53 protein-coding genes and 1 riboswitch (2 of these 54 running past the window's edge) are annotated in these 56,008 nt (G+C 71.7%); of the genes, 36 read left to right on the top strand and 17 right to left on the bottom strand.

The features are described from left to right. Positions 1 to 282, top strand: partial view of a spherulation-specific family 4 protein gene (locus AB0E07_RS01075; RefSeq protein WP_362245004.1) — the end only. 363 nt of this gene lie to the left of the window's left edge; the window shows 282 of its 645 coding nt (coding positions 364-645); the start codon falls outside the window, past its left edge; it ends in the stop codon at positions 280 to 282. Here the strand turns inward: AB0E07_RS01075 and AB0E07_RS01070 are convergent. Then, positions 279 to 1,064 (bottom strand): adenosylcobinamide-GDP ribazoletransferase, encoded by a 786-nt coding sequence (locus AB0E07_RS01070; protein WP_362245002.1) that lies wholly within the window; start codon positions 1,062 to 1,064, stop codon positions 279 to 281. The genes AB0E07_RS01075 and AB0E07_RS01070 overlap by 4 nt on opposite strands. A gap of 68 nt (positions 1,065 to 1,132) precedes the next feature. On the opposite strand from AB0E07_RS01070, the gene AB0E07_RS01065 reads away from it, so the two are divergent. Continuing rightward, complete coding sequence (locus AB0E07_RS01065; protein ID WP_362245000.1) at positions 1,133 to 1,894, top strand: hypothetical protein; 762 nt, start codon at positions 1,133 to 1,135, stop codon at positions 1,892 to 1,894. Positions 1,895 to 2,018: 124 nt separating this feature from the next. Here AB0E07_RS01065 and cobT read toward each other — a convergent pair whose 3' ends face one another. Further along, positions 2,019 to 3,107, bottom strand: a complete 1,089-nt coding sequence (cobT, locus tag AB0E07_RS01060; RefSeq protein ID WP_362244998.1) for a nicotinate-nucleotide--dimethylbenzimidazole phosphoribosyltransferase — start codon at positions 3,105 to 3,107, stop codon at positions 2,019 to 2,021. Between the two features lie 168 nt (positions 3,108 to 3,275). Between cobT and AB0E07_RS01055 the strand changes: the two genes are divergently transcribed. Next, complete coding sequence (locus tag AB0E07_RS01055) at positions 3,276 to 4,292, top strand: class I SAM-dependent methyltransferase (RefSeq protein ID WP_362244996.1); 1,017 nt, start codon at positions 3,276 to 3,278, stop codon at positions 4,290 to 4,292. 68 nt (positions 4,293 to 4,360) lie between these two features. On the opposite strand, the gene AB0E07_RS01050 is transcribed toward AB0E07_RS01055, so the two are convergent. Beyond that, a complete protein-coding gene (locus AB0E07_RS01050) occupies positions 4,361 to 5,563 on the bottom strand; it encodes a bifunctional adenosylcobinamide kinase/adenosylcobinamide-phosphate guanylyltransferase (RefSeq protein ID WP_362244994.1) in 1,203 nt (400 codons plus the stop codon). A gap of 179 nt (positions 5,564 to 5,742) precedes the next feature. Between AB0E07_RS01050 and AB0E07_RS01045 the strand changes: the two genes are divergently transcribed. Continuing rightward, complete coding sequence (locus tag AB0E07_RS01045) at positions 5,743 to 5,952, top strand: hypothetical protein (protein WP_362244992.1); 210 nt, start codon at positions 5,743 to 5,745, stop codon at positions 5,950 to 5,952. 51 nt (positions 5,953 to 6,003) lie between these two features. Here AB0E07_RS01045 and AB0E07_RS01040 read toward each other — a convergent pair whose 3' ends face one another. The 3 genes from AB0E07_RS01040 to AB0E07_RS01030 all read right to left on the bottom strand — a co-directional run bounded on the left by AB0E07_RS01040 (position 6,004) and on the right by AB0E07_RS01030 (position 8,627). Then, entirely contained in the window at positions 6,004 to 7,071 is a 1,068-nt protein-coding gene (locus AB0E07_RS01040; protein WP_362244990.1) for a trypsin-like peptidase domain-containing protein, read from the bottom strand. A 57-nt stretch (positions 7,072 to 7,128) separates the two neighbouring features. Then, entirely contained in the window at positions 7,129 to 7,869 is a 741-nt protein-coding gene (locus AB0E07_RS01035; protein WP_362244988.1) for a methyltransferase domain-containing protein, read from the bottom strand. Positions 7,870 to 7,952: 83 nt separating this feature from the next. Next, complete coding sequence (locus AB0E07_RS01030) at positions 7,953 to 8,627, bottom strand: DUF3043 domain-containing protein (protein ID WP_362244986.1); 675 nt, start codon at positions 8,625 to 8,627, stop codon at positions 7,953 to 7,955. Positions 8,628 to 8,858: 231 nt separating this feature from the next. Between AB0E07_RS01030 and AB0E07_RS01025 the strand changes: the two genes are divergently transcribed. From AB0E07_RS01025 to AB0E07_RS01000, 6 genes are all read left to right on the top strand, one after another. Beyond that, a complete protein-coding gene (locus AB0E07_RS01025) occupies positions 8,859 to 9,626 on the top strand; it encodes a PspA/IM30 family protein (protein WP_362245733.1) in 768 nt (255 codons plus the stop codon). A gap of 22 nt (positions 9,627 to 9,648) precedes the next feature. Beyond that, the gene (locus tag AB0E07_RS01020) at positions 9,649 to 9,927 is read left to right on the top strand and encodes a hypothetical protein (RefSeq protein WP_362244984.1); all 279 of its coding nucleotides are present in this window, start codon (positions 9,649 to 9,651) and stop codon (positions 9,925 to 9,927) included. A 107-nt stretch (positions 9,928 to 10,034) separates the two neighbouring features. Then, positions 10,035 to 11,267, top strand: coding sequence for a histidine kinase (locus AB0E07_RS01015; protein ID WP_362244982.1), 1,233 nt, complete (start codon positions 10,035 to 10,037; stop codon positions 11,265 to 11,267). Further along, positions 11,264 to 11,947, top strand: coding sequence for a response regulator transcription factor (locus tag AB0E07_RS01010; protein WP_362244980.1), 684 nt, complete (start codon positions 11,264 to 11,266; stop codon positions 11,945 to 11,947). The genes AB0E07_RS01015 and AB0E07_RS01010 overlap by 4 nt, the downstream gene beginning before the upstream one ends. 163 nt (positions 11,948 to 12,110) lie before the next feature. Beyond that, positions 12,111 to 15,227 (top strand): efflux RND transporter permease subunit, encoded by a 3,117-nt coding sequence (locus tag AB0E07_RS01005; protein ID WP_362244978.1) that lies wholly within the window; start codon positions 12,111 to 12,113, stop codon positions 15,225 to 15,227. A 93-nt stretch (positions 15,228 to 15,320) separates the two neighbouring features. Then, positions 15,321 to 17,531 carry a serine/threonine-protein kinase gene (locus AB0E07_RS01000; protein WP_362244976.1) on the top strand — a complete coding sequence of 737 codons (2,211 nt, stop codon included), beginning with the start codon at positions 15,321 to 15,323 and terminating at the stop codon, positions 17,529 to 17,531. Between the two features lie 19 nt (positions 17,532 to 17,550). On the opposite strand, the gene nadA is transcribed toward AB0E07_RS01000, so the two are convergent. Further along, positions 17,551 to 18,735: a quinolinate synthase NadA gene (gene nadA / locus AB0E07_RS00995; RefSeq protein ID WP_362244974.1), complete on the bottom strand. Its 1,185-nt coding sequence runs from the start codon at positions 18,733 to 18,735 to the stop codon at positions 17,551 to 17,553. A 325-nt stretch (positions 18,736 to 19,060) separates the two neighbouring features. On the opposite strand from nadA, the gene AB0E07_RS00990 reads away from it, so the two are divergent. Next, positions 19,061 to 19,417 carry an iron-sulfur cluster assembly accessory protein gene (locus AB0E07_RS00990; protein WP_269658862.1) on the top strand — a complete coding sequence of 119 codons (357 nt, stop codon included), beginning with the start codon at positions 19,061 to 19,063 and terminating at the stop codon, positions 19,415 to 19,417. A 72-nt stretch (positions 19,418 to 19,489) separates the two neighbouring features. Here AB0E07_RS00990 and AB0E07_RS00985 read toward each other — a convergent pair whose 3' ends face one another. Both AB0E07_RS00985 and AB0E07_RS00980 read right to left on the bottom strand, forming a co-directional pair. Then, positions 19,490 to 21,139, bottom strand: a complete 1,650-nt coding sequence (locus tag AB0E07_RS00985) for a hypothetical protein (protein ID WP_362244971.1) — start codon at positions 21,137 to 21,139, stop codon at positions 19,490 to 19,492. Positions 21,140 to 21,233: 94 nt separating this feature from the next. Further along, entirely contained in the window at positions 21,234 to 21,443 is a 210-nt protein-coding gene (locus tag AB0E07_RS00980; protein ID WP_362244969.1) for a hypothetical protein, read from the bottom strand. A gap of 133 nt (positions 21,444 to 21,576) precedes the next feature. Here AB0E07_RS00980 and AB0E07_RS00975 point away from each other — a divergent pair, with 133 nt between their 5' ends. After that, positions 21,577 to 22,551 (top strand): carbohydrate kinase family protein, encoded by a 975-nt coding sequence (locus AB0E07_RS00975; RefSeq protein WP_362244967.1) that lies wholly within the window; start codon positions 21,577 to 21,579, stop codon positions 22,549 to 22,551. Positions 22,552 to 22,659: 108 nt separating this feature from the next. Here AB0E07_RS00975 and AB0E07_RS00970 read toward each other — a convergent pair whose 3' ends face one another. Continuing rightward, on the bottom strand, positions 22,660 to 24,051 hold the full coding sequence (locus AB0E07_RS00970) for an aminotransferase class V-fold PLP-dependent enzyme (RefSeq protein WP_362244965.1): 1,392 nt from the start codon (positions 24,049 to 24,051) through the stop codon (positions 22,660 to 22,662). 260 nt (positions 24,052 to 24,311) lie between these two features. On the opposite strand from AB0E07_RS00970, the gene coxB reads away from it, so the two are divergent. The 4 genes from coxB (at position 24,312) to AB0E07_RS00950 (ending at position 28,793) form a co-directional block, all read left to right on the top strand. Then, a complete protein-coding gene (gene coxB / locus AB0E07_RS00965; protein ID WP_362244963.1) occupies positions 24,312 to 25,271 on the top strand; it encodes a cytochrome c oxidase subunit II in 960 nt (319 codons plus the stop codon). Continuing rightward, on the top strand, positions 25,268 to 27,004 hold the full coding sequence (ctaD, locus tag AB0E07_RS00960; protein WP_362244961.1) for a cytochrome c oxidase subunit I: 1,737 nt from the start codon (positions 25,268 to 25,270) through the stop codon (positions 27,002 to 27,004). The genes coxB and ctaD overlap by 4 nt, the downstream gene beginning before the upstream one ends. Next, a complete protein-coding gene (locus tag AB0E07_RS00955) occupies positions 27,001 to 27,399 on the top strand; it encodes a cytochrome c oxidase subunit 4 (protein WP_362244959.1) in 399 nt (132 codons plus the stop codon). The genes ctaD and AB0E07_RS00955 overlap by 4 nt, the downstream gene beginning before the upstream one ends. A 131-nt stretch (positions 27,400 to 27,530) precedes the next feature. Then, the gene (locus AB0E07_RS00950; RefSeq protein WP_362244958.1) at positions 27,531 to 28,793 is read left to right on the top strand and encodes an Ig-like domain-containing protein; all 1,263 of its coding nucleotides are present in this window, start codon (positions 27,531 to 27,533) and stop codon (positions 28,791 to 28,793) included. A 15-nt stretch (positions 28,794 to 28,808) separates the two neighbouring features. On the opposite strand, the gene AB0E07_RS00945 is transcribed toward AB0E07_RS00950, so the two are convergent. Next, positions 28,809 to 29,210, bottom strand: a complete 402-nt coding sequence (locus AB0E07_RS00945; RefSeq protein ID WP_362244956.1) for a hypothetical protein — start codon at positions 29,208 to 29,210, stop codon at positions 28,809 to 28,811. Positions 29,211 to 29,356: 146 nt separating this feature from the next. Between AB0E07_RS00945 and AB0E07_RS00940 the strand changes: the two genes are divergently transcribed. The 6 genes from AB0E07_RS00940 to AB0E07_RS00915 all read left to right on the top strand — a co-directional run bounded on the left by AB0E07_RS00940 (position 29,357) and on the right by AB0E07_RS00915 (position 36,401). Beyond that, on the top strand, positions 29,357 to 29,977 hold the full coding sequence (locus tag AB0E07_RS00940; protein WP_269658852.1) for a heme-copper oxidase subunit III: 621 nt from the start codon (positions 29,357 to 29,359) through the stop codon (positions 29,975 to 29,977). A gap of 91 nt (positions 29,978 to 30,068) precedes the next feature. After that, positions 30,069 to 30,881, top strand: coding sequence for a c-type cytochrome (locus AB0E07_RS00935; RefSeq protein ID WP_362244954.1), 813 nt, complete (start codon positions 30,069 to 30,071; stop codon positions 30,879 to 30,881). Then, entirely contained in the window at positions 30,878 to 31,933 is a 1,056-nt protein-coding gene (locus tag AB0E07_RS00930) for a Rieske 2Fe-2S domain-containing protein (RefSeq protein ID WP_362244952.1), read from the top strand. Before AB0E07_RS00935 ends, AB0E07_RS00930 begins: the two co-directional genes overlap by 4 nt. Then, positions 31,930 to 33,567, top strand: coding sequence for a cytochrome bc complex cytochrome b subunit (locus tag AB0E07_RS00925; protein WP_362244950.1), 1,638 nt, complete (start codon positions 31,930 to 31,932; stop codon positions 33,565 to 33,567). Before AB0E07_RS00930 ends, AB0E07_RS00925 begins: the two co-directional genes overlap by 4 nt. Before the next feature lie 114 nt (positions 33,568 to 33,681). After that, entirely contained in the window at positions 33,682 to 34,746 is a 1,065-nt protein-coding gene (gene trpD / locus AB0E07_RS00920; RefSeq protein WP_362244948.1) for an anthranilate phosphoribosyltransferase, read from the top strand. A 73-nt stretch (positions 34,747 to 34,819) separates the two neighbouring features. Then, positions 34,820 to 34,936, top strand: a riboswitch (SAM riboswitch). Positions 34,937 to 35,039: 103 nt separating this feature from the next. Continuing rightward, the gene (locus AB0E07_RS00915; protein ID WP_362244946.1) at positions 35,040 to 36,401 is read left to right on the top strand and encodes an aminotransferase class V-fold PLP-dependent enzyme; all 1,362 of its coding nucleotides are present in this window, start codon (positions 35,040 to 35,042) and stop codon (positions 36,399 to 36,401) included. A 23-nt stretch (positions 36,402 to 36,424) separates the two neighbouring features. Here the strand turns inward: AB0E07_RS00915 and AB0E07_RS00910 are convergent, their stop codons facing one another. Both AB0E07_RS00910 and AB0E07_RS00905 read right to left on the bottom strand, forming a co-directional pair. Further along, positions 36,425 to 36,706, bottom strand: a complete 282-nt coding sequence (locus tag AB0E07_RS00910) for an Lrp/AsnC ligand binding domain-containing protein (protein WP_186284416.1) — start codon at positions 36,704 to 36,706, stop codon at positions 36,425 to 36,427. Beyond that, a complete protein-coding gene (locus tag AB0E07_RS00905) occupies positions 36,703 to 37,440 on the bottom strand; it encodes a rhomboid family intramembrane serine protease (protein WP_362244944.1) in 738 nt (245 codons plus the stop codon). The genes AB0E07_RS00910 and AB0E07_RS00905 overlap by 4 nt, the downstream gene beginning before the upstream one ends. Before the next feature lie 155 nt (positions 37,441 to 37,595). On the opposite strand from AB0E07_RS00905, the gene AB0E07_RS00900 reads away from it, so the two are divergent. The 5 genes from AB0E07_RS00900 to AB0E07_RS00880 all read left to right on the top strand — a co-directional run bounded on the left by AB0E07_RS00900 (position 37,596) and on the right by AB0E07_RS00880 (position 42,970). After that, a complete protein-coding gene (locus AB0E07_RS00900; protein WP_095756136.1) occupies positions 37,596 to 37,835 on the top strand; it encodes a hypothetical protein in 240 nt (79 codons plus the stop codon). Positions 37,836 to 37,904: 69 nt separating this feature from the next. Beyond that, positions 37,905 to 39,248 carry an NYN domain-containing protein gene (locus AB0E07_RS00895; RefSeq protein WP_362244941.1) on the top strand — a complete coding sequence of 448 codons (1,344 nt, stop codon included), beginning with the start codon at positions 37,905 to 37,907 and terminating at the stop codon, positions 39,246 to 39,248. Between the two features lie 210 nt (positions 39,249 to 39,458). Further along, positions 39,459 to 40,493 carry an NlpC/P60 family protein gene (locus AB0E07_RS00890; protein ID WP_362244939.1) on the top strand — a complete coding sequence of 345 codons (1,035 nt, stop codon included), beginning with the start codon at positions 39,459 to 39,461 and terminating at the stop codon, positions 40,491 to 40,493. 226 nt (positions 40,494 to 40,719) lie between these two features. After that, positions 40,720 to 41,733: an NlpC/P60 family protein gene (locus AB0E07_RS00885; protein WP_362244937.1), complete on the top strand. Its 1,014-nt coding sequence runs from the start codon at positions 40,720 to 40,722 to the stop codon at positions 41,731 to 41,733. A 43-nt stretch (positions 41,734 to 41,776) separates the two neighbouring features. Continuing rightward, on the top strand, positions 41,777 to 42,970 hold the full coding sequence (locus tag AB0E07_RS00880; protein WP_362244936.1) for a hypothetical protein: 1,194 nt from the start codon (positions 41,777 to 41,779) through the stop codon (positions 42,968 to 42,970). A gap of 24 nt (positions 42,971 to 42,994) precedes the next feature. Here AB0E07_RS00880 and AB0E07_RS00875 read toward each other — a convergent pair whose 3' ends face one another. Further along, positions 42,995 to 44,230, bottom strand: a complete 1,236-nt coding sequence (locus tag AB0E07_RS00875) for a glycosyltransferase 87 family protein (RefSeq protein WP_362244934.1) — start codon at positions 44,228 to 44,230, stop codon at positions 42,995 to 42,997. A gap of 128 nt (positions 44,231 to 44,358) precedes the next feature. Here AB0E07_RS00875 and AB0E07_RS00870 point away from each other — a divergent pair, with 128 nt between their 5' ends. Both AB0E07_RS00870 and AB0E07_RS00865 read left to right on the top strand, forming a co-directional pair. Further along, a complete protein-coding gene (locus AB0E07_RS00870) occupies positions 44,359 to 45,501 on the top strand; it encodes a glycosyltransferase family 4 protein (RefSeq protein ID WP_362244932.1) in 1,143 nt (380 codons plus the stop codon). A gap of 101 nt (positions 45,502 to 45,602) precedes the next feature. Further along, positions 45,603 to 47,183: a GMC oxidoreductase gene (locus AB0E07_RS00865; RefSeq protein WP_362245731.1), complete on the top strand. Its 1,581-nt coding sequence runs from the start codon at positions 45,603 to 45,605 to the stop codon at positions 47,181 to 47,183. Between the two features lie 16 nt (positions 47,184 to 47,199). Here the strand turns inward: AB0E07_RS00865 and AB0E07_RS00860 are convergent, their stop codons facing one another. Further along, entirely contained in the window at positions 47,200 to 48,996 is a 1,797-nt protein-coding gene (locus AB0E07_RS00860; protein WP_362244930.1) for an AMP-dependent synthetase/ligase, read from the bottom strand. Positions 48,997 to 49,308: 312 nt separating this feature from the next. On the opposite strand from AB0E07_RS00860, the gene AB0E07_RS00855 reads away from it, so the two are divergent. The 6 genes from AB0E07_RS00855 (at position 49,309) to AB0E07_RS00830 (ending at position 54,262) form a co-directional block, all read left to right on the top strand. Next, a complete protein-coding gene (locus AB0E07_RS00855; RefSeq protein WP_362244928.1) occupies positions 49,309 to 50,124 on the top strand; it encodes a metallophosphoesterase in 816 nt (271 codons plus the stop codon). A gap of 80 nt (positions 50,125 to 50,204) precedes the next feature. Then, a complete protein-coding gene (locus tag AB0E07_RS00850; protein ID WP_362244926.1) occupies positions 50,205 to 50,648 on the top strand; it encodes an SRPBCC family protein in 444 nt (147 codons plus the stop codon). A 60-nt stretch (positions 50,649 to 50,708) separates the two neighbouring features. Continuing rightward, positions 50,709 to 51,905: an ArsA-related P-loop ATPase gene (locus AB0E07_RS00845; RefSeq protein ID WP_362244924.1), complete on the top strand. Its 1,197-nt coding sequence runs from the start codon at positions 50,709 to 50,711 to the stop codon at positions 51,903 to 51,905. Between the two features lie 57 nt (positions 51,906 to 51,962). Continuing rightward, on the top strand, positions 51,963 to 52,451 hold the full coding sequence (locus AB0E07_RS00840; RefSeq protein WP_362244922.1) for a DUF5304 domain-containing protein: 489 nt from the start codon (positions 51,963 to 51,965) through the stop codon (positions 52,449 to 52,451). A gap of 53 nt (positions 52,452 to 52,504) precedes the next feature. Continuing rightward, entirely contained in the window at positions 52,505 to 53,458 is a 954-nt protein-coding gene (locus AB0E07_RS00835; protein WP_351926645.1) for an ROK family glucokinase, read from the top strand. A 66-nt stretch (positions 53,459 to 53,524) separates the two neighbouring features. Beyond that, complete coding sequence (locus AB0E07_RS00830) at positions 53,525 to 54,262, top strand: endonuclease/exonuclease/phosphatase family protein (protein ID WP_362244919.1); 738 nt, start codon at positions 53,525 to 53,527, stop codon at positions 54,260 to 54,262. Here the strand turns inward: AB0E07_RS00830 and AB0E07_RS00825 are convergent. Further along, positions 54,259 to 54,828, bottom strand: a complete 570-nt coding sequence (locus tag AB0E07_RS00825; protein ID WP_362244917.1) for a hypothetical protein — start codon at positions 54,826 to 54,828, stop codon at positions 54,259 to 54,261. The genes AB0E07_RS00830 and AB0E07_RS00825 overlap by 4 nt on opposite strands. After that, positions 54,821 to 55,600, bottom strand: coding sequence for an alpha/beta fold hydrolase (locus AB0E07_RS00820; RefSeq protein ID WP_362244915.1), 780 nt, complete (start codon positions 55,598 to 55,600; stop codon positions 54,821 to 54,823). Before AB0E07_RS00820 ends, AB0E07_RS00825 begins: the two co-directional genes overlap by 8 nt. A 149-nt stretch (positions 55,601 to 55,749) precedes the next feature. Between AB0E07_RS00820 and AB0E07_RS00815 the strand changes: the two genes are divergently transcribed. Next, positions 55,750 to 56,008, top strand: partial view of a lysophospholipid acyltransferase family protein gene (locus AB0E07_RS00815; protein ID WP_362245729.1) — the 5' portion only. Its footprint extends 563 nt past the window's final position; only the first 259 of its 822 coding nucleotides appear in the window; its start codon is at positions 55,750 to 55,752; its stop codon lies beyond the right edge, outside the window.

Raw genomic sequence — 56,008 nt, 5'->3', positions numbered from 1 at the left:
GGCACGCTCGTCCTCAACCACGGCACGCCCCCGCATCCCCTCTACGCGCGCATCGCCGATGTTCTCGTCACCTTCGAGGGCCCCTGGTCCACCCACCGCGCGCTGCCCCCGCAACCACGGACGTACGGCGCCGGGACCCGGCTGTGCCACCTGCTCTACGACGTCCCGCCCGACGCCGACCCGCGGGGCGCGGCCCGTGCCCACGGGGCGACCGTGCACTGCGCGGTCCCCGGCACCGGGGACCATCCCTGGGGTACCCTGCCGTACCCGCTGGGCTGTTAGAGACCCAGCGTCAGGACCACGAGCGCGGTGGTCGCCGCGGTCTCCGCGAGGCCGCCGAAGACATCGCCGGTGACCCCGCCGAAGCGGCGCACACAGCGGCGCAGCAGGAGCGAGGCGAGCCCGAGGGCGGCCAGGACGGCACCGGCGGTCCGGACCGCGTCGCCGACGCCGAGGAGCGCGCCCGCGGCGCCGGCGGCCACGACCGTGCCGACCGCCACGGCGACCGCCGACCGCACCGGAACCACCGAGGCCACGGCGGCGCCGAGCCCCTCCGGCCGGGCCGCGGGCACCCCGGCGCGGGCGGCGAGGGTGAGCGCGAGCCGGGCCGCCACCGCCGAGACCAGCGCGGCGAGGAAACCCCGGGCCCAGGAGTCGTCGTACAGCCGGGACAGGGCGGCGATCTGGGCGAGCAGCGCGAACAGCAGGGTGATCACACCGAACGGCCCGATGTCCGACTGCTTCATGATCCGCAGCGCGTCCTCGGCGGGCTTGCCGCTGCCGAGGCCGTCCGCGGTGTCGGCCAGCCCGTCCAGATGCAGCCCGCGGGTGAGCAGGGCGGGCACGGCGACGGACGCGACGGCGGCGAGCTGGGCGCCGGTGCCGAGGAACAGCAGGACGAGACCGACGGCCCCCGCGCAGCCGCCGACCACCACGCCCACCAGGGGCGCCCACAGCATGCCCCCGCGTGCGGTCTCCCGGTCCCAGCGCTCCACCCGGACGGGGAGGACGGTGAGGGTGCCGAAGGCGAAGCGCAGTCCGTGCGCGGAGGAGGTGAGGAACACGCCGGAAGGTTACGTCAGGCGGCCCAACCCGGGCGGCACCGCCCGGCGGCCCCGGTCACACTCGGTCCATGGGGCAATGGCTGTACCGCAACTTCGTCGAGCCGGGCAAGCTGCCCCTCCTCCTCGCGCTGGCCTCGTTCGTGATCACCTTCCTGGTCACCCGGCTGATCACCCGTCTCATCCGCGCGGGGAAGGGCCCCTTCGGCAACATCAGCTCGGGCGGGGTGCACATCCACCACGTGGTGCCCGGAGTGATCCTCACCATCCTCGGCGGCTTCGGCGCGGTCGCCAGCGGCCGCCACGGCTTCGGTTCCGCCGTGTGCGCCGTGGTCTTCGGCATCGGGGCCGGGCTGGTCCTCGACGAGTTCGCCCTGATCCTGCACCTGCAGGACGTCTACTGGACCGAGGAGGGCCGCAAGAGCGTGGAGGCGGTCGTCCTCACCGCGGCGCTGGTCGGTCTGGTCCTCTCCGGGTTCTCGCCGTTCGGCGTCAACGACCTCAGCGACGACGAACTCCAGGACCGCGGCACGGTCATCTCCACGGTCGCGACGAACTTCGTCTTCTCGCTGATCGCCCTCTTCAAGGGGAAGATCAGGCTGGCGGTGTTCGGGGTGATCGTGCCGGTCCTCGCGCTGGTCGGCGCGGTCCGCCTGGCCCGGCCGGGGTCGCTGTGGGCGCGTCGGGTCTACGCCCGCAGGCCCCGGGCCCGTGCGCGGTCCATGCTGCGTTCCTACCGTCACGACCGTCGTTGGTCCGGGCCCAGCCGGAAGCTTCAGGACTGGATCGGCGGCGCGCCGGAAGAGCCGAAGGAACTTCCGGAGCCGCGCTGATCCGGTGACTTGGGGGGGGCCGGGGCTCGGTTCTCGCCCCCGCCGCCCCTTCCCTTCCCGTCCCCGGGGGCTCCGCCCCCGGACCCCCGCTCCTCAAACGCCGGAGGGGCTGATCTACCGGCGTCTACAGCTCCGGCGCGTCCTCGTCCTTCGGCTCCTTCGGTTCCTCCGGTTGTTCCGGGAGTTCCGCGGAGAGCGCCGCCGCGGCCTGGACCAGCGGCAGGGCCAGCAGCGCGCCCGCGCCCTCGCCGACCGTCACGCCCTGGGTGAGCAGCGGCTCCAGCGCCATCCGGTCCAGCGCCTTCGCCTGCCCCGGCTCCCCGCTGTCGTGCGCGGCCAGCCACCAGTCCGGCGCCCGGAACGCGACCCGCTGCCCCACCAGGGCGCAGGCGGCCACCACCACACCGTCGAGGATCACCGGCATCTTGCGCACCGCGCTCTGGAGCAGGAACCCGGTGATCGCCGCGAGGTCCGCGCCGCCCACCGTGGCCAGCAGCCGGAGCTGGTCCCCGAGGACCGGCCGGGCCCGCCGCAGCGCGTCCCGGATCGCCGCGCACTTGCGCATCCAGGCCAGGTCGTCGATGGCGAGCCCACCGCGCCCGGTGACCACCGAGGCGTCCGTCCCGCACAGGGCGGCGACCAGCACACCGGCGACGGTGGTCCCGCCCACGCTCACATCGCCGAGCACCACCAGATCGGTGCCGGAGTCGGCCTCCTCGTCGGCCACCGCGACGCCGGCGCGGAACGCGGCCTCCGCCTCTTCGAGGGTCAGGGCGTCCTCGACGTCGATCCGTCCGCTGCCGCGCCGCACCCGGTGCCGTACGACGTCCTCGGGCAGGGTGCCGGGGTCGCAGTCCAGGCCCATGTCGACGATCCGGACCGGGACGTCCAGGCGCCGGGCGAGCACGGACACCGGCCGGGCGCCCTCCAGCACGTCCCGCACCAGCTGACCGGCGCTGCCCGCGGGGCGCGCGGAGACACCCAGTTCGGCGATCCCGTGGTCACCGGCGAACAGCACCACCCGGGGCCGTTCGACCGGCCGCACCGGCACGGCGCCCTGCGCGGCGGCCAGCCACTCGCCCAGGTCGTCGAGGCGGCCCAGTGACCCGGGCGGCACGGTCTGACGCTCCCGGCGAGCCTCCGCGTCGCGGCGCACCCCGCCGTCGGGGCGCTCGATGAGATCGGTGAAGTCGTCGAGGTTAAGCGAGCTCATTCGCCGAACAGTACCGGCACCGCTCGAACGGAACGCCGCCACATCGCCACCGGAAAGCCCCGCCACGTCACCCCCGTTCCGGCGTGACGTCGTTGCACCCAAGATCGCGATCCCATACGTTCCGTTTTGCCGCGGATTGTCGTACGTCCCTCGTGCCCGGAGCCGCCCATGTCCGCCCGCCGTGCCGCCTACCTCGCCGAACTCGCCCAGGGAACCGACCGGTTCCACGAACCCCGCAGCGGGGAGTGCCCCTGGTGCGGTTCGCCGCGCCTGCGCACCCGGCTCACCGCGCCGGACCTGCTCCAGCACAAGCCGGGCCGGTTCACGCTCGACGAGTGCCGCGACTGCGCCCACGCCTTCCAGAACCCCGGCCTCACCCCGGCCGGCCTCGCCTTCTACACCCGGGACCCCTACCCGCAGGACCGTCCCGGCCGCCGCCGGCTGCTCGCCACCGCCCGCGCGATGCTCCCCTTCCCCGAACCGGAGAGCTGGCTGGACATCGGCACCGGCGACGCGGCGTTCCCGGCGGTGGCGAAGGAGGTCTTCCCCTACACCTCCTTCGACGGCGTCGACCCCACCGCCCGGGTCGAACGCGCCCGCGCCGCAGGCCGGGTGGAGGAGGCGTACGCGGGCGATCCGGCCAACCCCCACCTGGCGGCCCGGCTCCGCTCCCGCTACGACGTGGTGAGCGTCCTGCACCACCTGACGCACACCGCCGACCCGCGCGCCCAGTTGCGCGCCGCCCTGACCGCGCTGCGCCCCGGCGGCCACCTGCTGCTGCAACTCCCCGACCCGCACAGCGCCTTCGCCAGGCTGCTGGGCCGCTGGTGGCACGCCCACACCCAGCCCCGCCACCTCCACCTCATGCCCCTGGAGAACATCCGCGCGGAGCTGACGGCCCAGTCCTGCGTGATCGTCTCCGCCGGCCGGACCGAGGCCCACACCCCCACCGACCTCACCCGGGCGACGGCACTGGCCCTGTCCCGCCTCGCCCCGCCCCCGGACGCGCCCTGGCGCCCGGCCGCGCCGACGGACCTGCAACGCGGCCTGCGCACCGCCCTGCTGCGGACGACCAGACCCCTGGTCCTGACGGCCACCGCGACGGACCACACCCTGGCCCCCCTGCTGCGCCGCACCCCGTTCGCCAACACCTACCGGGTCATCGCCCGCAAGGAACCGGCCTGACCGGCCTCAGCCCTTCAGGGGCAGCGCCCGCCCGGCCTCAGCCCTTCAGCGGCAGCGCCTGCCCGGCCTCAGCCCTTCAGCGGCAGCGCCTGCCCGGCCACCACCAGCAGCACGTGCTCGCACTCGCCCGCGAAGGCGGCGTTCAGCCGCCCCAGTTCGTCGCGGTACCGGCGCCCCGAGGCGGTCGCCGGGACGATGCCCGAACCCACCTCGTTCGACACGGCCACCACCGTCCGCCGCGCCGCTCGCACGGCCCCGGTCAGCTCCCCGACCCGTTCCCGCAGGGCCCGCTCCCCGCCCTCCGCCCAGACCGCGTCGTCCCAGGCGCCCACCGAGTCCATCGCGTCCGTCAGCCACAGCGACAGACAGTCGATCAGCAGTGGCGCGCCCTCCTCCGCGAGCAGCGGCACCAGGTCGCAGGTCTCGGTCGTCCGCCAGGAGCCCGGCCGCCGCTCGCGGTGCGCGGTCACCCGGGCCACCCACTCCGTGTCCCCGCCCCGCAGCCCGCCGGTGGCCACGTACAGCACGTCGGGGAAGGCCTCCAGACGCCGTTCCGCCTCCACCGACTTCCCCGACCGGGCGCCGCCCAGCACCAGGGTCCGCCGCGGCACGTCCGGCACCTGCGCGTAGGTGCCCACGTGGAGCGTCGTCCCGTCCGGCACCGCCCGCGCCCCCAGGGACGCCAGCCGCCGCCGCAACTCGCGCCCCGGCGGCACGTCATGGTCCAGATGGACGGCGACCACGTCCGTGGTGGGCCCGACGGCGCCCACCGCCCGCAGCCGCGCCAGGGCGTCCGGCCGCGCGAGCACGTCCGCGACGACCAGGTCGTACGTCCCGGAGTCACCGTTGTCGAAGCCGGCCGGCGCGCTGCCCCGCGGCAGGTACAGCAGCCGCTCGCCGTCCGGCCCGGTCACCGCGTACCCGGTGCCGCCCGCGTCCATCGCCAGCGCCCGCACCCGGTGCCCCGTCAGCAGGGCCAGCTCCCGTCCGTCCGGCACCCGGGCCGGCGCGGGCAGCCCGGCGGGCACCTCCACCGCCGGTCCGTCGTGCGGGTGGGAGAGCAGCACCTGCTGGACGCCCGCCAGCGAGGAACCCGCCCGCGCGGCGGCGAACGCGGCGCCGGGTGTCAGGTCCAGCAGCAGCGCCCCGTCGACGAGCAGTGCCGTGGCCGCCCGTGCCTCCGCTCCGAGCGCGGTCGCGCAGACCGCGCAGGGACAGTCGGGGCGGGGCAGGCCCGCCGGGGCGCCGGTGCCGAGCAGAGTCAGTTCCACGCCTCGATTTTCACCGGTCATGTCACGGAGTGCTCGGCTGGGGCGCCCTTCGGGGGGCACGGGGAAGGGCGGGCCCGCCGATCACCGGGCACCCGCGGATCACCAACCAGGGGATCTTCTTCGGCCGGACCGTCCCAGCGCATAGGCTGACGCCCACGACAGCTCACCTGGGAGGCTGCATGGCTACATGGACGTGGCGGTTCGAGAAGGCCGACGGGACGGAGACCGCGCCCGCGGTGGAGCCCGAGGAGTTCACCACGCAGGGAGACGCCGAGTCCTGGATCGGCGAGGTCTGGAAGGACCTCGTCGCCGGAGGCGTGGACCAGGTACACCTGTTCGAGGACACCACCGAGATCTACGGTCCGATGAGCCTGCACGCCGAGGACTGAGCGCACCGCGCGGGTACGGGGGCGGTCACGCGCGAGCGGGCCGCCCCCGTCTCACTGCTCGCCGAGCGTCACGTCCACCGTCCGCCGGGCACCGTCCCGGGTGTAGGTCACCGTGGTCCGCTCGCCCGGCTCCCGCGCCGCGAGCGCCTCGGCGAGCGAGGTGACGGTCGTGATGTCCGTGTCGCCGAGCCCGGTGATCACGTCCCCGGGCCGCAGCCCGGCCTCGTCCGCCGCCCCGCCGTCCTTGACCTCGACCACGGCGGCCCCCGCGGCCCGGTAGTCGTCGTCGACGACCGTCCGGGCGGTGATGCCGAGCGCCGCCCGCCCGGACTCCGTGACCCTGCCGTCCGCGACGATCTGGTCGGCGACCTTCCGCACCGTCGAGGAGGGGATGGCGAACCCGATCCCGGACGCCGCGTCGCCCGCCACGGGATCGGCGGCGGCCAGCGTCGGGATGCCGATGACCTCGCTCTCCAGGTTCACCAGCGCGCCCCCGCTGTTCCCCGGGTTGATCGCCGCCGAGGTCTGCACCATGTTGCCCAGCGTGGCGCCGGTGCCGCCGTCGGAGCCGCCCTCGGTGACGGTCCGCCCGGTCGCCGAGACGATCCCCTGGGTGACGCTGGAGGACAGCCCGAGCGGTGAGCCCATCGCCAGGACGATATGACCCACCTCGACCTCGGCGGAGTCCGCGAAGCGGGCGGGCTCCAGACCGTCCGGTACCCGGTCGAGCCTGATCACCGCCAGGTCCTGTTGCGGGTAGGAGAGCACGAGCCGCGCCGACAGCTCCTGCTCGCTGTGGGCGGTCGTCACCCGGAACGTCCGGTCGTCCCCGACGACGTGCGCGTTGGTGACGATGTGCCCCCGGTCGTCGTACACCACCCCGGAGCCCAGGTCGCGGCTGGCCCGGATCTGCACGACCGACGGCAGGACGTCCCGGATCACGGTCCGGTAGTCGTCCTGGAGGTCGTTCGCCGCCGCGGGCACCGCCGCCTGGGTTGTCGTCGCGTCCGCCCGCGCGTTGGGTCCCGTGCCGGAGCCGGTGCACCCGGTGGCGGCCGGGACGAGGAGACAGAGCAGTGCCGCGGCGCCGGTCAGGGCGCGGACGGGGGAGGCGGTCATGCCCCGAGTCTCATGTCGGGCGGTGCGCCCGGCCCCCGTTGGACGCCCGAACGGGGCTCAGCCCCGCACCCCGCACAGATGCAGCAGCCCCGCGATCCCGCGGTACGGATCGGTGCGGCCGGCCCGCTCCTCGGCCGCGAGCATGGTGTCCGTCTCGCCCGGCAGCTCCGCGTCGTCGGCGGCCAGGTCGGTGAAGACCCGCACGCCGTACCAGGAGTGCAGCGGGGCGCCGATCCCGGCGAGGGTCGCGGTCAGCGTGGCCAGCCGGTCCGCCCGTCCGCCGGGCACCGGACGGGCCGGGGTCCCCTCGTGGGCGTCCGCCGAGCGGGCGTGGGGGAGGTGTGCGGTGGTGTCGAAGGCGGCCAGCGCCGTCCGCCAGTCGCCGGACAGGCCCGGCCGCATCGCGAGCGCGTCGCCGTTGCGGACCAGCAGCGACAGCAGCCCGCCCGGGGCGAGCATCCGGGCCAGACCCGCCAGCAGCGGATCGGGTTCCTCGACATGCATGAGGACGCCATGACAGAGCACCACGTCGAAGCTGCCCGGCAGGAAGTGCACCCCGGTGTCCCGGCCGTCGCCCTCGATGATCCGCATCCGCTCACGGACCCCGTCCGGCTCGCAGCGCAGGGCCACCCGGGCCGCGGAGATCAGTCCCGTGTCCCGCTCCAGACCGGTCACCTGGTGCCCGGCCCGGACCAGCCGCAGCGCCTGGGCGCCCCGGCCCATCCCGACGTCCAGGATCCGCAGCCGGCGCCCCACGGGGAAGCGCCCGGCTATCTGCTCGTCGAGCTGCCGGGCCACCAGTTCCTGTCGTACGACGTCCCGCAGTGCGCCCGGCCCGGTCGGCCAGGCGTCCGCCGGGCCCCCGGGAAGCGGCGTCGTGCTCAGCGCCGCTCCCCGCGCTTGACCTGCGGCTTCGGCAGCCGCAGCCGGCGCATCTGGAGGGAACGCATCAGCGCGTAGGCGACGGCACCGCGCTTGCTGTCGTCCGGGAAGCGCTCCCTGAGCTGCTTCTTCAGACGGAAGCCGGTGGCGATCGAGTCCAGCACGATCAGCACGATCACGGCGAGCCACAGCAGCAGCGCGATGCTCTGGAGCGCGCCCACCCGGACCATGCTCAGCACGAGGATGATCACGGCCATGGGCAGGAAGAACTCGGCGACGTTGAAGCGCGAGTCGACGAAGTCGCGGGCGTACCGGCGCACCGGGCCCTTGTCACGGGCGGGCAGGTACCGCTCGTCGCCGCTGGCCAGCGCCTCGCGCTGACGCGTGAGCGCGGCCCGGCGCTCCTCGCGGGAGCGCTTGGCCGCCTCCTTGCGCGTGGTCGGCGTATGGGCGACGCTGCGGCGCTGGGACTGGGCCACACTGCGCTTGGGCGTGGGCCGGCCCTTGGGGGCCTGCGGGTCGCGGGTCTGCTTGGAGTCGGTCAGCGGCGCCTTGTCGGCGACCGGTGCCTTCTCTTCCTTGGCACGGCTACGGAACACAAAACCCAAGGGTACGGGGTCGCCGCGCATGGACCCCAGTCCGGTGGGGAACGAATCGGCAACACCGAGCGTCATGCAGGGGTACAGAGCGGACGTCGCGCGTGATTCCGGGAACCCCGGGAGGCACCTACTCCCTACGCCGGAGCCGGAGCGTACGCAGTCGTCCTTGGGGATGAGCGCATCCGTCCCCGAACAGTGCGGTAATGGATGCAGGGCCCGTACTGTGGGTTCTGTCGCAGGAGCAGGAGCTGGTCCGTCAGAAGGGGGCGCGCGAAGCCCATGAGCGGTGTCATGAAGCGTATGGGGATGATCTTCCGCGCGAAGGCGAACAAGGCCCTTGACCGGGCCGAGGACCCGCGCGAGACCCTCGATTACTCGTACCAGAAGCAGCTGGAGCTGCTCCAGAAGGTGCGGCGCGGCGTCGCGGACGTCGCCACCAGCCGCAAGCGCCTGGAGCTCCAGCTCAACCAGTTGCAGTCGCAGTCGTCGAAGCTGGAGGACCAGGGCCGCAAGGCGCTCGCGCTGGGTCGCGAGGACCTGGCCCGCGAGGCGCTCTCCCGCCGCGCCGCCCTCCAGCAGCAGGTGACCGACCTGGAGACCCAGCACGCCACGCTCCAGGGCGAGGAGGAGAAGCTCACCCTCGCGGCACAGCGGCTCCAGGCCAAGGTCGACGCCTTCCGCACGAAGAAGGAGACCATCAAGGCCACCTACACCGCCGCCCAGGCGCAGACCCGGATCGGCGAGGCGTTCTCCGGCATCTCCGAGGAGATGGGCGACGTCGGACTGGCGATCCAGCGCGCCGAGGACAAGACCGCCCAGCTCCAGGCCCGCGCGGGCGCCATCGACGAACTGCTCGCCTCCGGCGCCCTCGACGACCAGTCCGGCATGCACAAGGACGACATCCAGGCTGAGCTGGACCGGCTCTCCGGTGGTACGGACGTGGAGCTGGAACTCCAGCGCATGAAGGCGGAACTCGCGGGCGGCTCCTCCGCCGGCCAGCAGGCCATCGAGGGCGGCAACGGCGCTCAGCAGGCCCAGCAGCCCCAGGACACCCCGCGCTTCGACAAGCAGTAGGTCCCACGCCTAGGAGGGCGACATGATCGTACGGATCATGGGGGAGGGGCAGGTGAGGCTGGCCGACAGCCACCTCACCGAGCTGAACGCACTGGACGACGAGCTCCTGGCCGAGATGGAGAACGGCGACGGTCCCGGCTTCCGCCGTACCCTTCACGCCCTGCTCACCAGGGTCCGGGAACTCGGCGAACCCCTCCCGGACGACTCCCTGGAACCCTCCGGACTGATCCTGCCGTCGCCGGACGCGACGCTGGAGGGCGTCCGGGAACTCCTGAGCGACGACGGACTGATCCCGGGCTGAGCGCCCCCTCGGCCCGGCTCCGCGGGCCCCGCCCGGTCCCGGGACGGCGGTCCGGGTGTGCCCCACGCCATTCGCAGCCACAGCGACCCCGGTTACCGTAAACAGCCGTGAACATCCTCGACCGCGCCCGAGTCCACCTCACAGCGCATCCCCTGGCACTGGACGCGGCCATCGCGGCCGGCGTCCTGGTCTGCATGGTGGCCGGCTCGTTCGTGGACCCGCACGGTGAGGACGGCGTCACCTGGAGCCTGCACCGGCCCGAACTCCTCAGCCTCGCCCTGATCACGCTCGGCGCCGTCGCCCTGGTGTTCCGGCGCAGCGCCCCGCGCACCGTCCTGGCCGTCACCGGGGCCCTCTCCGTGATCGCCAGCACCACCAGCGACCCCCGGGCCCCCGTGGCCATGTCCGCCGTCGTCGCGCTCTACACCGTCGCCTCCGCCACCGACCGCCCCACCACCTGGCGGATCGGCCTGCTCACCATGACCGTCCTGACCGGTGCCGCCATGCTCGCCGGCCCCCTGCCCTGGTACGCCCAGGAGAACCTGGCGATCTTCGCCTGGACCGGTATGGCCGCCACCGCCGGCGACGCCATCCGCAGCCGCCGCGCCTTCGTCGACGCCATCCGGGAGCGCGCGGAGCGGGCCGAGCGGACCCGGGAGGAGGAGGCCCGCCGCCGGGTCGCCGAGGAACGCCTGCGGATCGCCCGGGACCTGCACGACGTGGTCGCCCACCACATCGCCCTGGTCAACGTGCAGGCCGGAGTCGCCGCCCATGTCATGGACAAGCGCCCCGACCAGGCCAAGGAGGCCCTCGCCCACGTACGCGAGGCCAGCCGCTCCGCGCTCAACGAACTGCGCGCCACCGTCGGCCTGCTCCGCCAGTCCGGCGACCCCGAGGCGCCCACCGAACCCGCCCCCGGCCTGGACCGCCTCGACGAACTCGTCGGCACCTTCCGCAACGCCGGACTCCGGGTCGAGCTGGCCCGCGCCGACCAGGACACCACCCTGCCGGCCGCCGTCGGCCTCGCCGCGTACCGGGTCATCCAGGAAGCCCTCACCAATGTGCAGAAGCACGCGGGCACCGAGGCGAAGGCCGAGGTCAGCGTGGTCCGGGTGGGGCCGCACATGGAGATCACCGTCCTCGACGACGGCACCCGGCGGGACGGCGCCCCCGACTCCGGCGGCGGCCACGGACTGCTCGGCATGCGCGAACGCGTCACCGCCCTGCGCGGCACCCTCACCACCGGTCCCCGCTACGGCGGCGGCTTCCGCGTCCATGCGATCCTGCCCGTGAAGACCCGTACCGCCGGGGCGGGAGAGCCGGGGGAGAAGACCGTATGACCATCCGCGTCCTGCTCGCCGACGACCAGGCCCTGCTGCGCAGCGCCTTCCGCGTCCTCGTGGACTCCGAGCCCGACATGGAGGTCGTGGGCGAGGCATCCGACGGCGCCGAGGCGGTCGCGCTGGCCCGCGAACACCGGGCCGACGTCGTGCTCATGGACATCCGGATGCCCGGCACCGACGGGCTCGCCGCCACCCGCATGATCAGCGAGGACCCCTCCCTCGCCCAGGTGAGGGTGGTCATACTGACCACCTTCGAGGTCGACGACTACGTCGTACGGTCCCTGCGGGCCGGCGCCTCCGGCTTCCTGGGCAAGGGCTCCGAGCCCGACGAACTCCTCAACGCCATCCGGGTCGCCGCAGGCGGCGAGGCGCTGCTCTCCCCGGCCGCCACCAAGGGCCTCATCGCCCGCTTCCTCGCCCAGGGCGGCACCGCCGACGAGGACCGCGACCCGGCCCGCGCCGAACGGCTCGACGCGCTCACCGTGCGCGAGCGGGAGGTGCTGGTGCAGGTCGCGGGCGGCCACTCCAACGACGAGATCGCCGAACGCCTCGAAGTCAGCCCGCTCACCGTCAAGACCCACGTCAACCGCGCCATGGCCAAACTGGGCGCGCGGGACCGGGCCCAGCTCGTGGTGATCGCCTACGAGTCGGGGCTGGTACGCCCGAAGGTGGACTGAGGTCCTCCGGTCGTACTGCGCCCGGAGTATGCGCGGGATAAGGAACGGGACCTCGGAGCTACGCATCCGGGGTTCCGGATGGATCAGGGTGTAGGGGCGAGCGCACCTCCGCGCGCACGCCACCGAAACATCCGCCGCTCTGCTGAAGAGAGACCCTGATCCCATGTCCTGGCTGTCCAGGTTCAGCCTCGCGCAAAGAGCCCTGATCGGGCTCGTGTCGATCATCGCGCTCGCCTTCGGAGCGATCGCCATCCCGCAGCTCAAGCAGCAGCTGCTCCCGTCCATAGAACTGCCCATGGTGTCCGTGCTCGCGCCCTACCAGGGCGCCTCCCCGGACGTGGTGGAGAAGCAGGTCGTCGAACCCATCGAGGACAGCCTCGAAGGAGTCGACGGGATCACCGGCGTCACCTCCACCGCCAGCGAGGGCAACGCCCTGATCATGGCGTCCTTCGACTACGGCAACGACACCCAGCAGCTCGTCGCCGACGTCCAGCAGGCCGTCAACCGGGCCGGGGCCCAGCTCCCGGACACCGTCGACCCGCAGGTCGTCGCCGGTTCCACCGACGACATGCCGACCGTGGTCCTCGCCGTCACCGCCGACCGCGACCAGCAGGCCCTGGCCGACGAGCTGGACCGGACGGTCGTACCGGACCTCAAGGGCATCGACGGCGTCGGCCAGGTCACCGTCGACGGCGTGCGCGACCTCCAGGTCACCGTCACCCCCGACGACGCGAAGCTGGCCAAGGCCGGTCTGACCGCCCAGTCCCTCGTCCAGGCCCTCCAGGCGGGCGGCGCGACCGTGCCGGCCGGCTCCTTCGACGAGGACGGCGCCAACCGCACCGTCCAGGTCGGCGGCGGCCTCACCTCGCTGGAGCAGATCGAGGACCTGCGGATCAAGGGCGAGGGCAAGCCGGTCCGGCTCGCCGATGTCGCCTCGGTCGAGCAGGAGCAGGCCCCGGCCGACTCCCTGACCCGCACCAACGGCGAGCCGAGCCTCGCGGTCATGGTCACCATGGACCGGGACGGCAGCGCCGTCGCGATCTCCGACGCGGTCGAGGACAAGCTGGCGCAGATGCGCGCGGACCTCGGCGCGGGCGCCGAGATCACCGTCGTCAGCGACCAGGGCCCCGCGGTGGCGAAGGCCATCGACGGCCTGACCACCGAGGGCGCGCTCGGCCTGCTCTTCGCGGTCCTGGTCATCCTGGTCTTCCTGGCCTCGGTGCGCTCCACGCTGGTGACCGCGGTGAGCATCCCGCTCTCGGTCGTCCTCGCGCTGATCGTGCTGTGGACGCGCGACCTCTCCCTGAACATGCTGACCCTGGGCGCCCTCACCATCGCCATCGGCCGGGTCGTCGACGACTCGATCGTGGTCCTGGAGAACATCAAGCGGCACCTCGGCTACGGCGAGGAGCGCGAGGAGGCCATCCTCAAGGCGGTCCGCGAGGTGGCCGGCGCGGTGACCTCCTCGACCCTCACCACGGTCGCCGTGTTCCTGCCGATCGGCCTGGTCGGCGGCATGGTGGGCGCGCTGTTCGGCTCCTTCAGCCTCACCGTGACCGCGGCGCTGCTGGCGTCCCTGCTGGTCTCGCTGACGGTCGTGCCGGTGCTGTCGTACTGGTTCCTGCGGGCCCCCAAGGGCACCCCCGAGGACGCGGCCGAGGCCCGCCGGGAGGCGGAGGAGAAGGAGGCGAAGAGCCGCCTCCAGCGCCTCTACGTCCCCGTGCTGCGCTTCGCGACCCGGCGTCGGCTGACCAGCGTCGCGCTCGCGGTCGTGGTGCTGATCGGCACCTTCGGCATGGCGCCGCTGCTGAAGACCAACTTCTTCGACCAGGGCGAGCAGGAAGTCCTCACCGTCAAGCAGGAGTTGAAGCCCGGCACCAGCCTGGCGGCCACCGACGAGCAGGCGAAGAAGGTCGAGCGGCTCCTCGCCGACACCGAGGGCGTCAAGGACTTCCAGGTCACCATCGGCTCGTCCGGCTTCATGGCGGCCTTCGGCGGCGGCACCGACACCAACCAGGCGTCCTACTCGGTGATGCTGGAGGACTCCGCGTCCTCCGAGGACGTCGTCGACCGTGTCGAGGCCGGCCTGGCGAAGCTCGACGGCATCGGCACCACCACCATCGCGGCCGGTGACGGCTTCGGCAGCCAGGACCTGAGCGTGGTCGTGAAGGCCGCCGACGGCGCGGTGCTGCGCGAGGCCGCCGAGGAGGTCCGTGAGGCGGTGGCCGGTCTGGACGACGTCACCGACGTCACCAGCGACCTGTCGCAGAGCGTGCCGCGCATCTCGGTGCGGGCCAACGACAAGGCGGCCGCCGCCGGTTTCGACGACGCCACCCTCGGCGCGGCCGTCGCCCAGGCCGTCCGCGGCACCACCGCGGCGCGGGCCACCCTGGACGACACCGAGCGCGACATCGTGATCCGTTCGGCGAAGCCCGCCGAGACGCTCGCCCAGCTGAAGGCGCTGCGGCTCGGCCCGGTGAAGCTGTCCGACGTGGCGACCGTGAAGGTCGTCGACGGTCCGGTGTCGATGACCCGGATCGACGGCCAGCGCGCCGCGACCGTCACCGCCAAGCCGACCGGTGACAACACCGGCGCGGTCAGCGCCGACCTCCAGTCGAAGATCAACGCCCTGGACCTGCCCGCGGGCGCCACGGCCGAGATCGGCGGTGTCTCCGAGGACCAGGACGAGGCGTTCGCCAACCTGGGCCTGGCCATGCTGGCGGCCATCGCGATCGTCTTCATACTGCTGGTCGCGACCTTCCGCTCGCTCGCCCAGCCGCTGATCCTGCTGGTCTCGATCCCCTTCGCGGCCACCGGCGCGATCGGCCTGCTGATCGTCACCGGCACCCCGATGGGCGTCCCCGCGATGATCGGCATGCTGATGCTGATCGGCATCGTGGTGACCAACGCGATCGTGCTGATCGACCTCATCAACCAGTACCGCGCCCAGGGCTACGGGGTCGTCGAGGCCGTAGTGGAGGGTGGCCGGCACCGCCTGCGCCCGATCCTCATGACGGCCCTGGCGACGATCTTCGCCCTGCTCCCGATGGCGCTCGGCGTCACCGGCGAGGGCGGCTTCATCGCCCAGCCGCTGGCGGTGGTGGTGATCGGCGGTCTGATCACGTCGACGCTGCTCACCCTGCTCCTCGTCCCGACGCTCTACGCGATGCTGGAGCTCCGCAAGGAGCGCCGGGCGAAGAAGCGCGAGGCGAAGCGCCTGAAGAAGGCGGGCCTGCCCGCTCAGTCGACGTCCGACGAGCCGGAGCCCGCCGCCGTCTGACGCCCCGACAACGGCCGGGCCTCCTCCCCACGGGTACGGGGCCCGGCCGTATTCTTTGGTCCCAACTGACGCACGGGGGAGAGGGATCGGGGCGTGCCGCTGCACAGGGACGATCCGAGGTCGGTCGGCGGCTACCGGCTGGTCGACCGGCTGGGAGCCGGTGGCATGGGCGTCGTCTACCGGGGCAGATCGCGCTCCGGGCGCGAGGTCGCGGTCAAGGTCGTGCACGCCCAGTACGCCGAGGACACCGTCTTCCGCACCCGGTTCCGGCAGGAGATCGAGGCCGTCCGCAAGGTCAGCGGCGCCTTCACCGCGCCGGTCGTGGACGCCGACCCGGACGCGGCACGGCCCTGGATGGCCACCCAGTACGTGCCCGGCCGCTCGCTCGCCGAGCGGATCCGGGAGGCGGGACCGCTCGGCGAGGACGAACTGCGGCGCCTGGCGCTGGGCCTGGTGGAGGCCCTGCGCGACATCCACCGGGCGGGAGTCGTCCACCGCGACCTGAAACCGGCCAACGTCCTGCTGGCCGAGGACGGCCCCCGGGTCATCGACTTCGGCATCTCCCGGGCCGCGGAGAACCACACCCTCACCGAGACCGGCCAGATGATCGGCACCCCGCCGTTCATGTCACCGGAACAGCTCACCGACGCCCGCTCGGTGGGCCCCGCCTCGGACGTCTTCGCGCTCGGCGCGCTGCTGGTGTACACCCTCACCGGCCGGGGCCCCTTCGACACGGACAGCCCGTACCTCACGGCGTACCGCGTGGTCCACCACGAACCGGTCCTGGACGGCCTGCGCCCGCCGCTCAGGGCGGTCCTGGAACGCTGCCTGGTGAAGGAGGCCGCGGACCGTCCCGGACTGGACGAGGTGGCCCGCGACCTGGCCGCGGTCCTGCCGGAGGAACCGGCGGGCGCCGTGCGGGCCGCCGTGCGGCCGGCCGAGGCCCCGCGGGAAGACGCCGGGAGCCCGGAGCCGCGCGCCCGGCTCCGTCGCGGGCGCCGCCTGTGGGCCGTGACCGGCACCGTCGGCGCGCTGGCCCTCGGCCTGACGGCGTACCTGCTGAGCGGTCCCGGCTGGAGCAGCGACGCCGGCCCGGCCGCCGCCTCCCGCTGGGCCGGGCCGCCCGGCGGCTGGCAGCCGTGGCAGACCACCGTGTACGCGACCGCCGAGCGGGGGGTGAAGCAGGGCGACGACGTCTCCGGCACCGACATCCTCAGCAGCGGCCCGGAGTGCCGGGAGCACGCGGACGACATCTACTGCGCGGGCGACGGGGTGCTGCCCGTGCGCCTGGACGGCCTCACCGGACGGGCCCTCTGGCGGGCGGGCCCGGTGCCGCCCGCCACGAGCGGGGGGACGAACAGCTTCGGCCTCCTGGGGTTCGCGGACGGCGCGCTGCTGGTGGAGCAGACGCACCACGCGGAGGACTCCGAGGAGTACGTCACCTCGGTCGCCGCCCTGGACACCGCCACCGGCGAACGGCTCTGGCACCGCGAGGTGAACAACCGCTGGGCCGACCACCCGTTCCTGCTGGGGGATGTCGTCGTCGTCCCGGGCGGCGACGGGCGCACGGTCACCGCCCGTTCGGCGCGCACCGGCGCCGGGCGCTGGACGCAGCAGCTGCCCGAGGGCCTGTACTGCGGGGTGGCGCACCTCGGGGAGGCGCCCTGGCTCGCGTGCGGGGCCGACAAGACCCCGGTCGAGGAGGTCCTGTTGCTGCGCTTCGACCGCGCCGGCGGCTGGGGTCACCGCCTGTCGGTGCCCGACCGGGGCGTCCTGGTCGGCGAACTCGACGGCCGGCTGCTCTTCCTGGACCCGGCCGAGGACGAGAACGGCAACCTGGCCATCGGCGACGATGGCCCGCACTCCGCCGTCCGACTGGTCGACCCGGACACCGGTGAGGCCCGTACGACGAAACTGGCGGAGCAGTTCGAGGGCACCGTGACGCACGCGGACGGCATGCTGTGGTTCACCGCCTCCGGGGGGCAGGTGACCGGGGTGTCGGCCCGTACCGGCGAGCGGCTGTGGCGGACCAGGACCAGCCTGGAGAAGCCGGGCGCCGTCACCTACGACCCCCGCGCCCGTGCCGTCTACCTCTCCAGCGCCAGCGGCCGGGTGGCCGCCCTCGACGCCCGCGGGGGCACGCTCCTGTGGGAGACCCTGCCGCGCGCCGAGCGGGTCACGGACCAGACCTGGGAGCTGACCCGGGTCATCGCGCACGGCGGTGCCCTGGTGGCCGCCACCCCCGAGGGCGACGTCTTCAGCCTCGACCCCGCCCACCCCGGCCGGAAGCCCGTGCCGGGGTGAGTGGGCCGGGGCGGGTGGCCTACGGCAGGGCCAGCATCCGCTCCAGGGCGAGCTTCGCGAACGCCTCGGTCTCCTTGTCGACCTCGATGCGGTTGACGAGCTTGCCCTCGGCCAGCGACTCCAGGGTCCAGACCAGGTGGGGCAGGTCGATGCGGTTCATGGTCGAGCAGAAGCAGACCGTCTTGTCGAGGAAGACGATCTCCTTGCCCTCGGGGGCGAACCGGTTCGCCAGGCGGCGGACCAAATTCAGCTCGGTGCCGATGGCCCACTTGGAACCGGCCGGGGCCGCCTCCAGCGCCTTGATGATGTACTCGGTCGAGCCGACGTAGTCCGCCGCGGCGACGACCTCGTGCTTGCACTCGGGGTGCACCAGGACGTTGACGCCCGGGATGCGCTCGCGCACGTCGTTGACCGAGTCCAGCGAGAAGCGGCCGTGCACCGAGCAGTGGCCGCGCCACAGGATCATCTTCGCGGCCCGCAGCTCCTCGGCGGTCAGACCGCCGTTCGGCTTGTGCGGGTTGTAGACGACGCAGTCCTCCAGCGACATGCCCATGTCCCGCACCGCGGTGTTGCGGCCGAGGTGCTGGTCGGGCAGGAAGAGGACCTTCTCACCCTGCTCGAAGGCCCAGTCCAGGGCCCGCTTCGCGTTGGACGACGTGCAGATCAGGCCGCCGTGCTTCCCGGTGAACGCCTTGATGTCGGCCGAGGAGTTCATGTACGAGACCGGTACGACCTGCCCGGCTACGCCGGCCTCGGTCAGCACGTCCCAGCACTCGGCGACCTGTTCGGCCGTCGCCATGTCGGCCATCGAGCAGCCGGCGGCGAGGTCGGGGAGGACCACCTTCTGGTCGTCCCCGGTCAGGATGTCCGCGGACTCCGCCATGAAGTGCACACCGCAGAAGACGATGTACTCGGCCTCGGGGCGCGCGGCGGCGTCCCGGGCCAGCTTGAAGGAGTCGCCGGTGACGTCCGCGAACTGGATGACCTCGTCGCGCTGGTAGTGGTGGCCGAGGACGAAGACCTTGTCGCCGAGCTTCTCCTTGGCCGCACGGGCGCGCTCCACCAGGTCCGGGTCGGACGGCGAGGGCAGGTCGCCGGGGCACTCCACACCGCGCTCGCTCCTGGGGTCGGCCGCACGGCCGAGGAGCAGCAGGGCGAGGGGCGTCGGCGTTACGTCGAGCTCCTGGGTCTGGGCGGTGGTCACGACACGCACCCTTTCTGTTCTGCGGCTCGCCGGCCCGGTCTCACCGGACCGACGGGGTCACCATCTGGCTTTTCGTCGAAATGACGCTATCTATCATAACCGCTTCACGTCAGTTTGACGACGGGCATAGTGTCGGTGTGACGTGAATCCCTGCCTGCGGCCGTTCACTCCCGAAAGGGACGTTTTCCGCTCCCCGGAGCGTGTGCGAGCATGAAGGAGGAACCGCACGAACCGGTAGGGCAAGCGCCCGGCCCGGAATGAATCCGCGGCCCCGCCGGTTGCAACCGTCGGCAAGCAGTCTCCGTACAACCCGGGAGAGATGTAGATGTCCGTATCGGACGAGACCAGCACCGTCACCGACGGCATCGTCCTGACCGACGCCGCCGCGTCCAAGGTCAGGGCCCTGCTCGACCAGGAAGGCCGGGACGACCTCGCCCTGCGTGTCGCCGTCCAGCCCGGCGGCTGCTCCGGCCTGCGCTACCAGCTCTTCTTCGACGAGCGCTCCCTCGACGGCGACGTCGAGAAGGACTTCGACGGCGTGAAGGTCGTCACCGACCGCATGAGCGCCCCGTACCTGGGCGGCGCCACCATCGACTTCGTCGACACCATCGAGAAGCAGGGCTTCACGATCGACAACCCGAACGCCACCGGCTCCTGCGCCTGCGGCGACTCCTTCAGCTAGACCCTCGGGTCCAGTACGACGAAGGCGGCGCCCCCCGGTGGGGGGTGCCGCCTTCGTCGTGTCCGGGAACCCTCAGCGGGCGGTCGAGGTGTCCGGCAGCCGGGCCCCGGACTTCTCCAGCGGGACCGGCCCGCCGTCCGCACCCACGACCTTCCGGTCACCGAGCGGCTCGTCCAGCGGCACGGTCCGGTGGTAGGTCTTGGCGATCATGATGCACACCTTGTCGGGCCAGGGCGTCTCGGTCACCGTGACGGTCACCTCGTCCCCGCTCTCGGTCACGTCGACCTCGTAGTCGGCGCAGACCCCGCCCAGGAACGAGACGGTCAGCTCCCGGCCCTCGGCGGTGTAGCCCTCCACGGTCACGTCCCGGGTGGACGGATCGGAACCCGGCTCGCTCGGCTTCGGCGAGGACGGGTCGGAGGGGCCGGCGGACGGCGCCGCCGAGGTCAGGAACTCCGGCTCGACCGCCGGGTGCGTCACCGTGAACGCGTCCCCGGCGCCCGGCGCCCTGACCTGGAACAGCCAGGAGGGCACCAGCGCCTGCCGCCCGTCCACCTGGTGCGCGGCCAGCCCGAACACGGCCTTCTCGACCTCGATGACGTCCTGCTTCGGGGGCGACGTCGCATCCGCCTCGCAGGTCACCTCGGAACCGTCCTCCAGCGGTACGGGGCTCGCGCACCCGCCGATCCCCGCTCCCGGAGCGGCCCCGGGCGTCGAGTTCATCAGCTTCAGCGTGTCCTCGGCGGCCAGCACGGGATACGTGTCGCCCTTGACCGGCGCCTTCAACTGGCCGCTGCCGCCGACCACTTCGCCCTGCGCGCCGACGCTCACCCCGGTGGTCCAGCCGTAGGTGGGCAGCCCGCCGACCACCGGATCGGCGTTCACCACCCGCTGGGAGCCCATGACCTGACCCGCGTCCAGCTTGGCGCCGTCCTGGCCGACCGCCTTCAGCACGGGCGCCGCCGCCTTCTTCGCGGCCGCCTCGCCGACCGGGTCCACGCCGGGCCCGCCCGGCTTCTGCGTGCAGACGGTGTCCGACTCACAGGCGTCGGGGCCCTGGGCGTACCGCTGGAAGGTCCAGGTGCCCGGCGCCTGCCGGTTCACCTGGAGCACCGGCCCGTATCCGTCCTTCGCGCCGATCCGCCAGGACTGCCCCTGGAGCACCGGCTTCCCCGTGACGCCGAGCGCCTCGGCGAGCCGCGTCACCTCGTCCTCGGTGACCGTGCCCGAGGACCGGTACACGGCGGCCGACTCCGGGCCTTCCGGCAGCGTGCCGTCCGCCTCGTAGGTGGCCCCGTAGGGGTTCGGCTCCCCGGGGGCGATCCCGCCGTCGGAGCCGTCGGAGCCCCCCGAACCCTCGGAGTACCCGTCGAGCGCCAGGGGAGGGGGCGTGCCGGTGCCGCGCGCCCCCGAGGAGGTGTCCCCGTTGGCGCCGTCCGAGCCGTCGGAGGCCGTCGCGGCGAGATACGCCCCGCCACCGCCGACGAGCAGGACCGCGGCGGCGACGGAGGCGATGATCGCGGGGGAGCGGCGCCGGGGCGGCCCGGAGTCCGCGCCGTCCCCGTCGCCCTCGTGCGGGCCGGGGATGTCCGCGCCGTCCTCCCCGGGTGGCTGGGCGTTCCCGGCGGGCCCGACGGTGTCATCGGCGTCCCGCGGGGTGCCGGTGGGCTCGACGCCGTCGGGCTCGGCCGCGTCGCCGTTGTCGGGTCGCTCGGTGTTCACCGCATCGCTCCTTGGGTCGTATCCCGCATCCCCTTTCCGGGGGACGTCGATGGGACGCGGCGGGCGAGCGTGCGGTTCCCTTCCGTGCGCCGGGTCAGTCGCCGTAGTCGGACATCGCGTCCAGCAGACGGGCCGACGTGCTCGGTACCTTCACCCCGTGGATGAGCGAGGGGGAGACCGGCCGGGCCGCCGTCCCGGCGGGCACGTGCCAGTGGGGAGCCATCCGGGCGCAGTCGCCGCGCAGCGACGCGAGGTCGCCGTCCGTGTCCGCCGGGACGGTAACCGGAGCCTTGAGTTTCGTCATAGCGGAACCGTAAGCACGGCACGGCCCGCGAAGAAAGATCTACTATCGGGTAGTTTTGGCTGCTTCTGGGTCCCCACGGGACCCGGTAGCGTTAACTGTCAATCGCCTCCGCATCCGCAGGAGAATCCCAGCCGTGCGCATCGCAGTCACCGGCTCCATCGCCACCGACCACCTCATGACCTTCCCCGGCCGCTTCGCCGACCAGCTCGTCGCGGACCAGCTGCACACGGTCTCGCTCTCCTTCCTGGTCGACAACCTGGACGTCCGCCGGGGCGGCGTCGGCGCGAACATCGCCTTCGGCATGGGACAGCTGGGCACCCGGCCGATCCTCGTGGGCGCCGCGGGCTTCGACTTCGACGAGTACCGGGCCTGGCTGGACCGCCACGGCGTGGACACCGAGTCGGTGCGCATCTCCGAGACCCTGCACACCGCGCGCTTCGTGTGCACCACGGACGCCGATCACAACCAGATCGGCTCCTTCTACACCGGCGCGATGAGCGAGGCCCGCCTCATCGAGCTGAAGACCGTCGCGGACCGGGTGGGCGGCCTCGACCTCGTTCTGATCGGCGCCGACGACCCCGAGGGGATGCTGCGCCACACCGAGGAGTGCCGCTCGCGCTCGATCCCCTTCGCCGCGGACTTCTCCCAGCAGATCGCCCGGATGAACGGCGACGAGATCCGGATACTGCTGGACGGGGCGACCTACCTCTTCTCCAACGAGTACGAGAAGGGGCTCATCGAGACCAAGACCGGGCTGTCCGACGGGGAGATCCTGGCCAAGGTCGGCCACCGGGTCACCACCCTCGGCTCGCGCGGCGTCCGGATCGAGCGGGCCGGCGAGCCCCCGATCGAGGTCGGCTGCCCGGACGAGGAGCGCAAGGCCGACCCCACCGGTGTCGGCGACGCCTTCCGTGCCGGCTTCCTCTCCGGCCTGGCCTGGGGGGTCTCGCTGGAGCGTGCCGCGCAGGTCGGCTGCATGCTCGCCACGCTCGTCATCGAGACCGTGGGCACACAGGAGTACCAGCTGCGCCGGGCCCACTTCATGGAGCGCTTCACCAAGGCGTACGGCGACGAGGCGGCGGCCGAGGTGCAGGGGCATCTGGGCTGAGTCGTTCGGCCGCGGGGGTGTGGGGGCCGGTCGCGCCCCCGCGGCGGTAGCCGCGTGTCGTGACACAGCCCCGCGCCCCTGGGCGGGTTCCGGCGCCCCCGGGTTCGCTCAGCCGGCCCGGCGGACCGAGTACGCCGTTCCGCCGTCCGCCGGTTCCTCTCCCACGTACTCCTGGCCCCGCATCTCGCACCAGGCCGGGATGTCCAGGCGGGCCGCCTCGTCGTCGGAGAGGACCCGGACCGTGCCGCCCACCGGCACCTCCCCGATGACCTTCGCCAGCTCGATGACCGGGATCGGGCAGCGCTTGCCCAGGGCGTCGACGACCAGGACGTCCTCCCGCACTACGTCCTCCCGCACCGAGGTCGAGGGCATCGGCGCCCCCAGCTTCTCCCGCACCGAGGCCACCGCCCCCGGGAGCACCTCCAGGAACCGCTCCACGTCCTCCCGCGCCGTCCCGGACGGCAGGGACACCCGGACGTTCCCCTCGCTCAGCACCCCCATCGCCTTCAGCACATGGCTGGGCGTCAACGTGCTGCTCGTGCAGGACGATCCGGACGAGACGGAGAAACCGGCCCGGTCCAGCTCGTGCAGCAGACTCTCCCCGTCGACATAGAGACAGGAGAAGGTGACGATCCCGGGCAGCCGCCGCACCGGATCGCCGACGACCTCCACGTCCGGCACCAGTCCCGGCACCCGCGTGCGGATCCGTTCCGTCAGCTCCCGGAGCCGGGCCGCCTCCTGGACCGCCTCGGCCCGCACCGCCCGCAGGGAAGCGGCCGCCGCCACGATGGCCGGGAGGTTCTGGAAACCGGCCACCCGCCCGGACTCCCGCTCGTCCACCGGCCCTTGGGGGGCGAACCGGACCCCCTTGCGCACGGCGAGCAGGCCCACCCCGGACGGCCCGCCCCACTTGTGGGCACTGGCCGCCAGCAGCGACCAGCCCCCCTCGACCGGCCCCCACCCGAGCGACTGCGCCGCGTCCACCAGCAGCGGCACCCCCGCCTCCCGGCACCTTCCGGCCACTTCGCCCACCGGCTGCTCGGTGCCCACCTCGTGGTTGGCCGACTGGAGACAGGCCAACGCGGTGTCCGCCCGGAGCGCCTCCGCGAAGACCGACGGGTCCACGGCCCCCGCCCGACCGACCGTCACCCGGGTGGTGGAGCCGCCCTCCCGCTCATGGACGTCGGCCGAATGGAGTACGGAAGAGTGTTCAACGGCTGACACGATGAGGTGACGTCCCACGCGCCGCCGCCCGGCCAACGCCCCCGCGATCCCGGCATGCACGGCCTGCGTCCCGGACCCGGTGAAGTTCAGCTCGTCCGCCCGGCACCCCACCGCCTCGGCGGCGGCCTCCCGGGCCGCGTCCAACAGCATCCGGGCCCTGCGCCCTTCCCGGTACAACCGCCCGGGATCGGCCCACCCCTCGTCCAGCGCGGCCAACAGGGCCTGACGGGCGACGGGGTGAAGGGGAGCACTGGAAGCAGCGTCAAAATAGGACACCCCGCAACGCTAACTCCCCAGGGGCGCGGGCCCGTGCCGCCCGCGGCCGCGCCTCGGGCGCGACCAGCCACTACGCACCCGCAGCCGCCAATCCAGCGAACCCCCAACCCACTAGGCCCCCCTCCCCGCGAACCCCCGGAGAGCGTCGGCTAGGGTTTGGTCCGCATAAACATCCAAACCCCTGCCCGACGCAGGGCGGCGACCGACCAGCGAGAAGGCCGCAGCCGACCGCGCGGGCGAGACTCTCGGGAAGGCGCTACGTGAGTCCCAACGGCTCCGACCGCTCGCCGCGGCGCCCGATGCGGCGGAAGCTGCTGCAGGCAATGACCGCGGGCCTGGTCCTGGCGACCGCCACCGGTTGCACATACAAGGACTTCCCCCGCCTTGGTATGCCCACCCCGACCACGGAAGAGGCTCCGCGGATCCTCTCCCTGTGGCAGGGATCGTGGGCCGCCGCGCTGGCCACCGGCGTGCTGGTGTGGGGCCTGATTCTGTGGAGCACGATCTTCCACCGGCGCAGCCGGACCAAGGTCGAGGTTCCTCCGCAGACCCGGTACAACATGCCGATCGAGGCGCTGTACACGGTCGTCCCGCTGATCATCGTCTCGGTGCTGTTCTACTTCACGGCCCGCGACGAGTCGAAGCTCCTCGAACTGAAGGACGACCCCGACGTCACCGTCAACGTCGTCGGCTTCCAGTGGAGCTGGTGCTTCAACTACGTCGCCGACGTCGAGGGTTCCACCGGTGACGCGACCAAGTCCAAGGAACTGGACGCGATCCCGGACCGCTTCAAGGAGGACTTCCCGGCCGACGCCGGCGGTGTCTACGACTGCGGTACCCCGAGCACGCGCAACCCCCAGACCGGCAACCCGGGTCCGACCCTGTGGCTGCCCGAGGGCAAGCGAGTCCGCTTCGTCCTCACCTCGCGTGACGTGATCCACTCCTTCTGGGTCGTGCCGTTCCTGATGAAGCAGGACGTCATCCCGGGCCACACCAACGCCTTCGAGGTGACCCCGAACCAGGAGGGCACCTTCCTGGGCAAGTGCGCCGAGCTCTGCGGCGTCGACCACTCCCGGATGCTCTTCAACGTGAAGGTCGTCTCGCAGGAGCGGTACGAGAAGCACCTCGAGGACCTCGTGAAGAAGGGGCAGACCGGTTACGTTCCCGCCGGCATCGCCCAGACGAGCCACGAGAAGAACCGGGAGACGAACAACCTGTGAGCATCCTCAACGAACCCCAGGGTGCCGCGGCGGCAGAGTCCCACTACGCGGACGAGTTGCCGGTCAGGCGCAAGCAGCCCGGCAACGTCGTGATCAAGTGGCTCACCACCACTGACCACAAGACGATCGGAACGCTGTACCTCGTCACGTCGTTCGCGTTCTTCTGCATCGGTGGCGTCATGGCGCTGCTCATGCGCGCCGAGCTGGCCCGTCCGGGCCTGCAGATCGTGTCGAACGAGCAGTTCAACCAGGCGTTCACGATGCACGGCACGATCATGCTGCTGATGTTCGCGACGCCGCTGTTCGCCGGCTTCGCGAACTGGATCATGCCGCTCCAGATCGGCGCGCCCGACGTGGCGTTCCCGCGGCTCAACATGTTCGCCTACTGGCTGTACCTGTTCGGCTCGCTCATCGCGGTGGGTGGCTTCCTCACCCCCGACGGCGCCGCCAGCTTCGGCTGGTTCGCCTACAGCCCGCTCTCGGACGCGGTCCGCAGCCCGGGCGTCGGCGCCGACATGTGGATCATGGGTCTGGCCTTCTCCGGCTTCGGCACCATCCTCGGCTCGGTCAACTTCATCACCACGATCATCTGCATGCGCGCTCCGGGCATGACGATGTTCCGTATGCCGATCTTCACCTGGAACGTGCTGCTGACCGGTGTGCTGGTCCTGCTCGCCTTCCCCGTCCTGGCCGCGGCGCTGTTCGCGCTGGAGGCGGACCGCAAGTTCGGTGCGCACATCTTCGACTCCGCCAACGGCGGCGCGTTGCTGTGGCAACACCTCTTCTGGTTCTTCGGCCATCCAGAGGTGTACATCATCGCCCTGCCGTTCTTCGGCATCATCTCCGAGGTCATCCCGGTCTTCTCGCGCAAGCCGATGTTCGGCTACATGGGCCTGATCGCGGCGACGATCTCGATCGCGGGTCTGTCCGTGACGGTGTGGGCGCACCACATGTACGTCACCGGCGGTGTGCTGCTGCCGTTCTTCTCCTTCATGACCTTCCTGATCGCGGTACCGACCGGTGTGAAGTTCTTCAACTGGATCGGCACCATGTGGAAGGGCTCGCTGAGCTTCGAGACCCCGATGCTCTGGGCGACCGGCTTCCTGATCACCTTCACCTTCGGTGGTCTGACCGGTGTCATCCTGGCCTCGCCGCCGATGGACTTCCACGTCTCCGACTCGTACTTCGTGGTGGCGCACTTCCACTACGTCGTCTTCGGCACCGTGGTGTTCGCGATGTTCTCCGGCTTCCACTTCTGGTGGCCGAAGTTCACCGGCAAGATGCTCGACGAGCGCCTCGGCAAGATCACCTTCTGGACGCTGTTCGTCGGCTTCCACGGCACCTTCCTGGTCCAGCACTGGCTGGGCGCCGAGGGCATGCCCCGCCGGTACGCGGACTACCTCGCGGCCGACGGCTTCACCGCCCTGAACACGATCTCGACGATCAGCTCGTTCGTGCTCGGTCTGTCGATCCTGCCGTTCTTCTACAACGTGTGGAAGACCGCCAAGTACGGCAAGAAGATCGAGGTCGACGACCCGTGGGGCTACGGCCGCTCCCTGGAGTGGGCGACGTCCTGCCCGCCGCCGCGGCACAACTTCCTCACCCTGCCGCGGATCCGCAGCGAATCCCCGGCGTTCGACCTGCACCACCCCGAGATCGCCGCTCTCGACCAGCTCGAGAACGCCGGTCACGGTGACAAGGCCGTCGCTGGTGGCAAGGAGGCCGGCAAGTGAAGATCCAAGGCAGGATGTTCATCTGGCTGAGCGTCTTCATCCTCGTCATGGCGATCGTCTATGGCGTGTGGTCGAAGGAGCCGGCCGGTACGACCGCCCTCTTCCTGGCGTTCGGTCTGTCCATCATGATCGGCTTCTACCTGGGCTTCACCGCCAAGCGGGTGGACGCCGGCGCGCAGGACGACAAGAACGCGGACGTCGCGGACGACGCCGGCGAGGTCGGGTTCTTCAGCCCGCACAGCTGGCAGCCGCTCGCCCTGGCCGTGGGTGGCGCGCTCGCCTTCCTCTCGGTCGCCATCGGCTGGTGGCTGATGTACTTCTCGGCCCCGCTGATCCTGGTCGGGATCTACGGCTGGGTCTTCGAGTACTACCGCGGTGAGAACCGCACCCAGTAGCACGCGCCGAGCGCTCGGGAGCCCGGACACTCCGTCAGGAGGGTCCGGGCTCCTCCTTTTGCCGCGCGAATGGTCACTCGTAGGAGTTACCCGGCGCGCCGCGCTTGACGTTGCTCCCTAGCGTGTCGGACATGAACCCAACTCCGCGCACCCGCACCGTCGTCGGTTGCACGCTGCTGGTGATCGCGCTCGGCGCGAGTGCCTCGGCGTGCGGCGGGGACGACAACCCGCTGTCGGCCGCGCCGTACGACGCGGCGGACCAGATCGCCTTCAACGCCCCCACCAAGGAGGGCAAGAAGGCCGACCCGGACAAGCCCCTGGTGATCACCGCCGAGAGCTCCGACGGGCGCATCACGGACGTCACGGCCCTGGACGCCACAGGACGCCACGTCAGCGGCGAACTCTCCGCCGACGGCAGCAGATGGCACAGCACCTCCCCGCTGGCCGCCGACGCCCGCTACACGGTCCGCGTGTCCACCGAGGACGAGGACGGCGCCCCCGGCCGCCGGGTCGTCTCCTTCGACACCGGCAAGCCCCTCACCAAGAAGCGCCTGGACGTCACCTTCGGCCCCGAGAAGGGCACGTACGGCGTCGGCCAGCCCATCACGGCCGAACTGAGCAAGCCGGTCAAGGACAAGGACCAGCGCGCCATAGTCGAGCGGGCGCTGCGGGTCGAGTCACTGCCCGCGGCGCACGGCACCTGGCACTGGGTGGACGACACCAAGCTGCACTACCGCCCCAAGGAGTACTGGCCCGCCAACGCCACCATCAAGGTGCGCAGCAACCTGGAGGGCGTCAGGATCAGCGACCGGCTGCGCGGCGGCAAGGCGAAGCCGCTGCGGATCACCACCGGGGACCGGGTCGTGGCCGTCGCGGACGCCTCCACGCACTGGATGACGGTCTACCGCAACGGCGAGGAAATCAACTCCATCCCCGTCACCACCGGGAAGCCCGGCTTCGAGACCCGCAACGGCGTCAAGGTGGTGCTGGGCAAGGAGTACTTCGTACGGATGCGCGGTACCAGCATCGGCATCGCCGAGGGCTCGGCGGAGTCGTACGACCTGCCCGTGTACTACGCCACCCGGGTCACCTGGAGCGGCGAGTACGTGCACGCCGCCCCCTGGTCCGTCGGCTCCCAGGGCTCGGCCAACGTCAGCCACGGCTGCGTCGGCATGAGCACCTCGAACGCGGCCTGGTTCTTCAAGACCGTCAGCGTGGGAGACCTGGTGCAGGTCGTCAACTCCGACGGCGACACCATGGAATCCTTCGGCAACGGCTTCGGGGACTGGAACCTCGCCTGGGCGAAGTGGCGGTCCGGCAGCGCCCTGGTGGGCGGCACACCGGACGCCCCGCGCCCCGAGGAACGCGCCCGGCTGCGGCCGCAGAGCGTCTGAGACCGCGCGCGCCCGTCAGGCGTGCAGGGCCTTCCGCTCACGCAGCAGGGAGGCCAGCGAGGCCGCGAACTCCACCGGTTCCACCGGGAGGGTCACCGCGGCCTCCGCGCGGCTCCAGGTGGCCAGCCAGGCGTCCTGCGGGCGCCCGATCAGCAGCAGCACGGGCGGGCAGTTGAAGACCTCGTCCTTGATCTGACGGCACAGACCCATGCCGCCCATCGGCACGGCCTCCCCGTCCAGCACGCAGACGTCGATGCCGCCCTTGTCGAGTTCCCTGACTACGGCGGCCGGCGTCGCGCACTCCACGAACTCCACCAGCGGGGCGTCCGGGGCCGGGCGTCTGCCGGTGGCCAGCCGCACCTGTTCGCGGGTGGTGGAGTCGTCGCTGTAGACCAGCACCGTGGCGGTCGGCTGCATTGTTCCTCCGTGACGTCGGCGTCGTTAAGGGCAGGCCCGTTGGGGCGGATGCTACTCCCTTGAACACCACGTCAACACCGGTATGGAGCAGGGAGACACTCCGAACGGCACCCCCCGGAGTGAGGGCGGGATAAGCGACCGACATAATGTCGGTCGTGGCGACAGCAACGACAGTAGAAACCGGGCACGCGCACCCGTCGGTCAACCGGCCGAACCTCACCAGCGTCGGAACCATCATCTGGCTGAGTTCCGAGCTGATGTTCTTCGCGGCCCTCTTCGCGATGTACTTCACCCTGCGATCGGTGACCGGTCCCGAGTTCTGGAAGGAGAAGGCAGACTTCCTGAACTTCCCCTTCTCGGCGACCAACACCACGATCCTGGTGCTCTCCTCCCTCACCTGCCAGCTCGGCGTGTTCGCCGCCGAGCGCGGTGACGTGAAGAAGCTCCGGATGTGGTTCCAGATCACCTTCGTGATGGGTGCGATCTTCATCGGCGGCCAGGTCTACGAGTACACCGAGCTGGTGAAGAAGGACGGGCTCTCGCTCTCCTCCGACCCGTACGGCTCGGTGTTCTACCTGACCACCGGCTTCCACGGCCTGCACGTGACGGGTGGCCTCATCGCCTTCCTGCTGGTCCTCGGCCGCACCTACGCGGCGAAGAGGTTCACGCACGAGCAGGCAACCGCCGCCATCGTCGTGTCCTACTACTGGCACTTCGTCGATGTCGTCTGGATCGGCCTCTTCGCCACGATCTACATGATCAAGTAGCCGGGTCCGTTCCCGCGCGCTGCACGCAACGAGCAAGCAAGCGCACATCCCAGAAGCATCGACGCAGAAGATCCTGACACCGGGGTAATCCGTGAAAAAGCTCTCCGCACGACGACGCCATCCGCTGGCGGCGGTCGTCGTCCTACTCCTCGCGCTGGCGGCCACTGGGGGGCTGTACGCCTTTGTCGCGCCCACGGGCAAGGCGCAGGCAGACGAAACCGCCCAGTCCCTCGCCATCGACGAGGGTAAGAAGCTCTACGCCGTCGGCTGCGCCAGCTGCCACGGAACCGGCGGTCAGGGCACCACCGACGGTCCGAGCCTCGTGGGTGTCGGCGCCGCGGCCGTGGACTTCCAGGTCGGCACCGGCCGTATGCCGGCCGCCACCTCCCAGATGGCCCAGGCGCCGAAGAAGAAGGTCGTCTACTCGCAGGCCGAGATCGACCAGCTCGCGGCGTTCATCGCCTCGCTGGGCGCCGGCCCGAACATCCCGACCGAGGCCGAGTACGGCCCCGAGGGCGCCGACATCGCCAAGGGCGGCGAGCTGTTCCGCACCAACTGCGCGCAGTGCCACAACTTCACCGGCAAGGGCGGTGCGCTGACCCACGGCAAGTACGCGCCGTCGCTTGAGGGCGTGTCCGCGAAGCACATCTTCGAGGCCATGCAGACCGGCCCGCAGAACATGCCCTCGTTCCCCGACACCACGCTGTCGGAGCAGAACAAGAAGGACATCATCGCGTACCTCGACGCGGTCAACGGCGACGAGACCGAGAGCCCCGGTGGTCTCGAGCTGGGCGGACTCGGTCCGGTCAGTGAGGGCCTGTTCGCGTGGGTCTTCGGACTCGGCTCGCTGATCGCGGTCGCCGTCTGGGTCGCCGCTCGGACCGCAAAGGCCAAGAAGTCATGAGTAGCCAAGACATTCCAGAAGAGAACCTGCCCGCTGAGCAGGACGCACACGGCGCGGTGAGCGTCGCGGACGACAGGGACCCGTTCGCGGACCCCGGTCTGCCGCCCCACGAGCACCGGATCCAGGACATCGACGAGCGGGCCGCCAAGCGGTCCGAGCGCGCGGTGGCCCTGATGTTCACGGTGTCGATGCTGGCCACGGTCGGCTTCATCGCGTCCTACGTGACGATCCCCGCCGACAAGTCGGTCTACATCTTCCCGCTGGGTCACATCAGCGCGCTGAACTTCGCGCTGGGCATGACGCTGGGCGTCTCGCTGTTCTGCATCGGCGCGGGCGCGGTCCACTGGGCCCGCACGCTGATGTCGGACGTCGAGGTCGCCGACGAGCGTCACCCCATCGAGGCGTCCCCCGAGGTCAAGGCCCAGGTTCTGGCCGACTTCGCGGACGGTGCCAAGGAGTCCGCGATCGGCCGTCGCAAGCTGATCCGGAACACGATGTTCGGAGCGCTGGCGCTGTTCCCGCTCTCCGGTGTCGTGCTCCTGCGCGACCTCGGCCCCCTGCCCGGGACCAAGCTCCGCCACACCCTGTGGTCCAAGGGCAAGCTGCTGGTCAACATGAACACCAACGAGCCGCTGCGTCCCTCGGACGTCGCGGTCGGCTCCCTCACCTTCTGCAAGCCGGAGGGTCTGGAGGAGCACGACCACGACTTCCAGAAGGAGATCGCCAAGGCCGCCCTGATGATCGTCCGCATCCAGCCGGACAACATCAAGGACAAGCGCGAGCTCGACTGGTCCTACCAGGGCATCGTGGCGTACTCGAAGATCTGCACCCACGTCGGTTGCCCGATCTCCCTGTACGAGCAGCAGACGCACCACGCGCTGTGCCCGTGCCACCAGTCCACCTTCGACCTCTCCGACGGTGCCCGAGTGATCTTCGGTCCCGCCGGTCACGCCCTGCCGCAGCTGCGCATCGGTGTGAACGACGAGGGCTACCTCGAGGCGCTCGGCGACTTCGATGAGCCCGTCGGTCCTGCATTCTGGGAGCGCGGATGAGCACCAACGAGAAGAACGAGTCCCGCTCGCGCGGGAAAGCCCCCGCCGGCGAGCGCGTCGCCGACTGGGCGGACGGCCGGCTGGGCGTCTACGGCCTGGCCAAGGCCAACATGCGCAAGATCTTCCCCGACCACTGGTCGTTCATGCTGGGTGAGGTCTGCCTCTACAGCTTCATCATCATCATCCTCACGGGTGTGTACCTGACGCTGTTCTTCCACCCGTCGATGAACGAGGTGGAGTACCACGGCAGCTACGTCCCGCTCCAGGGCCAGCTGATGTCGGAGGCGTTCAGCTCCACGCTGCACATCTCCTTCGACGTCCGCGGTGGTCTGCTCATCCGGCAGATCCACCACTGGGCGGCGCTGATCTTCCTCGCCGGCATGTTCGTGCACATGATGCGCGTGTTCTTCACGGGCGCGTTCCGCAAGCCGCGCGAGATCAACTGGGTCTTCGGATTCCTGCTGTTCGTCCTGGGCATGTTCACCGGCTTCACCGGTTACTCGCTCCCGGACGACCTGCTCTCCGGTACCGGTGTCCGCTTCATGGAGGGCGCGATCCTGTCCGTGCCGATCGTCGGCACGTACCTGTCGTTCTTCCTCTTCGGCGGTGAGTTCCCGGGCGGCGACTTCGTGGCCCGGTTCTACTCGGTCCACATCCTGCTGCTGCCGGGCATCATGCTCGGTCTGGTGGTCGGCCACCTCATCCTGGTCGTCTACCACAAGCACACCCAGTACGCGGGCCCCGGCAAGACCAACAAGAACGTCGTCGGCATGCCGCTGCTGCCGGTCTACATGGCCAAGGCCGGAGGCTTCTTCTTCCTGGTCTTCGGTGTCATCGCGGCCATCTCGGCGATCGCCACGATCAACCCGATCTGGGCGCTCGGCCCCTACCGGCCGGACCAGGTCTCCACCGGCGCGCAGCCCGACTGGTACATGGGCTTCTCCGAGGGCCTGATCCGTGTCATGCCGGGCTGGGAGATCAACTTCTGGGGTCACACGCTCGTCCTGGGTGTGTTCATCCCGCTGATGATCTTCCCGCTGGTCCTGGTCGCGATCGCGGTCTACCCGTTCATCGAGTCCTGGGTCACCGGCGACAAGCGCGAGCACCACATCCTGGACCGCCCGCGCAACGCCCCGACCCGTACGGCCTTCGGTGTCGCGTGGATCACCTGGTACATGGTGCTGCTGATCGGTGGTGGAAACGACCTCTGGGCCACCCACTTCCACCTGTCGATCAACGCCATCACCTGGTTCGTCCGCATCGGGTTCTTCGTCGCCCCGGTCCTGGCCTTCGTCATCACCAAGCGGATCTGCCTCGGCCTCCAGCGCCGCGACAAGGACAAGGTGCTGCACGGTCGCGAGTCCGGCATCATCAAGCGCCTGCCGCACGGTGAGTTCATCGAGGTGCACGAGCCGCTCAGCCAGGACGCGCTGCACACCCTCACCGCGCACGAGCAGTACCAGCCGGCCGAGCTCGGCCCGGTCGTCGACGAGAACGGCGTCGAGCGCAAGGTGAAGGGCACCGAGAAGCTGCGCGTCAAGCTCAGCAAGGCGTACTACGGCGAGGAGTCCCAGATTCCGAAGCCGACCGTCGAGGAGTACAAGGAGATCACGAGCGGCCACGGCCACCACTGATCGCTGCCACGCCACGGCGAAGGGCCCCGTCCGGTGTACGGACGGGGCCCTTCGCCGTGCCCGTGGCTGGATAGGGTGGGAGCACACTGTTCTACGACACTCAGGAGCGGCCTTATGAGCGCTGTGACCCCCGCTGGAGGCGACACCGCGGCGGGCCGTTCCTGGCCCCCGTTGCTGAACGGCCTGTTCCAGGGGCGCGACCTGAGCGCCGACGACACGGCCTGGGCGATGGACCTGATCATGCGCGGCGAGGCCACCGACGCGCAGATCGCCGGCTTCGTGGTGGCGTTGCGGGCCAAGGGCGAGACGGTCGAGGAGATCACCGGGTTCGTCCGCACGATGTACGCGCACGCCCATGTGATCGAGGTGTCCGGCGACACCGTCGACATCGTGGGCACCGGCGGGGACGGCGCGAAGACCGTCAACATCTCCACGATGTCCGCGATCGTGGTGGCCGGCGCGGGCGCCAAGGTCGTCAAGCACGGCAACCGGGCCGCGTCCTCCGCCTCCGGCTCCTCGGACGTGCTGGAGCGGCTCGGGGTCAATCTGGAGCTGCCCGTGGCGCGGGTCCCCCAGGTGGTCGAGGAGGCCGGGATCACCTTCTGCTTCGCCGCGAAGTTCCATCCGGCGATGCGTCACGCGGGCGCGGCGCGCGGGCAGTTGGGCATCAGGACGGTCTTCAACGTCCTCGGCCCGCTCACCAACCCCGCCCGGGTGCGGGCGCAGGCCGTCGGGGTGGCCGATCCGCGGATGGCGCCGATCGTGGCGGGCGTGTTCGCCGAGCGCGGCAACTCCTCGCTGGTGTTCCGCGGCGACGACGGGCTGGACGAGCTGACGACCACCTCGACCTCCCGGGTCTGGGTGGTGCGCGACGGCAAGGTGAGCGAGGAGACCTTCGACCCCCGTGACGTCGGCATCGACCTCGTCCCGGTGGAGGCGCTGCGCGGCGCGGACGCCTCGTACAACGCCGATGTCGCCCGGCGCCTGCTGGACGGGGAGACCGGCCCGGTGCGGGACGCGGTGCTGCTCAACTCGGCGGCCGCGCTGGTGGCCCTGCACCCCACCGACGCCCCCCTCGCCGAGCAGATCGGCGCCGGTATGGCGAAGGCGGCGCAGTCCATCGACTCGGGCGCGGCCCGGCGCACGCTGGAGCGCTGGGTGGCCGTGAGCAACTCCTAGACGCCGTACGTCGGTCCCGCGATCCGGACACGGGTTGCGGGACCGCGATCACTTCACGTACGTTCCTGTACCAGGTCATGAGTGACAGTCATGAGGCCCCGGCCGACTGTCCGGCAACCCTCCGTCCGTGGCGGGGTGCCCCGGGTGAAGACCAGGCCGTGAACAGCAAGGTTCACGGCAAGCGCGGTCGTCGAGGAGTTCTTCCGTGAGCAAGCGAATGCGATAGGGCCGCTGAGCCCCGCTTCTGCGTACCCCTTCTCTCTCACACCTCTTCATCCACGGGAGCCCCCGTCATGTCCGTCTCCACCGCTGCCTCCGCCCAGACCATTTGCACCCCGCTGCCCGTTCTGGGGCGAGATGTCACCGTGCCGCTCGTCACCGGCGGCGAGGTCACCTACGCCGCGCTGGACTACGCCGCCAGCGCCCCCGCGCTCCAGCGGGTCTGGGACGACGTCGCGGCGTACGCGCCGTACTACGGCAGCGTCCACCGCGGGGCCGGGTACCTCTCCCAGCTCTCCACCGACCTCTTCGAGAACGCCCGCCGGACCGTCGCCGAGTTCCTCGACTGCCGCCCCGACGACCAGCTGGTCTTCACCCGCTCCACCACGGACTCCCTGAACCTGCTCGCCGCGGCCCTGCCCGCCGACTGCCAGGTCTTCGTCTTCGAGACCGAGCACCACGCCTCGCTGCTGCCCTGGCAGGACGCCCGGGTCAGTTACCTCGACGCCCCGCGCACCCCCCAGGCGGCGGTACGGACCCTGGAGCGGGCCCTCGCCGACCGCGACCCGTACGGCCCCGCCCTCGTCTGCGTCACCGGCGCCTCCAACGTCACCGGCGAGCTGTGGCCGGTGCGGGAGCTGGCCGCCGCCGCTCACGCGCACGGCGCCCGGATCGTCCTCGACGCCGCCCAGCTCGCCCCGCACCACCCGGTCTCCGTGCGCGACCTCGACGTGGACTGGATCGCCTTCTCCGGCCACAAGCTCTACGCGCCCTTCGGCTCCGGCGTCCTGGCCGGCCGCGCCGACTGGCTGCGCGAGGCCGAGCCCTACCTCGCGGGCGGCGGCGCCAGCCGCAAGGTCACTCGGCGCGAGGACGGGGGAGTGGACGTCCAGTGGCACGAGAGCGCCGCGCGCCACGAGGCCGGCTCGCCGAACGTCATCGGCGCCTACGCCATCGCCTCCGCCTGCAAGGCCCTCACGGAGGCCGGCTTCGACAGCCTGCTCGCGCGGGAGAACCACCTGATCGAGAAGGTCTGCGCGGGCCTCGCCGAGGTCCCCGAGGTGCGGATCCTGTCGCTCTTCGGCGACGACGCCCCGCGCGTGGGCGTGATCTCCTTCGTCGTCGACGGCTGGAACAGCTCCCACTTCGCCGCCGCGCTCTCCGCGGAGTACGGCATCGGCGTCCGCGACGGCCTGTTCTGCGCCCACCCCCTGCTGCGCACCCTGCTCGGCAGCGACCCCCAGACCCAGGGCGAGTGCGGAGCCCCCGAGGCGGCGCCCGGGGAGAAGTCCCTCAACGCGATCCGCGTCAGCTTCGGCGCGGGTACTCCGGACGAGCACGTGGAGCGGTTCGTGACCGCGGTCCGCGAACTCGTCACCGACGGCGCGCAGTGGAACTACCGCACCGAGGACGGCCGCTGCGTGCCCGCGGTCTGACCGCCCATGCATCCGGGGCTGGGCTAGTTGTCCAGCCCCAGCGCGAACGCGGCCTCCAGGTCGTGCTGGGAGTACGTACGGAACGCCACGTGGGTGTCCGTGCCCTCCACGCCGGGGATCTTGCTGATCCGGCCGGGGATCACCTCGGCGAGGTCCTCGTGCTCCTTGACCCGGACCATGGCGATCAGGTCGTAGGTGCCGGTGACCGAGAAGACCTCGCTGACGCTGTCCAGCGAAGCGATCTGCTCCGCGATCTCGGGGATCCGGTCCACGCTGGTCTTGATGAGGACGATCGCGGTGATCACGGCTGGTTCTCTCCCTCGGGGACGGGCCTGGCTGGGGTGGACCTCACTCTAGTCGCACGGCCGAAGCGCACCCAGGCGAAGCAGCAGCCCAGGCCGAAGCCGATGAGATGGGCCAGATAGGCGACCCCGGGCCCGCTGGACGCCCGGCCCGCCGCCAGCCACTGCAGGGCCGCCCAGAAGGGCAGCACCACCCAGGCTGGGAAGCGCAGCGGCAGGAAGAACAGGAACGGCAGCAGGCTGGTCACCCGGGCCCTGGGGAACAGCACCAGGAAGGCCCCGAGCACCGCCGAGATCGCCCCCGAGGCGCCGACCAGGGACTGCTCGGAGTCGGAGTTGGCGGCCGCGTAGCCCAGCAGGGCGAGATAGCCGCAGCCCAGGTAGAAGAGGGTGTACTGGACGCGGCCCATGCGCTCCTCGGTGAGCACGCCGAAGACGTACAGGAAGAGCATGTTGCCGAGCAGGTGCACCCAGCTGCCGTGCACGAACAGCGCGGTGGCCGGGGTGAGCGCCGAGCGCGCCGAGCCCTCGAACAGCTCGGCCGGGACCACGCCCCAGCGGCGGAAGTACGCGCGCTGGGCGGCGGCCAGCTCCTCGCCGGTGCCGTGGACCGGATTCAGCCCCGAGGCCGGTCCGATCAGGAAGATCAGTGAGCACAGGCCGATCAGTGCGTAGGTGACCGGTGCCGACGGCAGCCGGATGGTGTGCGCGGCCCGGGGGCTCCACTTGCCGATCATGACTACAGAGCATGACGTAACGGGGCGTACACCGACAGACCGCCTCGCCGCCGTGGACGGCCGAGCGGCGAGTACCCGCCAGGCCGTAGGGTTACGAGCCACACCCACCGGGGAGACCGGTGAGTCACCGACACTGGAAGGAACGAACGGTCGCGATGACGGTTCCCCTGCCGACGGCCACCACGCGGTGGCGCTGCACGCTCTGCGGCAACCTCACCCGTTTCGATGTGACCCGCTCGTCGAAGGTGGTCGAGTACGTCCACCTCGACCTCGCCGGTGAGCCCAAGGTCGAGGAGCGCGACGTGGTCAGTGAGACCATCGAGTCGGTGCGCTGCCGCTGGTGCAACGCGGTGGACCAGGTGGAACTCGTGGACAGGCCGGGCGCCGGCTCCTGAGGGGAGCGGCCCCGCCAGGACGGTCCCCTCAGCCAGGGGGACCCCGCATCGGCGATGGGGTGAAGACGGATGGTGGAGACCACGGGCGGGGGACCGGGCGACGGTGCCGCCGAGGTGCTCGACCGTCCGCTGCCCGACGGTGTGCGCAGACGCGTCGTGCAGATCGTCTCCGACGGCTTCGGCGGGCTGACCGTCGGGGAACTGCCCGCCCAGCTGAGGCAGTACGCGCGGTTCGCCCCGAACCGGCGGGCCAAGTTCGCCGGCAACGCCATGGCGGCCGCGCTGGAGACCGACCCGCTCTTCCGCCAGCGGATCGGGGAGAAGCTCAGAGAGGCCCAGCCGGAGATCGCCGGCGCCCTCGACTCCGGCTCGCCGCCCCCGGCCGCGGATCCGCTCGATGTGGCGGCCGCGGCCTATGTGCTCCGGCCCACCGGCTGGGTGAAGCTGGTCGCCGCTGCCGGTGAGGAGGCCCAGCGGGCCGATGCCGAGCGCGCCGACGAGGAGAGCCGGGCCGAACTGGAACGGGTCCGCGGCGAGCTGGCCCAGGCCAAGGAGCAGACCCGGGCCGAGGCCGAGCGGCTGCGCACCGAGCTGGACGCCTCGAAGAAGGAAGCCGAATCGCTTCACCGCAAGCTGCGGGCCGCCCTCAGCGACGTCAAGCGGGGCGAGGCGGCGCTGCGCAAGGCGCACGGCGAGATGGAGGCCCTGCGCGCCGAGGCCCACGGGCAGGTGTCCGCCGCCGAGAGCGAGACGCGTCGGCTGAAGTCGCGGCTCGGTGAGGCGGAGGCCGCGCTGGAGGCCACCCGCAGGGCGGCGCGCGAGGGCCGCAGCGTCGAGGACATGCGGGTCCGGCTGCTGCTCGACACGCTGCTGGACGCGGCGCAGGGACTCCGCCGCGAACTGGCCCTGCCGCCGGTGTCGGTGCGCCCGGCCGAGACCGTGGACGCGGTCGAGCCGGGACGGATGACACCGAAGGACATCGCCGCGCGGGCGCTGTCCGAGAACGACCCGGCCATCCTCGACCAGTTGCTGGCGCTGCCGCAGGCGCATCTGGTCGTCGACGGCTACAACGTCACCAAGACCGGCTATCCCCAGATGCCGCTGGAGAAGCAGCGGCTGCGCCTGCTCGGGCAGCTCTCGCAGCTCGCCGCGCAGACCGGCGCCGAGGTGACCTGTGTCTTCGACGGGGCCGAACTGGTCGCGCCGGTGCTGCTGGCGCCGCCGCGCGGCGTGCGGGTGCTGTTCTCCAAGCCCGGTGTCACGGCCGACGAGTTGATCCGCCAGCTGGTGCGGGCCGAGCCGCCCGGCCGTCCGGTCATCGTGGTCTCGACCGACCGCGAGGTGGCCGACGGGGTCGCACGCGCCGGCGCGCGCCCCGTGGCTTCTGCGGTGCTTCTCAAGCGACTGTCCTGAAGGTCAACCTGCGGCAGCAATGCCCGAATTGGCGAGATTGTCACGCAACGTAGTGTCAAGTGGGAATCACTGCACGTGGGTTGATGGTAAAGAATGCGGACCGTAACCGGGATAAATCGCCCAGGGATTTGATCTGATCACAGCGGGGTCACTAGGGTCTGCCTTCGAACCTTCGATCGGAAGATCACTGAGAAGAAGGAGTTCGCCTCCGTGGCGTCCCACCGTCGACCCAAGCAGCCGAGCCGCGCACGTGTGACCGTGCTGACCACCGCCGCCGCTGCTGCCGTGGCCATCAGCTCGCAGGCGGCCAACGCCGCTCCCAGTGAGAAGCCGAGCAAGGACGAGGTCAAGGCCAAGGTCGACAAGCTCTACGAGGAGGCCGAGCAGGCCACCGAGAAGTTCAACGGCGCCAAGGAGAAGCAGGAGAAGCTCCAGAAGGAGATCTCCACGATCCAGGACAACGTGGCGCGCGGCCAGGAGGACCTCAACGAGCTGCGCGAGGGCATAGGCCTGGCGGCCGCCGCCCAGTACCGCACCGGCTCCATCGACTCCTCGGTCCAGCTGTTCCTCTCCGCCGACCCGGACGACTACCTCGACAAGGCGTCCACCCTCGACCAGTTGAGCAGCCAGCAGGTCGAGTCGCTGAAGAAGATCCAGGACAAGCAGCGCGAACTCGCCCAGGACCGGGCCGAGGCCACCGAGAAGCTCAAGGACCTCGCCTCCACCCGGACCGAACTCGGCAAGAAGAAGCAGGAAGTCCAGGACAAGCTCGCCGAGGCGCAGAAGCTCCTGAACTCCCTGACCGCCGCCGAGAAGGCCGCCCTCGCCGAGGAGGAGGCCCGCGCCAGCCGCTCCTCCGCCGACCGCGTCGACCTCGGCAACGCCGCCACCGGCTCCGGCCGCGCGATGGCCGCCTTCCAGGCCGCGCAGAGCAAGATCGGCTCGCCCTACGTCTACGGCGCCTCGGGCCCGTCCTCCTTCGACTGCTCGGGCCTGACCTCCTGGGCCTTCGCCCAGGCCGGCGTCGGCATCCCGCGCACCTCGCAGGCCCAGGCCAGCTACGGCACCCGCATCTACAGCCAGTCCGACCTGAAGGTCGGCGACCTGGTCATCTTCTACGGCGACCTGCACCACGTCGGCTTCTACGCGGGCAACGGCCAGGTGCTGCACGCCCCGCGCTCCGGCACGGTCGTCCGCTACGAGTCGATCAACAACATGCCGTTCCAGTTCGGCGTCCGGATCTGATCACCCCGGACCCCACCAAGATCACGACACCGTGCCGCCCGAACGGGCGAATCCCCACGACGTGAACTGACCTCGCGCCCCGCCCATGACCTGCGTCATAGGCGGGGCGTCACTGTGCGTGCGCACGGCGGTCGTTGGTCGGTGCCCCGTCGCGGGGCTATGGTCTGCCGCGTTTCCCCCTCGCCGGGGAAGGCCTTGTCCGCCAGCGGAAGGAGCGCGGCTTCCCGTGGGGTCCCATCGTCGCCTTGTACCGTCCGGGTTCGACCGGGGCGCGTCCACCGCGCTCTGCGTTCTCTCCGCCACCGCCGCCGCCCTCGGGGCCGTACCGGCGCTGGCCGCGCCGCACGACGACCCCCGGGCCGAGGTGGACCGCCTCTACGAGGAGGCCGAGCGGGCCACCGAGGCGTACAACAGGGCCGACGAGCGCGCCGACTCGCTGCGCGAGGAGGTCGGCCTGTCCCGGGACCGGATCGCCCGCCAGCAGGAGCGCATCAACTCCATGCGGGAGGCGCTCGGTTCGCTGGCCGGGGCGCAGTACCGGTCCGGCGGTCTCGACCCCTCGCTGGCCCTGCTGTTCTCCGACGACCCGGACGACTATCTCGACAAGGCGTCCGTCCTGGACCGGATCACGGTCCGTCAGGCGGGCGAGCTGAAAGACCTTCAGGACGCGATGCGTGAGATCGCCCAGGACCGGGCCGAGGCCTCCCGCAAGCTCGGGGAGCTGGAGAGGAGCCGCAAGGCCGTCGCGGCCCACAAGCGGACGGTCGAGGGCAAGCTCGCCAAGGCCCGCGCGCTGCTGAACGCGCTGCCCTCCGCCGAGCGCGCCGCCTTCGACCGGGCGTCCCGCTCCGGCCGCGCGGGCATGCCCGAGCCCGGCAGCGCGGTGCCCGCCTCGGGCCGGGCCGCCACCGCCGTCGCTGCCGTCCGCTCCGCCCTCGGCAAGCCCTATGTGTGGGGCGCCAACGGCCCCGGCGGCTTCGACTGCTCGGGCCTGATGCAGTGGTCCTACGCCCAGGCCGGCGTGGCCCTGCCGCGCACCTCCCAGGGGCAGCGCTTCGCCGGCGCCCAGGTGCCGCTCTCCCAGGCGCAGCCCGGCGATCTGGTCACCTATCGCTCGGACGCCAGCCATGTCGGCATGTACGTGGGCAACGGCCAGGTGATCCACGCCCCCTATCCGGGCGCGCCGGTGCGCTACGACCCGGTGGGGATGATGCCGGGAGCGACGGTGACCAGGGTGTGACGGAGGTCTGACCTTCCCGTGCTGATCGCCGTACGATCGCGGCATGGCTGGTCGACGGCGGGTGCCCGGGTCCGGTGGGGTGGTGGCGCTCTGCCTGCTCCTCGTCGCGCTCGTGGCGTGCGGGGGCCGGACCCCCGTCGATGCCGCCCGGGAGTCCGTGCAGCGGGTGCTGGACCGGCGGGCGGAGGCGATCGTCGGGCACGACGAGTCGGCGTTCGTCCGGACCGGTGCGCAGAGCGGGTTCGACCAGCTGCGCGCGGTGCCGTTCGCCGAGTGGACCTACCGGGTGACCGGGCTCAGCCGGCAGGGCGACGAGGCGACCGCCGAGGCGGAGCTGCGCTACCGCATCCGGGGCCTGGACCGGGAGCCGGTCACCGTGGCCCGCACGCTGGAGCTGAGCCCGGACGCCGCGGGCGACTGGTACGTCGAGTCGGAGCGGCCCGCCGAGGGGACCGCCGAGCAGCTGTGGGACCAGGGCCGGGTGGAGGTGGTCCGGGCCGCTTGGGGCATCGTGCTCGGGGTCGGGCAGCCCGCCGGGCGGCTCGGCGCCTACGCCGGGCTCGTCGACCGGGCGGTGCCCGCGGTGACCCGGGCCTGGGGCACCGAGTGGCCGCGGCGGACCGTGGTGCTCGTGCCCGAGACGCTGGAGGGGATGGCCGCGCTGCTCGCCTCACCGGCCTCCTCGTACCGCGGGATCGCCGCCGTGACCACCGGCGAGACCGGCGCCCCGCACGACGCGCCCGCCGACCGGATCATCCTGAACCCGGTCGCGTACGGCGTCCTCGGCCAGAGCGGCAAGCAGGTCGTGCTGACCCACGAGACCACGCATGTCGCGACCCGGGCCCACACCGGTCCGGCCACCCCGCTGTGGCTCTCCGAGGGGTTCGCCGACTGGGTCGGCTACCGGGAGACGGGACGCACGCCCACGGAGGCCGCGCCGGAGCTGTGGCAGGCGGTCACCGAGGGGGACGTCCCCGCCGGACTGCCGACCGACGACGACTTCGCCTTCACCGGGGACTCGGCCGGGCTGGCGCGGGCGTACGAGAGCGGCTGGATGGCCTGCCGGATGATCGCGGACCGCTGGGGCGAGCCGAGGCTCGCGGAGTTCTACCGTGCCGTCGGCGCCCACGAGAAGCGGGCGGGCGCGGTGGAGGGGGCGCTGGAGGAGGTGCTCGGGGTCTCGGTGGAGGAGTTCACCGGGCAGTGGCGGCAGTACCTGCGCACGCAGTTCGCCTGACCGCGCCCCTTGCCCGGCCGGGCGTCAGGAGGCGAGCGGGGTCTCCTTGGTACGGGTGGCCTGGGCGGGCAGCCGGGGCCGGGCGGGCGCGGTGACGGTGGACCGCCACAGCACCCGGGCGGCCAGCACGGTGGCCAGGACCAGCAGGCCGTTGCGGACGAAGAGCAGGGTGATCCCGAGGCCGTCGCTGGAGACCACGTGGGCGAACCAGACCGGGAACTCCAGCACCGTCACCAGGCAGGCGGCCAGCACCAGGCAGACCGGCAGGCCCATGCGGCTGCCCCGGAAGCACCAGCAGACCGCCGCCAGGCCGACCAGCCACACCATGTACTGCGGGCTGATGACCCGGCTGGTCGTGGTGAACATCAGCACCGCCACGAAGGCCGCGTCCGCGAGGGTGTGCGGCAGGAAGCGGTTCGCCCGCAGCCGCCACAGCAGCAGCCAGCCGAAGGCCAGCGCGGTCAGCACCAGCGCGACCGTGGAGACGATGTTCACCCACGGGCCTAGGAACTCCACCGAGCCGTAGTTCAGCAGCACCCGCCCCTCCCAGCCGAAGTGCCGGGCCACATGGAAGACCAGGGCGCCCAGCGACTCCACCTCGGTGCCGCGGTCCCGCTGGAAGCTCAGGAACGCGAACGCGCCGGGCATCGACAGCCCGAACACCGCTGCCAGCAGACCCGCGGTGACCAGGGCCGACAGCCACGCCGAGCGTCTGCGGGCGGCCACCAGCAGCAGCACCGGCCACACCTTCAGCAGCGCGGCGAACGCCGTCAGCGCGCCCATGGTGCGGGGGCGCCGGGCGCCCGCGAAGAGCGCGGCCACCGCCACCGCGGTGACCATGACGTCGTAGCGGGCGTACACCGTCGGCCCCAGCAGCGCGACGCCGACCGTCCAGACCCAGGCGCCGCGCAGGGTGCGGCCGGGGCGCGGGCCCGCGTACAGCAGCATCGCGAGGACGGCGAGGTCGGCGGTGAAGGCCAGGACGAAGAACGCGGAGGCGTAGTCCAGGTAGAACAGCACGGCGGGGGAGAGGATCGCGAGGGCCGCGGCGGGCGGGTACTGCCAGGTGACGTCGTCCTGCGGGAACGTTCCGGTGCGCAGCACCTCGTACCAGCCGCGGTAGATCACGGAGACGTCGCTGGTGACGTCGGGGCCGGGGAAGACATGCACCCTGAACACGAAGAGCAGCAGGACCACCCTGGTCAGGGCCCAGATCCCGAGCAGGCCCGCCAAGGACCACCGTGTGCCCGCCGTCTTCACTGAACTCCCCTGACGTCCGCGTTCGCGTTGAGGGGAACATGATGTCCCGGGATGCTGTGGGCCGGCCACCGGCGCGGCTGTGACGCGCGGTGCGGGGCGCGGCCGTGCCTCCGATAGGGTCGGCCGCGATGCACAAGACGCTCATCGTGACGAACGACTTCCCGCCCCGCCCCGGCGGCATCCAGGCCTTCCTGCACAACATGGCCCTGCGGCTGGATCCGGAGCAACTGGTCGTCTACGCCTCCACCTGGAAGCGGGGCCGGGAGGGCGCCGAGGCGACCGCCGCCTTCGACGCCGAACAGCCCTTCACCGTCGTCCGCGACTCCACCACCATGCTGCTGCCGACGCCGGGCGCGACCCGGCGGGCGGCCGGGCTGCTGCGCGAGCACGGCTGCACCTCCGTGTGGTTCGGCGCGGCGGCCCCGCTCGGGCTGATGGCCCCGGCGCTGCGCAGGGCGGGCGCCCGGCGGCTGGTCGCCACGACCCACGGCCACGAGGCCGGCTGGGCCCAGCTGCCCGCCTCGCGTCAACTGCTGCGGCGCATCGGGGAGGGTACGGACACGATCACCTACCTCGGCGAGTACACCCGCTCACGGATCGCGCAGGCGCTGAGCCCGGCCGCGGCCGAGCGGATGGCGCAGCTCCCGCCCGGCGTCGACGAGAAGACCTTCCATCCCGGGTCCGGCGGCGCCGAGGTGCGCGCCCGCCTCGGGCTGACCGACCGGCCGGTCGTGGTGTGCGTCTCCCGGCTGGTGCCGCGCAAGGGCCAGGACACCCTGATCCTCGCGATGCCCCGGATCCTGGCCAAGGAACCGGACGCGGTACTGCTGATCGTTGGCGGCGGCCCCTACGAGAAGGAGCTGCGCCGGCTGGCCCAGGACACCGGGGTGGCCGGCTCGGTCCGCTTCACCGGTTCCGTGCCCTGGTCCGAGCTGCCCGCGCACTACGGCGCCGGGGACGTCTTCGCGATGCCCTGCCGCACCCGCCGGCGCGGGCTGGACGTGGAGGGCCTCGGGATCGTCTACCTGGAGGCGTCGGCGACCGGACTTCCGGTGGTGGCGGGCGACTCCGGCGGCGCGCCGGACGCGGTGCTCGACGGGGAGACCGGCTGGGTGGTCGGGGGCGGCTCGCCGGAGCAGGCGGCCGACCCGATCATCGCCCTGCTCGGCGACGCGGAGCTGCGCCGGCGGATGGGCGAGCGGGGCCGCGCGTGGGTCGAGGAGAAGTGGCGCTGGGACCTCCTGGCGGAGAAGTTGAAGACGCTGCTCTAAAGCCTGCCGCCGGGCTAGGCGGAGGGAGATAATCCGTCCATGCTCCGGACATGACAGCAAAACTGATGCAGCGTCAGCTGACGAGACGTCACATATTGGGCATGGTGGCCCTTCAGACGGCCGCCGCGTCCGGTCTCACCCGCATCGGTCTCCAGTCGGCGTCGGCAGTCGAGCCGGCCGCCGTGGACAACGCCCCCGCGATCGTGGTCGGTTCGGGCTACGGAAGTTCCGTCGCCGCCCTCCGCCTCGGCCAGGCCGGGATCCGTACGATCGTGATCGAGATGGGCCGGCTGTGGAACACCGCCGGCCCCGACGGAAAGGTCTTCTGCTCCACCAGCGCCCCGGACCACCGCTCGATGTGGTTCCGCACCCGCACCGAGGCCCCGCTGGCCAGCTTCCTCTGGCTGGACGTCGTCAACAAGGACATCAGCCCCTACCCCGGTGTCCTGGACCGCGTGCACTTCGCCGACATCTCGGTCTTCGTGGGCCGCGGCGTCGGCGGCGGCTCCCTGGTCAACGGGGGCATGGCGGTCACCCCGCTCAAGTCGTACTTCGAGGAGCAGTTCCCCTCCGTCGACGCGGACGAGATGTACGGCACCTACTACCCCCGGGCCCGCTCCATGCTCGGCGTCAACAGCATCGACCCGGCCTGGTTCGAGTCCACCGAGTGGTACCGCTACACCCGGATCTCCCGCAAGCACGCGGCCAACGCGGGCCTCAGGACCACCTTCGTGCCGAACGTGTACGACTTCGGCCACCTCCAGCGCGAGGCGGCCGGCACCGCGCCCCGCTCCGCGCTCAACGGCGAGGTGATGTACGGCAACAACCACGGCAAACGCAGCCTCGACAAGTCCTACCTGGCCGCCGCGCTCGGCACCGGGAACGTCACGATCCACACCCTGGAGCGGGTCACCGCGGTCAGCCGGGCCGGGGACGGGACGTACCTGCTCACCACCCAGCTGATCGACGAGACCGGCGCGGTCGTCGGCACCAAGGAGTACAACTGCACGTACCTCTTCCTCGGCGGCGGCAGCCTCGGCACCACCGAACTCCTGCTGCGCGCACGGGAGACGGGCGCCCTGCCCGACCTCGACGCGAGCGTCGGCACCGGCTGGGGCACCAACGGCAACGTGATGCTCGGCCGGGCCAACCACCTGTGGGACACGGTCGGGGTGAACCAGTCGACGATGCCGGTGATGGGCATCGACGACTGGTCGAACGCCGCCAACCCGGTCTTCGCCGAGATCGCCCCGCTGCCGACCGGCCTGGAGAACTGGGTGAGCCTGTACCTGGCGCTCACCAAGAACCGGGAACGGGCGTCCTTCTCCTGGTCGGGCGGCAGACTGGCACTGAACTGGACCGCCGCACAGAGCGCGGTCTCCACCGCCATGGCCAAGAAGCTCTTCGACCGCGTCAACCGGGCCAACGCCACGATCTACCGGTACGACCTGTTCGGCTCGCCCAGCCGGGCCTTCGCCGACGACTTCACGTACCACCCGCTGGGCGGCTGCGTGCTGGGCCGGGCGACCGACGACTACGGCCGGGTGAAGGGGTACTCCAAGCTGTACGTCACCGACGGCTCGCTGGTGCCCGGGACGCTCGGGGTGAACCCGTTCGTCACGATCACCGCGCTCGCCGAACGCACGATGGCGCGGGTCCTCGTCGAGGACACCGCGCCGTAGTGCGGGTGGAGGCCGGTCACTTCGCGTAGATCGACTCGATCTCCTGCGTGAAGTCCTTCGCCACCACGTTGCGCTTGAGCTTCAGCGACGGCGTCAGGTGGCCCGACTCCTCCGTGAACTGGGAGGACAGAATGCGGAACTTCCGCACCGATTCCGCCTTGGACACCGCGGCGTTGCCGTCGTCGATCGCCGACTGGATCGCGGCCAGCAGGTCGGCGTCCTCGCGCAGCGACGCCGCGGTGGCACCCGCGGGCTTGCCGTGCTCGGCGGCCCAGCGGCCCAGGAACTCCTCGTCGATGGTGACCAGCGCGGCCACGAACGGCCGTCCGTCGCCCACCACCATGCACTCCGCGACCAGCGCGTGCGCCCGGATCCGGTCCTCGATCACGGCCGGGGCGACGTTCTTGCCGCCCGCGGTCACGATGATCTCCTTCTTGCGGCCGGTGATCCGAAGGTAGCCGTCCTCGTCGAGGGTGCCGATGTCACCGGAGTGGAACCAGCCGTCCGCGAGCGCCTCGGCGGTGGCGGCGGGGTTGTTCCAGTACTCCTTGAAGATGTGCTCGCCGTGCAGCAGCACCTCGCCGTCGTCGGCGATGCGCACCACCGAGCCGGGCAGCGGCTGGCCGACCGTGCCGATCTTCTGCCGGTCCCACGGGTTGAACGCGGTGGGGGCGCAGGTCTCGGTGAGGCCGTAGCCCTCCAGCACCGTGAAGCCGATGCCGCGGAAGAAATGGCCCAGGCGCTCGCCCAGCGGGGCGCCGCCGGAGATGGCGTACTCGCCCCGGCCGCCGAGGACCGCGCGCAGCTTGCTGTAGACGAGCCGGTCGAAGACCTTGTGCTTGATCCGCAGGCCGACCGACGGACCCGAGGGGGTGTCCAGCGCGCGGCTGTAGGCGATGGCGGTGTCGGCGGCCCTGTCGAAGATCTTGCCCTTGCCGTCCGCCTGCGCCTTGGCCCGCGCCGAGTTGTAGACCTTCTCGAAGACGCGCGGCACACCGAGGATCAGCGTCGGCCGGAAGGCCGCCAGCTCGTCGGTGAGGTTCTGGATGTCCGGCAGGCAGCCCAGCTTGATCGGCGCGATCATCGGGGCGATCTGCACCAGCCGGCCGAAGACATGGGCGAGCGGCAGGAAGAGCAGCACCGAGCACTCGCCGGTACGGAACAGCGGGCGCAGCCGCTCGACGACGTTGCCGCAGTCCGCGAAGAAGTTGCGGTGGGTGAGCACACAGCCCTTGGGGCGCCCGGTGGTGCCGGAGGTGTAGACGATCGTCGCGGGGTCGTCGGCCTTCGCCAGCGAGCTGCGCTCGTCGACCGTGTGGTCCCCGACGTCCTGGCCGAGGCGGCCCAGCTCCTCGATGCCGCCGCCCTCGATCTGCCACAGGTGCTTGAGCGCGGGCAGCCGGTCGCGCACCGACTCCACAGCCGCCGTGTGGCCGTCCAGCTCGGTCAGGACCGCGCTGGCGCCCGAGTCACCGAGGATCCACTCCACCTGCTCCGGCGAGCTGGTCTCGTACACCGGCACGGTGATCGCGCCCGCCGACCAGATCGCGAAGTCCAGCAGGGTCCACTCGTACCGGGTGCGGGACATCAGGCCCACCCGGTCGCCCGGCTGGATGCCGGAGGCGATGAGGCCCTTGGCGGCGGAGCGCACCTCGGCGAGGAAAGCCGTGGCCGTGACGTCCTGCCAGCTGCCGCCGACCTTGCGCGCGATGACGGCGACATCGGGATGCTGCGCGGCGTTTCGGCGGACGATGTCGGTCAGATTGCTGTCCGCAGGGACCTCGTACAAAGCCGGAAGGCTGAACTCGCGCAAGACTGCTGCTCCTCATAGGGCGCCGGCGCCACGACGTTGTGTGATGCGACGGTGCGGTCCAAGGCTCGGGCAGGTGCTCGGGAGTTTCAGTGGTTGAAACCCTGAGCACGACTGGACTGCCCGGACGTTACCCGCCGGTATGGCTTCTTCGACAGGGGGTCCCGACGAGATGTTCGCTGCGTCACACGGATCGGTACCGCATACATGGGTGGTTCTTCGCGCACAGTAGTCGACGGCTTTGACGACTAGCCAGTAACCGCAGGTCCGGCCGCCACTGTTCACGCATGCCGCACAGGCATACCCTTGATCGCCATGGCACCGACACGAGCCGGCAACACCAGGACGCGTATTCATGTGGTCAGCGACGTGCACGGCAACGCCCGCGACCTGGCCCGCGCCGGTGACGGCGCCGACGCCCTGATCTGCCTGGGCGACCTGGTCCTCTTCCTCGACTACGCCGACCACGCGCGCGGCATCTTCCCCGACCTGTTCGGCTCCGAGGCCGCCGACCGCATCGTCGAGCTGCGCACCGCCCGCCGCTACGACGAGGCACGCGAGTTCGGCGCCCGCCTGTGGGCCGGCATCGGCTCCGACCGCGGCGCGGTCATCGAGAAGGCCGTGCGCAAGCAGTACGCCGAGCTGTTCGCCGCCTTCCCGACACCGACGTACGCCACCTACGGCAATGTCGACATGCCTCCCCTGTGGCCCGAGTACGCCGGACCCGGCACCACCGTGCTGGACGGACAGCGGGCCGAGATCGGCGGCTGGACCTTCGGTTTCGTCGGCGGCGGCCTGCGCACCCCCATGCGCACGCCCTACGAGATCAGCGACGAGGAGTACGCGGCGAAGATCGAGGCGGTCGGCGAGGTCGACGTGCTGTGCACCCACATCCCGCCGGAGGTCCCCGAACTCGTCTACGACACCGTCGCCCGGCGCTTCGAGCGCGGGAGCAGAGCGCTGCTGGAGGCGATCCGGCGCACGCGCCCGCGCTACTCCCTCTTCGGCCACGTCCATCAGCCCCTGGTGCGCCGGATGCGGATCGGCCCGACGGAGTGCGTGAACGTGGGGCACTTCGCCGGGAGCGGGAAGCCATGGGCGCTGGAGTTCGGCGGGTCGGGTGCGCGGTAGCCTTCACGCTGCACACACGTGCGCATGACGCCGTGCGCACGGGTACGACCCACCGGACCGCATCTGGAGGAGCCACGGCGATGGCGGAACACACCAGCTCGAGCATCACGATCGAGGCGGCACCGGCCGACGTCATGGGGGTGATCGCCGACTTCGCCCGCTACCCGGACTGGACCGGCGAGGTGAAGGAGGCGGAGGTACTGGCCACCGACGGCCAGGGCCGCGCCGAGCAGGTGCGTCTGGTGATGGACGCCGGCGCCATCAAGGACGACCAGGTCCTGGCGTACACCTGGACCGGTGAGCACGAGGTGTCCTGGACGCTGGTGAAGTCCCAGATGCTCCGCTCCCTGGACGGCTCGTACCTCCTCAAGCCGGCCGGGACGGGCGCGACCGAGGTCACCTACCTGCTGACCGTCGACGTCAAGATCCCGATGCTCGGCATGATCAAGCGCAAGGCCGAGAAGGTCATCATCGACCGCGCGCTCGCGGGGCTGAAGAAGCGCGTGGAGTCCGCGGCCGCCTAGGCGGCGTTCACGGAGCGGACGGCTCCGGGCCCCTCGGGGACTCCGTTACCGTTCACCCTCATGCGCACCCTCCTGATCACCGGGCCCGGCGGCAGCGGACGGACGACCGTCGCCGCCGCCACCGCGCTCGCCGCCGCCCGCGCCGGCCGTCGCACGCTGCTGCTCGGCGCCGACCGGGCCGACACCCTCGGCGCCGTGCTCGGCGTGGCCACCGGGCCGGAGCCGGTGCGGGTCGAGGAGCGGCTCACGGCCTGGCGGCCGGACGCCGCCGCCGGTTTCCGCGACGACCTCGCGGCCTTCCAGGAACGCGCCACCACCGCCCTCGACCTGCTCGGAGCCTCCCGGCTCGACCCCGAGGAGGTCACCCCGCTGCCCGGCGCCGACGAGCTGACCCTGCTGCGCGCCCTGCGCGACGCCGCGCTCTCCGAGCAGCACGACGTCCTCGTCGTCGACCTCCCCGCCACCCCGCACGCCCTCGCGCTGCTCTCCCTCCCCGAGGAGCTCCGCCGCTATCTGCGCAGGCTGCTCCCGTCCGAACGGCAGGCCGCCCGCGCCCTGCGCCCCGTGCTGGGACGGCTGGCGGGCGTCCCCATGCCCGCCGAGTGGCTGTACGAGACCGCGGCCCGCTGGGACCTGGAACTGGCCGCGGTGGAGGCCGTGGTGGCCGACCCGCGCACCACCGTCCGTCTCGTCGCCGAGCCAGGTCCGGCCGGCGCCGACGCCGTCCGGGACGCCACCCTCGCCCTGGCCCTGCGCGGACTGCGCCCCGACGTCCTGGTGGCCAACCGGACCGCCCCCGAGGACTGGCCCGCCGGGCTCGTCGCCCAGCAGCGCAAGACACTGGAGGAGTGGCGGGACACCCATGACCTGGCCGTCGTCGCGCATCTCGGCCACGACCCCCGGGGCGCCGACGACCTCACCGCGCTCGGCGTCCCGCCCGCCGTCAAGGACGGGTCCGCCCTCACCGACGGGCCCGCCGTCAACGACCGGCCCGCCACCATCGAGTGGCCCGTCACCGACCACCTCGCCGCCGACGGCGTCCTCGTCTGGCACCTCCCCCTGCCCGGCGCCATACGCGACGACCTCGACCTCGTCCGCCGCGGGGACGAACTCGTCGTCACCGCCGGGCCGTTCCGCCGCATCGTGCCGCTGCCGTCCGCCCTGCGCCGCTGCACCGTCGCCGGGGCCGCGCTGCGCGACGGCGAACTGCGCATCCGGTTCGCCCCCGACCCCCGGCTGTGGCCTCAGGACCGGTGAACCCGGTACGCCCGTTCGGGTAACGTCGTAGGGACGAACCGTAGTCAGGAGTCCGTCATGAGCGAAGAGCTCCCGCAGCCCGAGGCCGCCGGCCAGGAGGCGGTCGACGAGGTACGGGCCACCGACGCCGACGCGTGGTCGACGGCGTGCGCCGAGGATCTCGCCTCCGAGCAGGCCCGCCGCCGCGACCAGTACGGCCCGCCCCCCGGCTCCGCCGCCGAGGAGTTCCGCAAGCTCGTCGACGCCGTCGGCGACCGGCTCTCCACGCTCCAGTCGCCGCTGCTCGGAGCGGTCGCCGGACCCGCCGCCCAGCAGGTGGTCAAGCAGGTCGTGCAGCAGGCCAAGGCGGCGATCGAGCCCGTCATCGAGCGCAACCCGGACGTCTTCGACCATCTCGCGGCCGCCGGCAACGAACTCCTCGCCGCCTACCGCTCCGCCGCGCAGGCCCAGGAGCGGCGCTGGACCGCGGGGGACGAGCGGGGCATGGACGAGCGCCGGGACCGGGGGGACGAATCCGGTCCAGGGGAACGCATCGACTTGGATTAAAGCCCCCTCGGGTACGGTTGGCCATAGCGGGGCTCGACCGAACTGAGGGATTCATGGGACTCACCATCGGCGTCGACATCGGCGGTACCAAGATCGCGGCCGGTGTGGTCGACGAGGAAGGCAACATCCTCTCGACCCACAAGGTGCCGACCCCGGGCACGCCCGAGGGCATCGTGGACGCCATCGCCTCCGCCGTGGAAGGCGCGCGCGCCGGGCACGAGATCGTCGGCGTGGGCATCGGAGCCGCCGGGTACGTCAACCGCCAGCGCTCGACGGTCTACTTCGCACCGAACATCGACTGGCGCCAGGAGCCGCTCAAGGAGAAGGTCGAGGCCCGCGTGGGCCTGCCGGTCGTCGTGGAGAACGACGCCAACGCCGCCGCCTGGGGCGAGTACAAGTTCGGCGCGGGCAAGGGCCACCGCAACGTCATCTGCATCACGCTCGGCACCGGCCTCGGCGGCGGCATCATCATCGGCAACAAGCTGCGCCGGGGGCACTTCGGCGTGGCCGCCGAGTTCGGCCACATCCGCATGGTCCCGGACGGCCTGCTCTGCGGCTGCGGCTCGCAGGGCTGCTGGGAGCAGTACGCCTCCGGCCGCGCCCTCGTGCGGTACGCCAAGCAGCGCGCCAACGCCACCCCGGAGCGGGCCGAGGCCCTCCTCGGGCTCGGCGACGGCACCCCCGACGGCATCGAGGGCAAGCACATCTCCATGGCCGCCCGCCAGGGCGACCCGGTGGCGGTCGACTCCTACCGCGAGCTGGCCCGCTGGGCCGGTGCCGGTCTCGCCGACCTCGCCTCCCTCTTCGACCCCTCCGCGTTCATCGTCGGCGGCGGACTCTCCGACGAGGGCGACCTGGTCCTCGACCCGATCCGCAAGTCGTACAAGCGCTGGCTGGTCGGCGGCAACTGGCGGCCGGTGGCCGACGTGATCGCCGCCCAGCTGGGCAACGAGGCGGGCCTGGTGGGCGCCGCGGACCTGGCGCGGGAGCCCGACCCGGTCATGTGACGCGCTGACGGGGGCGCGAGGCCGACGGTCCTCGCGCCCCGAGCATGACGGCGTACATTGATCGACATGGCGTCCGACGGTTCAGCCCTCGTCCGAGTCCTGAGCTACAACGTCCGCTCCCTGCGGGACGACACCCACGCGCTCGCCAAGGTCATCCGGGCCTGCGCACCCGATCTCGTGCTGGTGCAGGAGGCGCCCCGGTTCTTCCGCTGGCGCAAGAAACTGGCCCGGCTGGCCCACGCGGCGGACCTGGTCGTCCTCACCGGCGGCGCCACCGCGGCCGGACCGGCCGTCCTGTGCGGTCTGCGCGCCACCGTCGAGCGCACCGAGGACGTCCTCCTCCCGCTCACCCCCGGACAGCACCGGCGCGGCTTCGCCACCGGCGTCGTCCGCCTCGGCGGCGCCCGGCTGGGGGTCCTCAGCTGCCACCTCGGCCTCCAGAAGCAGGAGCGCTACGAGCAGGCCGGGATGCTCCTGGACCGGCTGGCCGGAATGGGCGTGGACCACGCCGTCGCCGGCGGCGACCTCAACGAACGCCCGGGCGGCCGTACCTTCGGCCGGCTCACCGGGACCCTCCAGGACTGCTGGGCCGCCGCCCCCAGCGGCGGTGAGCACACCTGGACGCGGACCGGGCCGCACAGCCGGATCGACGCGATCTTCGCCACCCCGGGCATCGAGGTCCTCGGCTGCGGGGTGCCCCTGGACCTGCCCGGGGTCACGGACGCGGACCTGAGGGCGGCCACCGACCATCTGCCGGTCCTGGCCGCCCTCAGAGTCCCGGCCGTCCCGGCCACCACCCGCTAGACGACCGCGCCCCGCCCGGGGTCGTCGTCGTCCTCGTCGTGCGGGCGCATCCGCATCACCAGCGTGGCGAAACCGCCCAGGAAGCCGCCGATGCCGAGCGTCGTCAGCCACCACGTCATGTCCCAGCCGAGCAGCACGGCGAGCAGCAGCAGTATCGGACCGCCGAGCACCGCCAGCCACGCGAACTTCGCGGTGGTGTCCGCGGCGGGCAGCGGCTCCGGCTCCGGCGGGACGAAGTGGCCCTCGTCGTCCTCGTCCAGGTCCTCCTCGGACGGCTCGGGCGCGCTGTAGTCGCGCGGGCCGACCCCCGGCGCGAAGGTCACGGAGCCGCCCAGGGGCGTGGCCGGCTGCTTCTCCTCCGGCTGCTCGTCGTCGTCGGTCTCGACGTTGGGCTCGACCTCCAGCAGCGCGAGGTCCTCCACCGACTTGAACGGCTTGCTGCCCGGCGGGTCCGGCGGCTCGTCGCCGTACCCGGCGACGATGGCCTGCCACGCGGCGTCCTCGTCGAAACGGGCGCCCTGGTCGTCCGGCTCGCGATCCTCGCGGTCGGAGTCGTGCTCAGCCACCTACGGCCGTCCCTTCCTTGCCGAGACTGGGGGCGAGCCGGGTCATGAACGCGTGGCTCTCCGCGAAGATCCGGTCCGCGTCATGGTCCAACGTCGCCACGTGGTAGCTCTGTTCCAGCACGATCTCCGTGACGTCCGTCGAGGAGACCCGGCCGAGCACCCGGGCCGAGTCCGCCGGCGGCACCACATGGTCCTGGGGGCTGTGCAGGAGCAGCAGGGGCTGGGTGACCTGCGGCAGCTCGCCGTCGACCCGCCGCAGGAAGTTCCGCAGCGAGTGGGCCGCGTGCAGCGGCACCCGGTCGTAGCCGACCTCCTCGCTGCCCTCCTTGGCGATGTCGCTGGCGATGCCCTTGGTCGAGCGGACGAGGTGCCGGGCCACCGGGAGGGCGCGTGCGGCGGCGCCGTGCACCTTGTTGGCGGGGTTGACCACGACCACGCCGTCGATCGCGTCGCCGTGCTTGGCCGCCAGCCTGAGCGCCAGCGCGCCGCCCATCGACAGCCCCACCACGAAGAGATACGAGGAGCGCTCGCGCAGGGCGGTCAGCTCGCGGTCCACCTCCGCGTACCAGTCCTGCCAGCCGGTGAGCTGGAGGTCCTCCCAGCGGGTGCCGTGCCCGGGCAGCAGCGGGAGCGAGACGGTCAGACCCCGCGCGGCGAGGTACTCCGCCCAGGGGCGCAGGGACTGCGGGGAACCCGTGAAGCCGTGGCAGAGGAGCACCGAGACCTCGCCGCCCTCGTGGCGGTACGGCTCGGCTCCAGGAAGGACCGGCACCTTCGGTCTCCTGTTCATGAGGTCGGTTACAGGTACTTCACCGTACGCGACCGCACTGACACCGACCAGGGTCGTCGGGGTCTTTGGCGGCGCTCCGGGTTAAGGTCTGATCGACAGACACAGGAGGCACTCGGTTGTTGTACGGCGCGATGAAGGTCGCTGTTGGGGGACCGCTCAAGGTTGCGTTCAGACCATGGGTGGAGGGCCTGGAGAACATTCCCGCCGAGGGCCCGGCGATCCTGGCGAGCAACCACCTCTCCTTCTCGGACTCGTTCTTCCTGCCCGCGGTCCTGGACCGCAAGGTCACGTTCATCGCGAAGGCCGAGTACTTCACCACCCCCGGGGTCAAGGGCCGGCTGACGGCCGCGTTCTTCAAGGGCGTGGGCCAGCTCCCGGTGGACCGCTCGG

This window comes from Streptomyces sp. NPDC048002 (genome assembly GCF_040653275.1).
In the GTDB taxonomy this organism is placed as follows: Bacteria; Actinomycetota; Actinomycetes; order Streptomycetales; family Streptomycetaceae; genus Streptomyces.
This window is presented reverse-complemented; position numbering and strand designations above follow the sequence as displayed.

What these genes read in the sequence shown, in the direction of transcription:
- AB0E07_RS00990 (WP_269658862.1), top strand. Translation starts at nt 19,061, where the DNA reads ATGTCCGTATCGGACGAGACCAGCACCGTCACCGACGGCATCGTCCTG.
- AB0E07_RS00915 (WP_362244946.1), top strand. Translation starts at nt 35,040, where the DNA reads ATGTCCGTCTCCACCGCTGCCTCCGCCCAGACCATTTGCACCCCGCTG.
- AB0E07_RS00980 (WP_362244969.1), bottom strand. Translation starts at nt 21,443, where the DNA reads ATGACGAAACTCAAGGCTCCGGTTACCGTCCCGGCGGACACGGACGGC.
- AB0E07_RS00855 (WP_362244928.1), top strand. Translation starts at nt 49,309, where the DNA reads ATGGCACCGACACGAGCCGGCAACACCAGGACGCGTATTCATGTGGTC.
- AB0E07_RS00900 (WP_095756136.1), top strand. Translation starts at nt 37,596, where the DNA reads ATGACGGTTCCCCTGCCGACGGCCACCACGCGGTGGCGCTGCACGCTC.
- AB0E07_RS01055 (WP_362244996.1), top strand. Translation starts at nt 3,276, where the DNA reads ATGTCCGCCCGCCGTGCCGCCTACCTCGCCGAACTCGCCCAGGGAACC.
- cobT (WP_362244998.1), bottom strand. Translation starts at nt 3,107, where the DNA reads ATGAGCTCGCTTAACCTCGACGACTTCACCGATCTCATCGAGCGCCCC.
- trpD (WP_362244948.1), top strand. Translation starts at nt 33,682, where the DNA reads ATGAGCGCTGTGACCCCCGCTGGAGGCGACACCGCGGCGGGCCGTTCC.
- AB0E07_RS00880 (WP_362244936.1), top strand. Translation starts at nt 41,777, where the DNA reads ATGGCTGGTCGACGGCGGGTGCCCGGGTCCGGTGGGGTGGTGGCGCTC.
- AB0E07_RS00895 (WP_362244941.1), top strand. Translation starts at nt 37,905, where the DNA reads ATGGTGGAGACCACGGGCGGGGGACCGGGCGACGGTGCCGCCGAGGTG.
- AB0E07_RS01040 (WP_362244990.1), bottom strand. Translation starts at nt 7,071, where the DNA reads ATGACCGCCTCCCCCGTCCGCGCCCTGACCGGCGCCGCGGCACTGCTC.
- AB0E07_RS00950 (WP_362244958.1), top strand. Translation starts at nt 27,531, where the DNA reads ATGAACCCAACTCCGCGCACCCGCACCGTCGTCGGTTGCACGCTGCTG.
- AB0E07_RS00925 (WP_362244950.1), top strand. Translation starts at nt 31,930, where the DNA reads ATGAGCACCAACGAGAAGAACGAGTCCCGCTCGCGCGGGAAAGCCCCC.
- AB0E07_RS00865 (WP_362245731.1), top strand. Translation starts at nt 45,603, where the DNA reads ATGGTGGCCCTTCAGACGGCCGCCGCGTCCGGTCTCACCCGCATCGGT.
- AB0E07_RS00945 (WP_362244956.1), bottom strand. Translation starts at nt 29,210, where the DNA reads ATGCAGCCGACCGCCACGGTGCTGGTCTACAGCGACGACTCCACCACC.
- AB0E07_RS00830 (WP_362244919.1), top strand. Translation starts at nt 53,525, where the DNA reads ATGGCGTCCGACGGTTCAGCCCTCGTCCGAGTCCTGAGCTACAACGTC.
- AB0E07_RS01045 (WP_362244992.1), top strand. Translation starts at nt 5,743, where the DNA reads ATGGCTACATGGACGTGGCGGTTCGAGAAGGCCGACGGGACGGAGACC.
- AB0E07_RS01025 (WP_362245733.1), top strand. Translation starts at nt 8,859, where the DNA reads ATGATCTTCCGCGCGAAGGCGAACAAGGCCCTTGACCGGGCCGAGGAC.
- AB0E07_RS01065 (WP_362245000.1), top strand. Translation starts at nt 1,133, where the DNA reads ATGGGGCAATGGCTGTACCGCAACTTCGTCGAGCCGGGCAAGCTGCCC.
- AB0E07_RS00835 (WP_351926645.1), top strand. Translation starts at nt 52,505, where the DNA reads ATGGGACTCACCATCGGCGTCGACATCGGCGGTACCAAGATCGCGGCC.
- AB0E07_RS00905 (WP_362244944.1), bottom strand. Translation starts at nt 37,440, where the DNA reads ATGATCGGCAAGTGGAGCCCCCGGGCCGCGCACACCATCCGGCTGCCG.
- AB0E07_RS01005 (WP_362244978.1), top strand. Translation starts at nt 12,111, where the DNA reads ATGTCCTGGCTGTCCAGGTTCAGCCTCGCGCAAAGAGCCCTGATCGGG.
- AB0E07_RS00930 (WP_362244952.1), top strand. Translation starts at nt 30,878, where the DNA reads ATGAGTAGCCAAGACATTCCAGAAGAGAACCTGCCCGCTGAGCAGGAC.
- AB0E07_RS01010 (WP_362244980.1), top strand. Translation starts at nt 11,264, where the DNA reads ATGACCATCCGCGTCCTGCTCGCCGACGACCAGGCCCTGCTGCGCAGC.
- AB0E07_RS00850 (WP_362244926.1), top strand. Translation starts at nt 50,205, where the DNA reads ATGGCGGAACACACCAGCTCGAGCATCACGATCGAGGCGGCACCGGCC.
- AB0E07_RS00870 (WP_362244932.1), top strand. Translation starts at nt 44,359, where the DNA reads ATGCACAAGACGCTCATCGTGACGAACGACTTCCCGCCCCGCCCCGGC.
- AB0E07_RS00845 (WP_362244924.1), top strand. Translation starts at nt 50,709, where the DNA reads ATGCGCACCCTCCTGATCACCGGGCCCGGCGGCAGCGGACGGACGACC.
- AB0E07_RS00840 (WP_362244922.1), top strand. Translation starts at nt 51,963, where the DNA reads ATGAGCGAAGAGCTCCCGCAGCCCGAGGCCGCCGGCCAGGAGGCGGTC.
- AB0E07_RS00940 (WP_269658852.1), top strand. Translation starts at nt 29,357, where the DNA reads ATGTCGGTCGTGGCGACAGCAACGACAGTAGAAACCGGGCACGCGCAC.
- AB0E07_RS01030 (WP_362244986.1), bottom strand. Translation starts at nt 8,627, where the DNA reads ATGACGCTCGGTGTTGCCGATTCGTTCCCCACCGGACTGGGGTCCATG.
- AB0E07_RS01020 (WP_362244984.1), top strand. Translation starts at nt 9,649, where the DNA reads ATGATCGTACGGATCATGGGGGAGGGGCAGGTGAGGCTGGCCGACAGC.